The organism is Pseudomonas fluorescens (assembly GCF_000802965.1).
GTDB lineage: Bacteria > Pseudomonadota > Gammaproteobacteria > Pseudomonadales > Pseudomonadaceae > Aquipseudomonas > Aquipseudomonas fluorescens_A.
The window spans coordinates 200,963-252,050 of the sequence record NZ_JSAK01000027.1 but is presented as its reverse complement, the minus strand read 5'-3'; the positions used below and the strand labels follow the sequence as shown (position 1 = coordinate 252,050).

The window sequence follows — 51,088 nt, the reverse complement described above, 5'->3', positions numbered from 1 at the left end:
TAGAAGCGTCATGGTAGCCATGAGAGATCCTCCTTCGGTAAAGAGAGTGCCTCGGCAAGTTTAGACTCGCCGAGGTTCTCGCCGGGCTGACCATCTCATTAGGGGTAGGGGTCAGTTCAGGCAATCGGCGTGTTGGCGCAGGTTCTGCCGGGCGTAGTAGTTGAAAGCGGCGGCGTGGCGTTTGGGCCGGGCGATCCAGTCGTGGGCTTCACGACCCAGCTCCGGGATGATTGGCTTGATGGTCCCGGCACTCATCGCCAGCAACTGCAACCTGGCGGCGCGTTCGATCAATTGGGCGATCACACAGGCCTCCTCGATGGTGGTGCCGGTGGACAACTGGCCGTGGTGGGAAAGCAGGATCGCCCGTTTGTCGCCCAGCGCGCCGGCAATCAGATCGCCTTCTTCGTTACCCACCGGCACACCGGGCCAGCCTTCAAGAAACGCGCAGTCGTCGTAGAGCGGGCAGAGGTCCATGTGGGAAATCTGCAGCGGCACTTCCAACATCGACAACGCTGCGATATGTGTCGGGTGGGTGTGAATGATGCAGTTCACATCCGGCCGGGCGCGGTACACCCAACTGTGGAAACGGTTGGCCGGGTTGGGCATGCCGTGGCCTTCGAGCACTTCCAGGTCTTCGTTGACCAGCAGCAGGTTGCTCGCGGTGATTTCGTCGAAACCCAGGCCCAGTTGTTGAGTGTAGTAAGTGCCAGGCTGGGGACCGCGGGCGGTGATTTGCCCGGCCAGACCGGAGTCATGGCCATTCTCGAACAGAATGCGGCAAGTCAGGGCCAGCTTTTGCCGGTCGGTCCACGTATTATCGGCAAGGGTGTTTTGCATCTGGTTGAGCGCTTGCTTGACCAGTTGATCTTTGGGCAGTGCTAATGTCTTGGCCATATCGGTGTCCTCTTGGCTGAGTCATGCAAATGACACGAAAGATGCTATATGACACGTTGTGTCATGAGCAAGGACAATTCGTCACCTCCTTGATGGATTAATCGCTCCACATGTCTATCCGTTTGAAATTATTAAGAAAAAAACTTGGGGTAACCCTTGAGGCGCTGGCGGAAAAATCCGGCATGACCAAGAGTTACCTGTCGAAGGTCGAACGCGGGCTCAACACGCCATCGATTGCGGCTGCGCTGAAACTGGCCAAGGCGTTGAACGTGAAGGTCGAGGAATTGTTCTCGGAGGACAACGTCAGCGTCGACAGCTACAGCCTGGTGCGTAGCCACGAGCGGCAACCTTTGGGCGCCAGCGACGACAATCCGGGTTACGCCGTACTGGCTCATCAGGTCAGTGAGCGCAACCTGCTGCCGTTCATCATTTATCCGCCAAGCGAATTTGCTGACAAGACCTTCAAGGAACATTTGGGTGAAGAGTTTCTGTTCGTTCACGAAGGGCAGGTGGAAGTGGATTTCGTCAGCGAGCGAGTGCTGCTCAATAGGGGTGATGCACTGCACTTCAACTCTCAGAAACCGCACCGGATCCGCTCGGTGGGCGAGGTGCAGGCGCAGTTGTTGGTGGTGGTGCATAGCGCGGAAGAATGAGTTGCGTGGGCTTTTGTGGCGAGGGAGCTTGCTCCCGCTCGACTGCGCAGCAGTCGTAAAACCTGCCAACGGATTTCCCCTGAAAGAATGCAGGGGGCCGCTTCGCAGCCCAGCGGGAGCAAGCTCCCTCGCCACAGGTTAGCTGTTTGCCTCAGACCTCAACCGGCACGGTCAGCTTCGGGTTACCCAATCCATGAGTCTTGGAATCAAAAAAACGCAACTCCACACCCGTCCCCTCGAACACCTTCGCGTAATGCCGCTTCTGATGCTGGATGAACGCCTTGCTGCGCGGATAGATCGAAATCGCCACCACCTTCGGTTTCGCCTGACGCAACGCGTGCACGATGTGGCTGTCCTGTTCACCCAGCGCATGACCGAAGATGCACAAGCCGTCGCCATGGCCCAGTAACTGCTCGTAGCAAAACGACAGGTAATCCGAACTGCGGATGGTCTTGAGCTTGTCTTGCGACGGGCCTTCGTTGACGAACAGCGGTACGTCGTCGAGGGTCTTGATCGTGTTGTTGATGGCGAAGTTGCCCAGCAGCGTGCCCTCGGTCGCCATCAGTTTGCGCGCCGTGCCGTCCTGATTGCGCACCAGGTGCAGGCCGCCGTGCAGGTACAGCAAACGGGTCTTGTCAGTGGCGGTGGAACTCAGGTCGAAGCCGGGTTCGGTACCCTGGAACAAATCGCTGATGGTGTCCGGTTGGTGCTGGACCGCCCAGTAGCTAAGCAGGTCGTAATTGGTGGTGAACACCGTGCGGTAACTGCTCAGTTCCTGATTGATCGTCGCCAGGGTCGAGGCCTGGACCAGTCGCCACGGGATGTGCACCGCGTGCACGGTGTTGATCAGCGCTTCCTTGATCGCGTAGTAGCGATTGCGCGGCGCAGCAGAGCTGACGGCCAGGGCTTTGTTGACCCGGCTGGTGGTTTTCAGCGAGCTCAATACTTGTTCGAAGCTGCGGGTTTGCAGCGCCTCGAACACGCTCAGCTCCGACTGGCTCAGCGGTTTTTCTTCGACGGTGCGGGCGTTCTCGAACAGCGAGTCATAGCCGAAATCATCCCACACGGCGCGGCTGGCGCCGTTACCCACCAGCAGGCCGTTGAACGCCGCACTTGTGCGCACGGCGTTCCAGTCTTCAAGTAGGGCGTCGACATCCTGGAAATCGGTCATTGCGTTTGTCGTCTCGAAGCGAAAGGTTCTGATGGGCGGCGACTTTATCACGACCCAGTGCATAACCACGGCCCGAGCGAAGAACGCTATGCTGCGACTCCGCCCCAGCCGACATCGCCGAGTTCATTGATGCTGCAAAAAAGCCTGATCCGCCGCCTCGACCTGATCACCCTGCAACTGTTCGTGGCCGTGCATGAAGAGGGCACGCTGACCCGCGCCGCCGCGCGTGAGTCAATTGCGGTGTCGGCAGCGAGCAAGCGTTTGATGGAGTTGGAGGAGGCGCTGGGCATCAGCCTGTTCGTGCGTCAGGCTAAGGGCATGACGCTTACGCCAGCGGGTGAAACCCTGTTGCACCACGCCCGGCAGATGCTCTTCAACGTGGAGAAAATGGGCCTGGAACTGGGTGAGCACAGTCACGGTGTGCGGGGCTATGTGCGGATGCTGGCGAATCTGTCGGCGATCATCCAGTTTCTGCCCGAAGACCTGCGGGATTTTTCCGAACAACATCCACAGGTCAAGACCGACCTCGAAGAACGCCCCAGCGCCGGGGTGATTCAGGGCGTGCTGGATGGTGTCGCGGACCTCGGGATATGTTCCATCGACAGCGACATCAAAGGCCTGCACAGCGTGTTGTACCGTCAGGACAAACTGGTGGTGCTGATGCCGCCGCATCATCCGTTGGCCGACCGTTCGAACGTCGCTTTCGCCGATACGCTGGACAGCGATTACGTCGGTCTGCACGCCGCCAGTTCGATCAACATGCGCACCCACGCCGCCGCGCGCGAGGCAGGCAAGGTGCTGCGGGTGCGCATTCATGTGCCGGGGTTCGATGCGATGTGCCGCATGGTCCAGGCCAACATGGGAATTGGTGTCCTGCCGCAGCGGGCTTATGAATTGTTTGGTCGGGCGTTGGGACTGACGGCGGTGCCGCTGACTGACGACTGGTCGGATCGCGCCTTGATCGTGGTGGTGCGTGATGAGGCGTTGCTGTCGCCGGTGAGTCGGATGTTGTTTGAGCATTTGCGCGGGCAAGCCTGACGGTTTCTGCTGAATGGACCGGCCTCATCGCGGGCAAGCCACGCTCCCACAGTAGGCAATGTGGGACAGAAAACTACAGGAACACCAAAGATCCCTGTGGGAGCGGGCTTGCCCGCGATGACTGACCTAACGACGACGATAGTTTTCAGGGCGTTCGCGTTTCGCGAACGCTCGTTGCCAACTGAAGGTTGGATTCCAACGGCCACGCTCCTCTAGCCTTGGCAGCAATTCCAAGAACAACTAGAGGTACCCCGCGATGACTGCCCCCCTGAGTGCAATCAAAGTGATCGAGATCGGCACGCTGATCGCCGCGCCGTTCGCCGCGCGCATGCTCGCCGAGTTCGGCGCCGAAGTGATCAAGATCGAAGCCATGGGTCAGGGCGACCCGCTGCGCAAATGGCGCAAGCTGCACGAAGGCACTTCGCTGTGGTGGTACCTGCAATCGCGTAACAAGAAATCCCTCGCGCTGAACCTCAAATCCCCGGAAGGCATCGAACTGGTCAAGCAACTGGCGACCAGCGCCGACGTGCTGATCGAAAACCTGCGCCCCGGCGCGCTGGAAAAACTCGGCCTGGGCTGGGACGTACTGCACGCCCTCAACCCCAACCTTACCCTGGTGCGGATCTCCGGTTACGGCCAGACTGGCCCCTATCGCGATCGTCCGGGTTTCGGCGCCATTGGCGAGGCCATGGGCGGCATCCGCTACACCACCGGCACCCCCGGTTCACCGCCAGCGCGGGTCGGCGTCAGCCTCGGCGATTCCCTGGCGTCGCTGCACGCGGTGATCGGCGCGCTGATGTCGTTGCTACGGGTCAAGACCGGGCAGGGCGGTGGGCAAATCGTCGACGTATCGCTGGCCGAAAGCGTGTTCAACGTCATGGAAAGCCTGGTGCCCGAATACGACATGCTCGGCCATGTGCGCGAGCGCAGCGGCGGTGCCTTGCCGGGCATCGCGCCTTCCAACACTTACCTGACGGCCGATGGCGCTTACGTGGTGATTGCCGGCAACAGTGACCCGATCTACAAGCGTTTGATGGAAACCATCGGCCGCCGCGATCTGGCCGAAGCACCGGAATTCGCCCACAACGACGGGCGTGCAGCCAAGAGCAATCTGCTTGATGCGGCAATCACCCACTGGACCAGCAGCCTGCCCATCGATGATGTATTGGCCGCGCTGGAAGCCGCCGAAGTCCCGGCCGGGCGCATCTATTCGGTGGCCGACATCGTTGCCGATCCGCACTATCAAGCGCGGGACATGCTGCTCAACGCCGAGCTGCCGGGTGGCGCTACGGTGAAGATGCCGGGCATCGTGCCGAAACTCTCGGAAACCCCCGGAAGCGTGAACTGGTCCGGCCCCGGATTGGGTCAGCACACCGACGGTATCCTCGCGCAACTGGGCCTGACCGTGGCAGACATCGAACGGCTGAAAGTCGAAGGAGTGGTGCAATGATTTCTGATTATTCCGACAGCCTGATCGTTCAGGAAGTCTCCCCGCGCGACGGCTTGCAGATCGAGCCGACGTGGGTCGAAACCGTCGACAAGATTGCCCTGATCGATCAATTGTCCATGGCCGGATTCAGCCGTATTGAAGGGGGTTCGTTTGTCTCGCCGAAAGCCATTCCCGCATTGCGCGACGGTGAACTGGTGTTCAAGGGCATCACCCGTCAACCGGGGGTGATCTACGTCGCGTTGATCCCCAATCTGAAAGGCGCGCAGCGGGCTCTGGCGTGCAATGCCGATGAGCTGAACCTGGTGATGTCCGCCAGCCAGACTCACAATCTGGCGAACATGCGCATGCGCTGCGAAGATTCGTTAACAGCGTTTGGCGAGATCGTGCAGTTCGTCGGTGGTACTCAGGTGCGACTCAACGCCAGTATCGCGACAACCTTTGGTTGCCCGTTCGAAGGCAAGATCGATGAAGACCGAGTGATGCAGATCGTCGAGGCCTATCAGGAACTCGGCATCCAGGGCATCACCTTGGCGGACACCACTGGCATGGCCAATCCGCGTCAGGTGGATCGATTGGTGCGACGGGTCTTGCAGCGCGTATCGCCGGCAGACCTGACTCTGCACTTCCACAACACCCGTGGCCTCGGATTGTGCAATGTGCTGGCCGCGTTCGAGGCCGGTGCCCGGCGTTTCGACGCAGCACTCGGCGGCCTCGGCGGATGCCCGTTTGCACCGGGCGCCTCGGGCAACATCTGCACCGAAGACCTGGTGAACCTGTGCGATGAAGTCGGCATTCACACCGGCATCGATCTGCCGCTTTTACTGAAACTGTCTCGAGGTTTACCGGCGCTGCTCGGCCACGAAGTACCGGGCCAACTGGCCAAGGCCGGACGTAACTGCGACCTGCACCCCGTGCCGTTCTGAATACACCCGATCCACCTGTAGGAGCCGGCTTGCTGGCGATGCGGTGTGTCGGTCGATGTTGACTGGCACGCAGCATCGCCAGCAAGCCGGCTCCTACAGAAAAACGTCCCCCCTAACCAGACAACAAAAACAATCGGACACCCACGGGAAGTCCGCCTGGAGAACCGCAATGAGCCTGAATGTACTGGAGGCGGGCGCGAGCCCGGCCGTTAGCCTCGACGAAGAAAAAGCCCTGGTAAAAAAAGTCGCCTGGCGCCTGATGCCGTTGATCATGGTTTGCTACCTGTTCGCGTTTTTTGATCGCATCAACATCAGCTTCGCCAAATTCCAATTGCAGACCGACTTGAGCCTGAGCGACACCGCTTACGGCCTCGGCGCCGGGTTGTTCGTGGTCGGTTATGTGATTTTCGAAGTGCCGAGCAACATGATGCTGTACAAGGTCGGCGCCCGGCGCTGGATCGCCCGGATCATGATGTCCTGGGGCCTGGCGACTGCACTGATGGTGTTCGTCAACAGCGAATGGCAGTTCTATGTCCTGCGGTTTGTGATCGGTGCGATGGAGGCGGGTTTCGCGCCGGGCGTGTTGTATTACCTGACGCTGTGGTTTCCCCAGCACTATCGCGGGCGCATCACCTCGATGTTGTTCCTGGCGTCGGCGTTTGCCGGCCTGGTCGGCGCGCCGTTCTCCGGGCTGGTGCTGCAACATCTCGACGGCTTTCTGGAAATGCGTGGCTGGCACTGGCTGTTCCTGCTCGGCGGCGTGCCATGCATCGGCCTCGGCTTGCTGGTGTTGACCTTGCTCAAGGACCGCATCGAAGACGCCCATTGGTTGACGCCGTCAGAGAAGACGCTGCTGGCCAGCCGCATTGCACACCATGAACCGCACAAAAGTGGTGGTTCGTTACTGGCGGCATTGCGCATTCCGGGGTTCCTGACCCTCGGCCTGATCTACTTCCTGATTCAGGTAGCGTCTTATGGCTTGAATTTCTGGGCTCCGCAATTGATCCGCAGTGCCGGCACCGAGAGCCCGGTGATGATCGGTTTGCTGACCGCCATTCCGTACATCTGCGGCGCGATCAGCATGGTGGTGATCGGGCGCTTGTCCGACTCGACAGGCGAGCGACGCAAGTTTGTTGCCGGGCTGGTAGCTGTCGGCGCGATCGGTTTCTTCTGTGCCGGGATCTTCGCTAACCACACGACCTTCCTGATCGTCGCTTTGGGCTTGCTCGGCGCCGGGATCATCGCCTCGATCCCGAGCTTCTGGACCTTGCCACCGAAACTGCTGGCGGGTGCTGGGGCGGGTGCGGCGGGCGGGATCGCGGTGATCAATACGCTGGGTCAGTTCGGCGGCATCGTCAGCCCGGTCATGGTCGGACGCATCAAGGACCTGACCGGCAGCACCACACCGGCGCTGTATGTCATTGGTGTCTGCGCGCTGATTGCGGTGGCGCTGCTGATGTGGGGCCTGCCGCAGAAACTGCGCACGCTGGACAAGTTCTAAAAACAAGGTCTTAAAAGATCGCAGCCTGCGGCAGCTCCTACAGGGACCACGCATCCCTGTAGGAGCTGCCGGAGGCTGCGATCTTTTGATCTTTGCAGGCGACCTGATATCCAGATTCCTTCGACGATCTGTCAGTCAATGCTTCAGAAGCTGATATAGACTGGCGCCCATTCACGCAGTCGTTCAAAAAGGACTTCCAATGACCCCATCGCTACTCATGGCCGTTCTCGCCTCCGGTTTCATCTACGGCATCACCCCCGGGCCGGGCGTGCTGGCGGTATTCGGTATCGGTGCGGCCCACGGTCGGCGGGCAGGGGCAGGGTTTCTCTGCGGGCATTTATTGGGCGACGTGGTCTGGTGCAGCACCGCGCTGGTGGCGATTGTCGGCGCGCGGGAAATCGGCAGCACCGCGTTCGATGTACTGGGCGTGCTCAGCGGGCTCTATCTGTTCTGGCTCGGATGGCGCGCTGTGCGTGCTCGTCATAGCGGCACGCAAGCGCCACAAGGGCCGGCGCGGCAGCCGTTCTGGCATGGCATCCTGTTTGGCCTGACCAATCCAAAGGCTTATCCGGTGGCGGTGGCGACGTTTACCGCACTGCTGTCGAGCCGCGCAGAGTTGCTGACCTGGTCAATGTTGCCGTGGCTGATTTTCCTGAGTTTCGTCGGTGGCCTTGTCGCCTACGCTATTCTCATCGGCATCGTTGGGGCGCAGCGGGTGCGCACCTTGTATCAGCGTCATGAACTGGCGATTACTCGCTTGTGTGGCGTGATGTTTATCGGTTTTGCGATCAACGCCCTGGCGCATGCATTGCCGGGGCTGGTGACGAACAAGGCTTGAAGCTGATCGCAGGGATGCATCAGTAACAAACGGATAACCGGTCAGGGATGGTTTTTTATTGCGGCATTGTTCGGACGCGCGCTAGGCACCATGACCACCAGAAACCCCGCTCCGTTGGCGAGCTACATCGACCTGTTGCTGGACGCCGTCTGTGCAGTCGATAAACAAGGTCGCTTCGTTTTTGTCAGCGCGGCCTGCGAGCGCATTTTCGGTTACAGCCCCGAAGAGTTGATCGGTCAGCCAATGATCGAGCTGGTCCATCCGGCCGACCGTCAGCGCACCCTCGACGCCGCGCGGGAGATCATGGGTGGCGAGCCCAAGCTCAACTTCGAGAACCGTTACCTGCGCAAGGACGGCCGGGTAGTGCATATCCTCTGGTCGGCCCGTTGGTCGGAGGTCGATCAACTGCGTATCGCCGTGGCCCGCGACATCACCGAGCGCAAACAGGCCGAATCCCGGCAAGCGGCGCTGTATGCGATTTCCGAAGCGGCGCATGCCGCCGAAGACCTCTTGGCGCTGTTCAAACGCATCCATCTGATCATCGGTGAATGGCTGCCGGCGCTGAATTTTTCCGTCGCGCTGTACGACGAACACTGTGCCGAGCTGAAATTCCCTTATCACGTCGATGACCACGAGCCCGAGCCCGACTTGCCCGGAGCGATAACCGGGCGCCTGTGTGCCGAAGTCATTCGCACCGGCCTGCCGATCCTGTTGACCCCGGACCAGACCACACCGCAAGTGGGCTTCGAAGCATGGGTGACCGAACAGCATTCGCCCTGCTGGCTCGGCGTACCGTTGAACTCGCAAAACGGCACCCCCATCGGCGCACTGATCGTCAAAAGCGTTCCAGGCGGCGAACGCTACACCGAACAGGATAAAGAACTGCTGCAATACGTCTGCGCGCAGGTGGCGACCGCGATCGAGCGCAAGCAGCTGCACGCGCGCCTGCAGCGTATGGCCCAGTACGATCAATTGACGCAACTGCCTAACCGCGAATTGCTGCGTGACCGGCTCAAGACTGCACTCGACGCAGCGCGCGAGGGCCACGGACGAATGGCGCTGCTTTACGTCGACCTCGACCGTTTCAAGCAGGTCAACGACACCCACGGCCACGCGGTTGGCGACATGCTGCTGCAAACCGTCGCCAATCGGCTTAAGGGCTGTGTGCGTGAGTCCGACACGGTGGCGCGCATTGGTGGCGATGAGTTTGTGGTGTTGCTGCACAGCATCCACGCCTCGGGCGATGCCGATGGCGTGGCCGGGAAAATCCGACAGGTCCTGGCCCAGCCCCTGCGCCTGGACGGGCACAGCCTGCACATCCAGCCGAGCATCGGCGTCGCCCAGTACCCCGAACACGGCACGGAAGAAAAGCAGCTGTTCAGGCACGCCGATGATGCGATGTACAGCGCCAAGCGCGAGCATCACCTGCGCCTGGGGTGAATGCCGTTCGTCGTTCCATCGGCAGATTCTTTTAAACCTTTTGCATCGCACAAATTCAGAATCTATGCGGGCTATAGCTCGCCGCGATCAATACAAGAGGAAGAGAATCATGCCTAATTCAAGAAACTCGAACTCGGGAAACTTCGCCAACGATCGAACCAAGGCGTCTGAAGCCGGTCGCAAGGGTGGGAAAACCACCACCACGACTGTCGATAAAGAGCCTGCGAAACCCGACATGGGCCGCAAGCCCGCTCAGAAATCCAAGTAATGGATGAAGGTGGTTTTGATTGAGAAGCGGGGGCGAAAGCTCCCGTTTGAATTTAAAGAGGAGGGCGCGACCATGAACTGGATGGCCACCCGATTACGCAACGCCGCAATTGCCACGTTACTGGGCCTGTGCGCCAACAGTGCTTTCGCCCAGTCGCCCGCCGAATTCATCAACGATGCTTCAGCCAAAGGCATGGCCGACATCGAAGCCAGTCGCCTGGCGCACCAGAAGTCCGAATCCAAAGAGGTCAAGGACTACACTATCGTCGTAATCAACGACCGCACCACCGCCAACCAGCACTTGGCTAAAATCGCCAAGCAACTGGATTTGCCGGTGGCCCCGCGCGAAGAAGTGGTCGACAAGGCCAAAGCCCTGATGCCGGAAGTCATGGAAGGCGATAGCTTCGATGAAGCCTATGCGGCCAGCCAGGTCAAAACCACTCAGGAAGCTATCGATCAGCTGCAGCAAACGGCGCAAACCACCGATGTGCCGGAAATCAAAGCCTTTGCCGAAGAAACACTGCCTAAACTGCAAAATCACCTGCAAATGGCCAAGGCCCTGCAAGCCAGTCGCTAATCAATAGAATGAGCGGGTGACCTCGGGCCACCCGCGATTACCCGATCAGCATTGATTGAGGTTCGGCTTGCTGCCTTTCTCCTCGACAACGGTGCCGTCCAGGGAAATCGTCTGACCTTCGCCTAGTTTCCGGTACTCCTTTCTCAACGCTTCCAATTGTTTGAGGTCCAACGCCTCCAGGCCCAGCATCGCGTTCTGCGCTTCTTTGGTTACCCGCAACAACTCATCGACCTTCAAATGCAAAATGTCCGTGTCACGGTTTTGCGTGTTCTGGATCAGGAACACCATCAGAAACGTGATGATGGTGGTCGAGGTGTTGATGATCAGTTGCCACGTATCGTTGAAACCGAAGATCGGCCCACTCAACCCCCACAAGAAAATCAGAACGATTGCCCCGAGAAAGGTTGTTGGGCTGCCGGCCCACAGGGCAAGTTTTTGCGCGACTTTTGCGAATTTCATGGCCGTGTACCTCATGGGGAAGTGCGTGAATTTGTGACAGCGCCATGGCTATGAAAATTCGGCTTTTTTCAGAGCAAAAGATCGCAGCTCCCCCTGTAGGAGCTGCCGCAGGCTGCGATCTTTTGATCTTGCATAAAGGCACGCAAAGCAACGTCGGGGCTGTATCGTTACGACTGAAGTTTTCGCCCGCTCTGAAAAACGTACCGACAGGAGAACGCAATGAGTTGGTCCGCCAAGCAATACGTCGCTTTTGAAGATGAACGTACCCGTCCCGCCCGTGACCTGCTGGCGGCAATTCCCACCGGGAACGTGCGTTCGGCCGTGGACATCGGGTGCGGCCCCGGCAACTCCACCGAGTTGCTGGTGGAGCGCTTTGCCAACGCCACAGTGCGGGGGCTGGACAGTTCGACGGACATGGTCGAAGCCGCGCGCAAGCGCTTGCCGCAGGTGCGGTTCGATATCGCGGACATCGACACCTGGCAGGACAACGGCCCGTTCGACGTAATTTTTGCCAACGCGGTGTTGCAGTGGGTGCCGGATCACGCCACGTTGCTGCCTTCGCTGGTGAGCAAACTTTCTCCCGGTGGCAGCCTGGCGATCCAGATGCCGGACAATCTCAACGAACCTTCGCACCGCTTGATGCGTGAAATCGCCGCTGATGGACCATGGGTAGGCAAACTGGCGGGCGCCGCCGGCCAGCGAACTGACATGGAAAGTGCCAGCGGTTACTACTCGATACTGAAAGCCTGCTGCACCCGCGTCGATGTGTGGCGCACTACTTACCATCATCCGCTGGCGGGCGGTGCCTCGGGTGTGGTCGAGTGGTTCAAGGGCAGTGGTTTGCGGCCGTTTCTCGAATCGCTGGATGAGGCGGAACGGGCGCAGTATCTGAAGCAGTATCAGGCAGCTATAGAACAGGCTTATCCGGCGTTGAGTGATGGTTCGGTTTTGCTGCCATTCCCACGTTTGTTTTTGGTTGCGACGCGCTGATGCGAAAAAGGGGCAGGTGTCATCTGCCCCTTTTTTTCGCGCGTCTGGCGCTCAGGTATTCAAAAATGAATGAAGCAAAGCCGAACAACCCGATCATTGAAACGATCATGATTCCCAACTCTGAACTGTCCATGCCGATCTCGCTGTGAAGAGTGAGTCGGGAGAATAAGACATCCCCGGTCCGGCTCGACGCAGCGCTATTGCTTCTTTACGGGCGTGCGCGGATCTATACGCAAACGATACGGTCAGGCCCAACATCATCAGTCGCTCCCGTGCTTCGGACACTGAAAAACTTGTGGGAGCCAGCCTGCTGGCGATGACGGTCGCACATTCAACGACCAGGTTGCCTGATCGTCCGCTATCGCGAGCAGGCTCGCTCCTACAGGTCAGGTCAGGACGGTTCTGCGTCCATGCGACGTGCAATGACATCCAACACATCGCAACCATCGCGCAGTGGTATGCAGCACAACAATGCGAAGTCGCTGAGGATCACCGAGTCGGTGCTGATTTCACCTCGCATCGCGAGGTTTTCGAGGACCTGCGTCACAGCGCTGAGTCTGTAGTTGGCCGTGCTGAGCAGCGAGTGCAGGGGTTGGGTGGTGTTGACGTAGAGGGAGGGGAGGTCGTCGGCGTTGCTGGTTAAAGCCATAAATTCTTTCATGAGTGATTTCCGTGTGATTTTTGGATTAACCACTCCATCGTCGCCAAACAAAGGGTGACAGCTGTACGCGGGTTGGCGAACCGGGACACGGCAAAACCGGTAGATCCTGAGATCTCCCACGCACAGCTACCAAAAAACATGCAGCCAAGTGCGTTCCAAAGCGCACTGATAACTGCTCGGAAGCTTCTGCACCGTATCGTCAAGTCGCCAAACCCGACACGCCATTTGGGCGTACTCGGACTATAGGTCTCAAGACAAAGGCACAGCAATGCGCGAGTGTACGGACATTTCCCAGACTATTGTAGGACGCAGCTTTTTCTGAAAACGGCCTCGTTCGAGCGCTCGAAGGTCGGGATGGGAATCCAGCCTTTCACTAATCCCCGCCATAAAAAAACCGGCCACCAGGACCGGTTAATTTGTTACTGAAGTAAAACCTTCAGCCCTGCTGCAACACCTTGAGCGCTGCCGACGCCAGAAAACCTGAACGGCTTTTCTCTTCCGGGTGGTGCAGCACGTACTCATCGATTCGGTTGAGCAGATAGCCAGGCAGCGTGATGTTCAGTTTCTGCGCCTTGCCCAGGTATTTGGTCACGTCGATGTCCACCAGCGCCCATGCGCAACCCGCGTATTTTGGATCGGCCGCGTGCAGGGTCACTTTGTTGGCAGGCGGAATGGGCGAACCGTCTTCGGCCAATATCTCGAAATGACCTTCGATGGCCTCGCGGGCCATCGCCATCGCGTCGTCCAGATCTTCCCCAGCGGAAAAACAGCCCGGAATGTCGGGGACTTCAACGCCCCAGGCGTGCTCGTCGTCGCCCATTGAAATGGCAATTGGGTAAAGCATGTTCAGTGTCCTCCGAGGACTCAGCGCGTCAGGCTCGTTAGAGCAGCGCCTGTTGCAAAATACTGATGGCCGTTTTCTTGAGCAGATCTTTTTTCGGATGAGGGACCGTCACCAACCCCGGCTTGGTCGGGTGTTTGAAGTGATGATGGCTGCCTCTGATACGTACCAGATACCAACCGTCCGCAATGATTTGGCTTATCAAAAATCGGCTATTCACATCACCTCCCTGTGGTGTGCTTGTGGTTACTATACCTACTGATTTTATGTAATCAACACTATACCCACCAAATCTTCCTGGCTTGGTGAGACGGCGATACAAATCGAGTCTAGGAGGGCGCTGTGGGAATGGGTTTGTGCGAGGCTTGATTGAGGTGTTTTGTGTGTTTCGAGTTTTTTCCTCGATTATCCTCACCCGAAATCGGACATAAAAAAACCGGCCACTTGGACCGGTTTTTTAAGTCTCTACATCTCTTGTCAGGCGACACCTGCAAGCAAACTTTCATAAGGGATTCGCAACCCGTCGTGCAAGCGCTTGATCATCGACAGACTCAATTTACGCTTGCGATTCAGTACTTCGGACACGCGTCCGCTCGTACCGATGAAGGGTTCCAGGTCACGAGGCGTCAGGCCTTGTTGATCCATGCGAAATTTAATCGCCTCAATCGGATCGGAGGGCGGCATGGGGTAATGCTCGTCTTCATACTTTTCAATGAGCAGCGCAAGAATTTCCAGCTCGTCGCCTTCCGGAGAGCCGACTTCCGAGCCCCACAATTGCTCAACACGAGCAAATGCAGCGGTCAGGTCTTCTTGGCTGCGAATAGGTTTAATGTCCATCACACGGTCTCCGCGTTGATCTGATCGTACTGGGCGTGGGTGCCAACGAATCGTATGAAACCGAGTTGGCGCTGATAATCGATTGCCATGATCACCCGGTACTTGTTGCCACCGATGTTGAATACAACCCTGCCACCCTTGAGGATGCTGGCCGTTCTCAGCTCCGCCTTGACCTCTTGCGGCGTGCCATAAACGGCCTTTTCCATGTGTCGATACCATTCAACCAGTGGTGTTTCGGAGTCAGCAAAAGCCGGATTACTAACCCAGAACTCCCGCAATGTCCCTTTTGCAATCACACGCACTGCACTTCCTCCCGTTTTGGGAGATGGTAGTCGTCGCCTTAAAGAGATGCAATCTATGATTTCGTGAACGAATGGATCCGCTCACCAAACTCTGCCCACAAAAAAACCGGCCATCAAGGCCGGTTTTTTCTGTCTCTACATTCCCCCGTCAAAACCCTCTTAACGTGAGAACAAAATTTGATTGGAGCGGGTGAAGGGAATCGAACCCTCGTTATCAGCTTGGGAAGCTGGAGTAATGCCATTATACGACACCCGCTCAGAGCGGTGACTTTGTACCAGATGTGCGCTTGGAAATGAAGTTTTTCTTTACGTGGAGCGGGTTTAACGCGGACAGGGCGCATGGCTGTCTATCGCGGGCAAGCTTCGTTCCGGCAGGAATGCGATTAGCGCTGCGGGGCGAAGCTTGCTCGCGATGACTCTCTTTCAGATTGCCAATGCATGGTGGTCCTGGACGTAGTGGTAACGCGGTCGGCTTTCGTGCTGTGCCGGCTTCAGGAACCCAAGCAAGGCGTTGCGGCTGTCTCGGCAGGCGGCTTTGTGTTCCATGTCGAGAAAGTGGCCGGTGGCCTCAAGGGTGGTGAAGGTGGCGTGTTGCACGTGGTTGGCGAACAACCGGGCGCCATCGGCGGCGGTGTATTCGTCCCATTCGCCGTTCATGAACAGCACTGGCACGTTGATTTTCTCCGAGGCTTTCAAGAAGCATTGGCGGTCGCTGTGCAGCAGGTCGCTGATGTGGAAGTGCATCTGCCCGTATTCGTGATCGGCCAGGCTGCTGACGTGGCGATAGTTGAAGCGCTTGAACAGCGTCGGCAGGTGTTTGCCGATGGTGCTATTCACCAGGTTGCCGACGCGGTCGCCATCGCGGCTGCCGAGGTAATCCACACCGCGCTCGAGGTAGTCGAGCATGTGCGCGTTGATCTCCGGGGAGAACGAGCTGATCACGGCTCTTTCGATGCGCCGTGGCCGTTGGGCGAGGGCGACCAGGGTCGCGGCGCCACCCCAGGAAAACGACAGCACGTGTTCGGCGGCGAAGTGGTCGATCAGCTCCAGGAGGATCTGCCCTTCGACTTCCTTTGTCAGCAATTTCTCATGCAGGTTGTGGGCTTTTGACTTGCCCGCGTAGGGCTGGTCGTAGCAGACCACATTGAACTGCGGGTGGAGGTTTTTCACGGTTTGTGCAAACGACGCAGTCGTGGCCATCGAGCCGTTGACCAAGATAATGGTCTTCTCTGCGGCGTCTGCGCGATAGAACTCCGTGTAAACCCGATACTGACCCTGTATATCCAGCACAGCGATTTCTGGCCTCATGTCATAAGACTCCTGGCAAGCGGGTATGCGCGCAAATGAGATTGCACGAGCTTTGTGACAGGTAGGCATATGCCTGGAATTTTGAGAGGCCCATGTCGATCCATTGCAGTCCGGTCGACGGGTATTGTTATTGGCGGGCAGTTTGCCGGTGCAACGCGGAACCTCAAGGTTCTCTACCGACAAAAAGTTTCTTAGAAGTATGTTGTGACTCGTCGGTCACATTTCGGCCGACGTCCTGATTCAAGCAGGGGTCACATCATTGCGCAAGTGCCTTTGGTAAATTGTTCGACAACTTCTGCTGAGCGGTAGGCTGCTTAGATCGATTCGATCTCATCAGCGCTTAGCGCACGGTATTCGCCTGGTTTTAGCGAGTCATCGAGCACCAACGGGCCCATGCGTTCGCGGTGCAGGCGCATCACTTTGTTATCGAAGTGGCCGAACATGCGCTTCACCTGGTGATAACGGCCCTCGACGATGCTCAAGCGTGCCGATTTCGGTCCGAGCAGCTCTAGACCGGCGGGTTGCGTGGTGAGGTCTTCGAAGGCGAAGTACAGGCCTTCGCTGAACTTGATCGCGTATTCGGGGCCGATGTCCTGCTCGGTTTCGACGTAATAGACCTTCGGCAGTTTGGTCTGCGGTTGGGTCAGGCGTCGTGACCAGCTACCGTCGTTGGTGATCAGCATCAGGCCCGTGGTGTTGAAATCCAGGCGTCCGGCGATGTGCAGGTCGTCCTTGTCTGGCTCATAGATCAGGTCGAGGACGGTGGGATGCTGCGGGTCGCGAGTGGCGCTGACGCAGCCAGCAGGCTTGTGCAGCATGAAGTGACGCAGTGGTTTGCCGGTTTGCAGCAGTTCGTCGTCGACTTCGACGCGACTGAACTCCCGAACTTCGGCGTGTGGGTCGCTGACGATTTTTCCGTCAATCCTGATGCGCTTTTCCACCAGCAACAGGCGCACCTGCTTACGGTTGAAGCGGGGCAGGTTGCTGAGGAAGCGGTCGACGCGCATGACGAAGGATCAGTGAAAGAAACGGGCGCGCATCTTACTTGATCGGCCGGGCCGCTGCTTGCAGCTGCGCCTCGACTTCGGCGCAGCGCGGGCACAGGCAGGAGGCGTTGCGCAGTTCGGCCGGCAGCGCTTCGAGCACCGCCGGGTCGATGCTGACGCCGTAGCACCAGCACGCGCGGTCGGCCGTTCGAGGGTCGGCCAGGGTGCAGTCGTTAGGCGCACCGCAGGCGGGGCAGAGGTCAGGCTGGTTCATAACTGGAGTGAGGCATTTCCACGCAGGTTCGGTTGCGGCCCGATTGTTTGGCCCGATACATCGCATGATCGGCCCGCGACAGCAGGGTGTGCAAGGTGTCGTCGGCTTGCAGGGTGGTCAGGCCAATGCTGACGGTCAGTTGCAGGGTGCTGTTGTTGTAGGCGTAGCGCTGCTGTTCCACATGATGACGAATTTTCTCGGCGATTTTCAGACCGGTCTCACCGTCGGTGTCCTTGAGCAGCACGATGAATTCTTCACCGCCCCAACGGCAGACGATGTCGGAGTGACGAAGGCAGCTTTCCAGATTTCGGGCGAAGCCGATCAGCACCTGATCGCCGGCCAAGTGACCGTAGGTGTCGTTCAAGGCCTTGAAGTGGTCGAGGTCGAGCAGCAACGCGGTCAGTGGTTTCGGTTCCCGTTGGGCTTCGTGCATGGCCTGCGCGGCCAGCAGGTCGAAGCCGCGACGGTTGGGCAATTCCGTCAGGCTATCGAGCGTGGCCTGAGCCTGGATCTTGCCCTGAAAGCGTTTGATCACCTGGTTGAGCAGCACCAGCACCGTCAGGGTAACCACGAGGCAGATCAGCAGATTCAGGTACAGCGAGCGGCGGATATCGCTGAGATCGCCATCTTCACGTTTGTCGACGAACAAGTACCAGTTGAGTTCGGGGATGAACCGTACGTTAAGGAAATGTCCCTGGCCCTGGCCGGAATATTCGTAGCTGCCGCCGTGGGGTTTGGGCAACTGGCTGACCAGGTTTTCCATGCTGTCGAGTTCGCCCAGGGTCTGCCCGGCCCGTGCGCCTTGCGGGCCACCCTCGGCACCGGTCAGCACCAGTCGGCCGAACGTGTCGACGAAATACACGCTGCGCTGATAACGCTGCTGGTACTTGTCGATCAGTTTGATCACCGCATCTACCGTCAGGCCGACACCCGCGGCGCCGATGAAACGGTTGTTGTAGTCGTAGACCTTGTAGTTGATGAAGACCGTCAGGTTGTCCTTGTTGGCGAGGTCCGGATCGACGTTGATCTCGTACGGATCCTTCATGTCACGCACGCGAAAGTACCAGGCGTCACGGGGTTCGGTGGCCTTGACCTGCTTGAGCACGCCCTTGGCGTGGTAGTAAGTCAGGCTAGCGTCGGAGACGAAAAACGCGGTGTAGGCGCCGTAGTGAGTCATGACCTCGTTGAGGTAACGGGTCATCTGGTCGGCGTCGCGTTCGCCGTTGACTACCCAATCGCGCATGAAGGTGTCGCGGGACATCATCGAGGAAATCAGGATCGGTCTGACAAGGTCTTTCTGGATTTCCGAGTAGACCGTGTCCGATGTCAGCGGCAGTTCGGTTTTGACGATGTTGTCGCGGATCGACGCCCGAGAGGCGTAGTAACTGAGGAAGGAAGTGGCCAGGAAGCCTGCGCCCAGCAATGCGACCAGCGTGAGTACCAACGAACGTTGAGAATACAGCGGCGAGCGAAGCGGCATGGCAATTCCATTGGCAATAATCCGATGGCGAGCATTCTAGTGGCACCGCCGGGAAATAACTGCTCTATGTGCGCCGCGAATGGTCGTTCCTACGTGCAGGAACGACCAACTCTCAAATCCCCTTAGTTGAACTCATCGCCAACCGGATAGCGGCTGGCATTCAAACTCTCTTTGATCTTGCGCAAATGCGGCTGGAAATCCACGCCACGGCGCAGGGTCATGCCAGTGGCGAGCACGTCCAGCACGGTCAGCTGAATGATCCGCGAGGTCATCGGCATATAGATGTCGGTGTCTTCCGGCAGCGGAATGTTCAGGCTCAAGGTGCTGGCCTTGGCCAGCGGCGAGTTTTCGGCGGTCAAGCCCAGAACCGACGCGCCGTTTTCCCGGGCGATGCGCGCTACTTCCACCAGTTCGCGTGTGCGGCCGGTGTAGGAAATGATCACGAACAATTCGCCGGTGTGTGCCACCGAGGCGATCATGCGCTGCATCAGCACGTCGGCATGGGCGGTCACGGCCAGGTTGAAGCGGAAGAACTTGTGTTGCGCATCCAACGCCACTGGAGCCGAGGCGCCGAGGCCGAAGAAGTGGATCTGTCGGGCCTGGATCAGCAGGTCGACGGCGCGGCTGATCAGGTTCGGATCGAGGGCCTGGCAAGCGCTGTCGAGGGATGCGATGGCGCTGCCGAAGATCTTCTGGGTGTAGGCCTCGGGATTATCGTCGGCTTCTACCGCGCGGCTGACATACGCCGCGCCGCTGGCCAGGCTTTGCGCCAATTGCAGCTTGAGTTCGGGGTAGCCGCTGACGCCGAACGAACGGCAGAAACGGTTGACCGTCGGTTCGCTGACCGATGCGGCCTGGGCGAGGGCGGCGATACTGAACCGGGTGGCCTGCTGTGGGTTGAGCAGGATCACCTCGGCGACTTTGCGTTCGGCCTTGTTCAGCTCTTCAAGGCGATTCTGGATCTGTTCCAGTAAATTTCGCACGCGGTCCATATGAGTTTCCTTGATTCACCTGCGCCGATAAGCGCGCGGCTAATGCAAAAAGGGCCTTTGATGCGGCCCGTAACGGTGGCCTATCCTACTGATGGCTCCGACCGACCACCACTCGGAATCTGTATTTTGCGAAAATGTTGTGGTTATTACTACATTTTCCCTTGAGTGATGCCTTGAAAAAAGGTATTTGTAGCTTAACTTGATAAAAGAACAAACATCATGCCTTCGATTACGGTTGAACCGTGCACCTTCGCCTTGTTCGGCGCCCTTGGCGATCTGGCCTTGCGCAAGCTGTTTCCTGCCCTTTATCAACTCGATGGCGCAGACCTCTTGCACGAGGACACGCGGATCATCGCGCTGGCCCGTGAACCTGGCACTGAGCAGCAGCACCTGGCGTTCATCGCCGAAGAGCTGCGCCGTTACGTCGGTGCCAAAGAGCTGGACGAAGCCGTGGTCGAGCGTTTCCTGGCCCGCCTGAGCTATCTGCACGTCGATTTTCTCAACGGCGACGACTATGTGGCCCTGGCCGAAGCGGCCGGCAGCGCGCAACGGGTCATCGCTTATTTCGCCACGCCGGCAGCGGTCTATGGCGCGATCTGCGAGAACCTGGCGAAAGTCGGCCTGGCGGAAAACACCCGCGTGGTACTGGAAAAGCCGATCGGTTCCGATCTCGAATCCTCGCGCAAAGTGAATGACGCCGTGGCGCAGTTCTTCCCGGAGAACCGCACCTATCGCATCGACCATTATCTGGGCAAGGAAACCGTCCAGAACCTGATCGCCCTGCGTTTCGCCAACAGCTTGTTCGAAACCCAGTGGAACCAGAATTACATCTCCCACGTGGAAATCACCGTGGCCGAGAAGGTCGGGATCGAAGGCCGCTGGGGCTACTTCGACAAGGCCGGCCAACTGCGGGACATGATCCAGAATCACTTGCTGCAACTGCTCTGCCTGATCGCCATGGACCCACCGGCCGACTTGTCCGCCGACAGCATCCGCGACGAGAAAGTCAAAGTCCTCAAGGCACTGGCGCCAATCAGCCCGGAAGGCCTGACCACTCAGGTTGTACGCGGCCAATACATCGCCGGGCACAGCGAAGGCAAGGCAGTGCCGGGCTACCTGGAAGAACCGAACTCCAACACCCAGAGCGACACCGAAACCTTCGTCGCCCTGCGTGCCGACATCCGCAATTGGCGCTGGGCCGGCGTGCCGTTTTACTTGCGTACCGGCAAGCGCATGCCGCAGAAACTGTCGCAGATCGTCATCCACTTCAAGGAACCGTCGCACTACATCTTCGCTCCCGAGCAGCGCCTGCAAATCAGCAACAAGCTGATTATCCGCCTGCAACCGGACGAAGGCATTTCCTTGCGCGTGATGACCAAAGAACAAGGTCTGGATAAAGGCATGCAGCTGCGCAGCGGTCCATTGCAGCTGAATTTTTCCGACACCTGGCGCAGCGCACGGATTCCCGATGCCTACGAGCGGTTGTTGCTGGAAGTGATGCGCGGCAATCAGAACCTGTTTGTCCGTAAAGATGAAATCGAAGCCGCGTGGAAGTGGTGTGACCAGTTGATCGCCGGGTGGAAAAAATCCGGTGACTCGCCCAAGCCCTACGCGGCCGGGTCCTGGGGGCCGATGAGCTCCATTGCTCTGATCACGCGGGACGGGAGGTCGTGGTATGGCGATATCTGATTTGAAACTGCCGCAGGGCGTCAGCGCCCATGCGTTCAAGAGCCCGGTGCTGCTGGCTGAAAGCCTGGCACTCAACGTGGCCAAGCACCTGGGCGACGCCATTGACGCCCAGGGCACTGCGACGTTGGTGGTGTCCGGTGGTCGTAGCCCGGTGGCTTTTTTCCAGCACCTGGCCAAACAGCCGCTGGATTGGTCGAACGTGGTGGTCAGCCTGGCCGATGAGCGCTGGGTGCCGGTCGAGCACGCCGACAGCAATGCCGGCCTGCTGAAGAAATATCTGTTGCAAGGCCCGGCGGCCAAGGCTCAGTTCCTGAGCTTGTACAGCGCCACCGCCAACCTTGAACAAGCCGCCGAGCACGCCGACCGTTTGCTGTCCGAGTTGCCGGTGATCGACGTGCTGGTGCTGGGCATGGGGGACGACGGCCACACCGCGTCGCTGTTCCCCGGCAGCCCGAACCTGGCCGAAGCCTTGAAGGCTGACGGCAGCCGTCGCTGCTACCCGATGCTGGCGCCCACCGTGCCGCATCAGCGCCTGACCATGAGTCGTGCGCTGCTGGCTTCGGCCAAACATAAAGTTCTGTCGATTTCCGGTCAGTCCAAGCTGACCACCCTGGATACCGCACTGGCCGGTGACGACGTCGCCGCGCTACCGATTCGCGCGTTTTTGCAACCCACGTTAGAGATTTACTGGTGCCCATGAGCCAAGGAACAGCCGCTATGACAAACCCATCCCCGACCGTTTCCATGGCGGATAAAGTTGCCCTGATCGACAGCCTCTGCGCGAAAGCGCGGATCCTGCCGGTGATCACCATCGCCCGTGAGCAGGACGTTCTGCCGCTGGCCGATGCCCTCGCTGCCGGTGGCCTGACCGCCCTGGAAGTGACCCTGCGTTCGCAGTTCGGCCTCAAGGCCATCCAGATTCTGCGTGAGCAGCGTCCAGAACTGATGACCGGTGCCGGCACCGTGCTTGATCGCAACATGCTGGCCGCGGCCGAAGCGGCGGGCTCGCAATTCATCGTTACGCCAGGCATCACCCGTGATCTGCTGGAAGCCAGCGTCGCCAGCCCGATCCCGCTGTTGCCAGGCATCAGCAATGCTTCGGGCATCATGGAAGGCTATGGCCTGGGCTATCGCCGCTTCAAACTGTTCCCGGCTGAAGTCAGCGGCGGCGTTGCGGCCATCAAGGCCCTGGGTGGCCCGTTCGGCGAAGTGAAATTCTGCCCGACCGGCGGCGTTGGCCCGGCCAATATCAAGAGCTACATGGCGCTGAAAAACGTCATGTGCGTGGGCGGTAGCTGGATGCTTGATCCTGAGTGGATCAAGAACGGCGACTGGGCCCGCATTCAGGAATGCACCGCCGAGGCTTTGGCGCTGTTGGACTGATCTGCTTTACCTGACACTTCGTTGTGTGTTCTACGGCTTTACGGTGCGCTTGGTCGGTGCACCGTTTTTTTTTGGCCGCAAAAAAAACCTGTGGGAGCTGCCGCAGGCTGCGATCTTTTGATCTTGATCTTAAAAAACAAAGATCGCAGCCTTTGGCAGTTCCTACACAAAGACATCACGCGATACATAGTTACCGCATTCCGACATTCACCCAGTGCTAGCCTGCGTTCATCTTATGGAAGAGAGAACGTCATGGACGACTACACCTCAGCAGCACCCGTTTATCTGCTGTCACCCGAGCAAATCGCCGGCCCGTATTTTCGTAATCCGAAACTCATCAGAAGAAACATCAGCGAAGGTGTCGACGGCATGCCGTTGGTGCTGCGTCTGAAGATCGTCGATGCCATGACCGCGCAACCGGTCACCGATGCGCTGGTGGACATCTGGCACTGCAATGCACGCGGCGCGTACTCGGGCTGGAGCAAGATCAACCCGGACCTGGAAGTCGACACGGGAGACATCGGCGCTATCCCGCGTACCGATGACGACACCTACCTGCGCGGCGGGCAATTCACCGATAAACACGGCGTCGCCCGGTTTACCACGATCTGCCCAGGGTTTTATGCCGGGCGAGCCTTGCACATTCATGTCGCCGTTCGCATCACCAGTGGCAACAACTATCTGCAAGAGCGTCACGTGGCGTGGGTCGGTCAGTTGTACTTTCCCGAAGTGGCCGCGCGTTCAGTGCTTAATGCCCCGGAGTATTGCCGTCGGGCCATCGCGCCACTGAGTAACGATCAGGACTTTTTTTATCAAAACATGGGCGGCGAAGCGTCGACCCTGAACATCCATACCCTCGGCCGCGACTCTAATGAAGACGGCTTCTTCGGGCAAATCACGATCGGCATCGACACCTTTGCGGTGTCGACACAAATCAGGCCCGAGGACTTCGACAAGTACACCGTGTGACCTCAATTCAGTTCGGTCAGCGCCTTGGTCAACCGACTCATGTCAGCAGCAGTGGTGGTCAGCCCCGGCGTGATGCGGATGCACGGACCGGCGGCCGCGCCGCTGCGCACCACGGTGAACAGGTTGTAATCGTTGAGCAGCCGTTCGACCATCGGCTGTTGGTCGGCATGAGCGGTAAAGCGCATCGACGTGATGCCGCAATACAGCCGTGGGTCATCCGGCGTCATGACTTCGATACCCGGCAGCTCGCGTACCGGCCTAACCCACAGGTTGCGCAAGTAGTTGAGTCGCGCAGCCTTGGCGGCGGAACCGCCCATCGCGTGATGCTCCTCGATAACCAGCGGCAGGGTCATCAGCGCTGGAATGTTCGGTGTGCTGTAGGGCGTGCGGGCGCGGATGTCGGTGACCGGGAAATGCACTTCGCCCATGTCCGGGTCGATATCGTCCAGGCGTTCTGGGGCGATGTACATGAAGCCCAACGTCAGCGGCGCGCCGATCCACTTGTGCAGGTTGTAGGCAGCGAAGTCGATGCCCAGCTCTTTGAGATCGAATTCCAACTGACCCAGCGCATGGGCGCCGTCGAGGATGACGTCGATACCGTGTTCCCTGGCGGCGGCTGCAATCGCCTGGACTGGCATCACCAGGCCAGTGCGGTGGGTGACGTGGGTCAGGGCCATCAACTTGAGTCGCGGATAGCGCGTGAAGGCCTCACGGTAGGTGGCCAGCAAGCTGTCGAAACTGGCGGGGTGTTGATGCTCGATCTCGATCACTTCGACGCCGCGGTTGCGTCCGAGCCAACGCATCGCGCCCTTGACCGTGTCGTACTCCAGATCGCAGAACAACACCTGATCGCCGGGCTGCAAGCGGTTGTAATTGCGGATCAACGCTTGCAAACCGGCGGTTGCGTTGCCGGTAAGGGCGACGCTTTCTGCGGCTACGCCAATCAACCCCGCCACTTGTGCGCTGATCTTCTGGCCCTCGCCCTGTTCGAAACGCTGGCGTACATAGACCGAATTATTGCGGTTGATCAGCTCGATGTTGCGATGATATTCCTCGACCACCGTGCGCGACATGCGCCCGAAGTAGCCGTTCTCCAGGTTCACCGGGCCGGGCTCTACATCGTAGCGGTCGGCAAAGGTTTGCCAAAAATCTTCATCACGGGCGCGGCGGGTGTTATCGGGCATGAGGTACTCGATGAGTGGGCGATTTCAGTGACGGGGCGCAGGTTTGCCATGTTTGGCGCGCAAAGGTTCGAGCAATTCCGACAAGCCGTTATGATCGATTTCCTGCATCAGGGCCAGCAGTCCACCCAGTTCGCCATGGGGAAAGCCTTCACGGGCGAACCAGTTGAGGTAGGGGCCGGGCAGGTCGGCGATGATTCGCCCCTTGTACTTGCCAAAGGGCATCTGGCGGGTAATCAGCAGTTCGAGCTTTTCAGGGTTCATCAATCGGTCGTCTTGATTCAATCAATCTGGAAAATACAGGCATTCTGCATGCAGGCCAAATGACAGATCATGCAAATAAAACGGATACAGATTTTCATCTAAATACTAAGTTATTGAAAAATAACGAATTACTATTCAGTTCCAGGCTGGCATGACGAGTGCAATACCTATTGCATCTTTCATCAACCGCAAGGAATTGAAAAATGACCGACATGAATAAAGAAGCCATCTCTGTACTCAATGACCTGATTGAAACCAGTAAGGACGGTCAGGAAGGGTTCAAGACTTGCGCTGAAGACATCAAGCACCCTGAACTGAAAACCCTGTTCGTGCAACGCTCGGCGGATTGCGCAAGTGCTGCTGCCGAATTGCAGAGCGCCGTACGTTCGATGGGTGGCGATCCGGAAACTTCCACCAGTGTCAGCGGTGATTTGCACCGTCGCTGGGTCGACGTGAAGGCGATGTTTACCGGCAAAGACGAAGAGGCTGTGCTGAACGAAGCCGAGCGTGGTGAAGACCATGCGCTGAAGGCTTATCGGGAAGCCATGGAAAAAATCAACAAGCACAACCTGGTGGGCATTCGTGACATCGTTGAGCGTCAGTACCACGGCGTGCAACGCAATCACGATCAGGTGAAAGCCCTGCGTAACCAGGCTCGCGCACGCTCGTAAGCGTTCGTAAGCTGTCAAAAACGCCAGCCAGCCTGGCGTTTTTTTGTGCCTAGTGTTTATCGTTGCGAAACCCCTTGTAGGAGCTGCCGAAGGCTGCGATCTTTTGGCGGCTTTGAGTCCGCTGAAGAGCAAGATAAAAAGATCGCAGCCTTCGGCAGCTCCTACAGAATCCGCGTTTTTTGACGGTCCGGTGGAGAAGCCGTCTATCGTTAAACCATCCTTTCAAGAGTTCATTTCGTGCCTATCACCCTGCTGGCTTTGTTCGCGCCTGACCTCCGTGCCGTGCAATTCGCGATCAAGACCCTGATCGGCGGGGGCGTGGCGCTGTGGCTTGCGTTGCGCTGGGGCCTGGAGCAACCGGCCTGGGCGTTGATGACGGCCTTCATCGTTGCCCAGCCGTTGTCCGGGATGGTCCTGCAAAAGGGGCTGGCGCGGCTGTTGGGCACATTGGTCGGGACGATCATGTCGGTGGTGTTCATGGGCGTATTTGCCCAGACACCCTGGCTGTTCCTGTTGGCCCTGGCGCTATGGCTAGGGCTGTGCACGGCCAGTTCGACCCTGTTGCGCAGTGCCTGGTCCTATTCATTTGTGTTGGCCGGTTACACGGTGGCGATCATTGCCTTGCCGGCTATCAATCATCCGCTGACCGTGTTCGATCAGGCCGTGGCGCGTTGCACGGAAATCTCCCTGGGCATTATCTGCGCCACCGCCAGCAGTGCCTTGCTCTGGCCGCTGCGGGTCGAACGTCAATTGGCGGATCAGGCCAAGGCTGCCTGGCAAAGCGGGTTCAATGCTGCGCGGGCGACCCTGGCCGGCGATGGACAGGCACGTAAAGGTCTGTTGGAAATCCTCGGCAGAATCGTCGCGGTGGACGCCCAGCGTGAACACGCCTGGTTCGAAGGCGGCCGTGGCCGGCAACGGGCGCGGGCCATCAGTGGCTTGAGTCAAAAACTGTTAATGCTGCTGCGTATTGCCCGTTCGGTGCGTCGGCAGTGGAAGCAGTTGGAGCCGCAAGAATCTGCGCAATTGCTGCCATGGATGAACGAGGTTCAGGAGGCGTTGAACAGCGCAGATCCCGCGACCCTGCAAGCGTTGCGCCCGCGTTTGCTCAGTGCCTCCCATGACCCGAAAATCAGTTCCGCACAGAGTTATTGCCTGGTCCGCTTCACGTTGTTGATGGACACCGCCATGGCGGCGAACGCCGCGTTGAAAGCGGTGGAGGAGGGCCATGATGCAGTGGTCCCGCCGAGAACCCTGACACCGCACCGCGACCTGTCGTTGGCCCTGGTTTTCGGCGCCCGCAGCGCCCTGGCCTTTTTGGTGGTGTCGTGCTTTTGGCTGGCAACCGCCTGGCCCGCCGCCGCCGGTGCGCTGGTGTTGACCTGCGTGGTGTGCAGCCTGTTTGCCAGCCGTGAGAACGGCGCGCAGATCGGCATGAGTTTTATGCAGGGTATTTTTCTGGCCATTCCGGCGGCATTTATTGTCGGGCAGATTCTGCTGCCGCAATGGAGCAGTTTCGCGATGCTCTGTATGGGCATGGGCGTCCCGTTGTTTTTCGGCGCGCTGGGCATGGCCAAGCCGGAGATCGGCGCCACGGCCACTTCATTTTGTCTGCATTTCATTGTGTTGGTCGCGCCGTTGAACCAGATGCAGTTCGGTGTCGCGACGTTCTTCAACAGCGCGCAAGCCATGGTGGTCGGAGTCGGCGCGGCGGTGCTGGCGTTCCATTTGCTGATCCTGCGCAACCCGGCCTGGCAAGGCCGACGTTTGTTGGTGGCGACCCTTGATGATCTGGTGCGCCTGACCCGACGCAACCTCGCTGGCGCTGAAAGCTGGTTCGGCGGGCGCATGGCCGACCGTTTGCTGCAACTGGCGCGTCACTATCCGGAACTGCCGGAGCCGGCACGCAGTCGTTGGGACGACGGTTTGCTCGGCCTGGATATCGGCGACGAACTGCTGCACCTGCGCTTGAGTCTGGCGGTGGCGCAAGCACCGGTCTCGGCGCAGCAACAGCGTTATCTCGACGATCTGGAAAATGTCCTGCGCCAAGGCCCGGCCGGCAATCGTGCCGAGGCCTTGGCCGAGCCGAGCGAAGCGTTGCTGCAAACCTTGTACGCCTTGCCCCCCAGCGACGCGGTGAAGCTGGCTCAAGGTGCGGTGCTGCAATTGCAAAACAGTTGGCGTGCCTGGTGCCGCCAGCAGGAGGAAGTGCATGGGCTTGCGTGAATGGTCGGTGGGCGGCGTGCTGCTCAGCCCGTTCCTGATTTATGTAGTGCTGGCGCTGCTGGTGACCGGGGCCTTGCGCCTGTTGTTGCGACTGACACCGGTGAGCCGCTGGATCTGGCATGAAGCATTATTCGATTGCGCCTTGTACGTCTGTGTATTGACCGTGATCACCGTCGTCCTCGGACCTTTATAAAGGAGTTGAACATGCGTACCCCCGTACGTGTCGCGGTAACCCTGTGCCTGGTGGCGGTGGCGATTTTTGCTGGTTTCCATTTGTGGCAGTACTACATGCTGACCCCCTGGACCCGCGACGCGCGCATTCGCGCCGATGTGGTGGTGATTTCTCCGGATGTGTCGGGTTGGGTGCGTGAGCTCAAGGCTTACGACAACCAAGAGGTCAAGGCTGGCGATCTGCTGCTGAGCATCGACCGCGACCGTTTCGAAGCAGCGCTGGAAAAGGCCCAGGCGGTGGTGCAGACCCGTCAGCAGCAGCTCAATCTGCGCGAGCGCGAAGCCAGTCGTCGCGCCAGTCTCGGGCCGCAGGCGATCAGTGCCGAGTTGCGGGAAAACGCACAGATCAACGCCGGCATCGCCCGTGGCGAATTGCGCGAGGCCCAGGCCGAAGTGAAGGCCGCGGAGATCAACCTGGCCCGCAGTCAGGTCCACGCCCCGCGCAACGGGCACATCACCAACCTGCGCCTGGCTCAAGGCAATTACGTGAATGCCGGGCAATCGGTGATGGCCTTGATCGACGATTCGACCTTCTATGTGCAGGCGTACTTCGAAGAAACCAAACTGCCGCGGATTCGCGTCGGCGAACCGGTGAAAGTCTGGTTGATGAGCGCCGGCGAGGCGTTGCAAGGACACGTTGAAAGCATCAGCCGCGGGATTACCGACCGCAACACCACGCCGGATGGCCAGTTGTTGGCGGAAGTGGAGCCGACGTTCAACTGGGTGAGGCTGGCACAGCGGATTCCGGTGCGGATCAAACTCGACAAGGTGCCGCAAGGGTTGAACTTGAGTGCGGGGATGACGGCGAGCGTGCAGGTGCAGGAGGGTGAGCGTTAAGTTCGTTCAGCGCTGAAATCATTGTGGCGAGGGAGCTTGCTCCCGCCGGGGCGCGAAGCGGCCCCCAAAAGATGGGACTGCTGCGCAGTCCAGCGGGAGCAAGCTCCCTCGCCACAGGTGCGCGGTGAATCAGCCGATGCTGATCGGCGGCAACTCGGTCAAGGTCACGGTCTGCTGCTTGCGCGGCGCCAGAATTTCCGCTTCGCCATCCACCACCAGTTCATCACGCTGGTTGAACACGCGAGTGGCAATGCGCACACGGAATTTCGGCAGTTTTTCGAGGATTTCCAGACGCACCGTCAGCGTGTCGCCAATCTTCACCGGCTTCTGAAAGCTCATTTGCTGACCGATATAAATAGTGCCCGGCCCAGGCAGCTCACAGGCTACCGCGGCACTGATCAGCGCGCCGCTGAACATACCGTGGGCGATGCGTTCCTTGAACATGGTGCTGGCGGCGTAGTCAGCGTCCAGGTGCACCGGGTTGTGGTCGCCCGACATCGCGGCGAACAACTGGATGTCGCGCTCTTCGACCGTCTTGCTGAAGCTGGCGGTCTGGCCGATTTCGAGGGCTTCGTAAGGGGTGTTGGTAACCTGGGTCATCTGTCTCAATTCCTGTGACGAATAAAAAAATTCACAAAAAAACTATTCGGATCGGTGTGGCCGGCGATTGCTCAGGGCCTGGGCGATCCAGGCCAGCACGTCGGCGGTCACTTCATCGCGGTTGCTCTCGTTGAACAGTTCGTGCCGCGCCTGCGGGTAAATGGTCAGTTGCAAGGTCTGGCTGCCGGCCTCGCGCAAGGCGTCGGCCAGATCTTTCAGACGTTTGCCTTCGCTCACCGGATCACATTCACCACCCATCACCAGCAACGGCAGGCCCGGATCGATCTGGGCGAGATTGGACGCTTTGCTGATTTGCTGCAACCCGCCGAGCAAATCGACCCACAGTTGATTGGTGCAGCGAAAGCCGCAGAGCGGGTCGTTGGCGTACAAATCGACTTCCGTCGGATCGCGACTGAGCCAGTCGAAACGGGTACGCGCCGGTTTGAATTTCTTGTTGAACGAGCCGAAGGACAGCCATTCGATCAGAGCGCTGCGGCCCTTGGGGCCCTGGCGCAGGCGTTCGAGTCGGGCAATCTGCCGCGCCGCACGGTAAAGCGCGACGGGCTGGAAGTTTGAACCGCTGAGAATCGCGCCGTGCAGGCTGGCGCTGTGATGCAGCAAATAAGCCTGAGCAATGTAGCTGCCCATGCTGTGACCGAGCAGCACGATCGGTACACCCGGATGTTGCTGGCCAAGGTGCTGATTGAGGCACGCCAGGTCGCCGACCACTTTGGCCCAACCGTCGGTGTCGGCGAAATGTCCGAGTGTCCCGTTTTCGGCAGTTTTGCCATGTCCGCGCAAATCCGGTGCGTACACGCCATAGCCCTGATCGCAGAACTTTTCCGCCAGACGCGCATAGCGGCCGCTGTGTTCTGCCATGCCGTGCGCCAGCAGGATCACTGCCTTGGGCGGGTCAGCGGGCAGCCACTGGTTGACGAAGAGGTGGCTGCGATCACTGGTGGTCAGCCAGAACGTGTCGTGGATCATGGCGATTCCTTTCCATGCATGGAGCGCGAGGTGGTTGCATTGTATAGCGCATTGCGTCGTAGGCATCAGCCCACGGCACGGCAGGAAGATTCACACGGTCAATGACGGCTGTGCGCGTATTTGCCTGATTCGCCATAGCTGCTAGTGTCCGTGGAGCTCCGCTTTTTGCTTTCTGCGTTCAAGAAATGACAGAGACAGGAAAGCGGCCCCGGATAGGCTCAGGTAAAGAGGACAAGAACAATGCAACCTGATTTCTGGAATGACAAGCGCCCGGCCGGCGTGCCCCTGGACATTGATGCGGGCGCCTTCAAGTCGGTTATCGAGGTGTTCGAGCGTTCCTGCAAGAAGTTTGCTGATCGCCCGGCGTTCAGCAACATGGGCGTCACCCTGACCTACGCCGAACTGGAACGCTACAGCGCAGCGTTCGCCGGATACCTGCAAGCCCACACGGACCTGGTGCCCGGGGATCGCATCGCGGTGCAGATGCCCAACGTCCTGCATTACCCGATCGCGGTGTTCGGCGCCTTGCGCGCGGGGCTGATCGTGGTCAACACCAACCCGCTGTATACCGCGCGGGAGATGCGCCATCAATTCAAGGATTCCGGTGCCCGGGCGCTGGTGTACCTGAATATGTTCGGCTCCAAGGTCCAGGAAGTGCTCCCGGACACCGACATCCAGTACCTGATCGAAGCGAAGATGGGCGACCTGATGCCCAGCGCCAAGGGCTGGCTGGTCAATACCCTGGTGAGCAAGGTGAAGAAAATGGTCCCGGCCTATTCCTTGCCCCAGGCGATTCCCTTCAAGAACGCTTTGCGCATGGGCCGCGGGCTGGGCATCAAGCCGCTGAAAGTCGGCCTCGACGATATCGCCGTGCTGCAATACACCGGCGGCACCACCGGTCTGGCCAAGGGCGCCATGCTGACCCACGGCAACCTCGTGGCGAACATGCAGCAAGTGCGGGCCTGCCTGGAACAGCTCGGCCCTGACGGTCAGCCGCTGTTGCGCGAAGGGCAGGAAGTGATGATCGCGCCGCTGCCGCTGTACCACATCTATGCATTCACTGCGAATTGCATGTGCATGATGGTGTCCGGCAACCACAACGTTTTGATCACTAATCCACGGGACATCGGCGGCTTCATCAAGGAGCTGAAGAACTGGCGGTTTTCGGCGTTGCTGGGGCTCAACACGCTGTTTGTCGCGCTGATGGATCACCCGGATTTCAAGACCCTGGATTTCTCCAGCCTCAAGCTCACCAACTCCGGCGGCACTGCGCTGGTCAAGGCGACCGCCGAGCGCTGGGAGCAACTGACCGGTTGTCGCATCACCGAAGGTTACGGCCTGACCGAAACTTCGCCAGTGGCCTGCACCAATCCGTACGGCGACCAGTCGCGCCTCGGCACGGTTGGCCTGCCGGTGCCGGGCACTTCGCTGAAGGTCATTAACGATGAAGGCGTCGAGCAGCCGTTGGGGGAACGCGGCGAGCTGTGCATCAAAGGCCCGCAGATCATGAAGGGCTATTGGCAGAAACCCGAAGCGACTAATGAAGTGCTGGATGCCGAGGGCTGGTTCAAGTCCGGCGACATCGCGGTGATCGACCCGGACGGGTTTGTGCGCATTGTCGATCGCAAGAAGGACATGATCATCGTCTCGGGTTTCAACGTGTATCCCAACGAGATCGAAGACGTGGTGATGGCCCACCCGAAAGTCGCCAACTGCGCGGTTATCGGTGTGCCAGACGAGCGTTCCGGCGAGGCGGTGAAGTTGTTCGTGGTGGCGCGGGAGGCGGGCGTCAGCCTTGAAGAGCTCAAGGCCTACTGCAAGGAGAACTTCACGGCGTACAAGGTACCGAAGCACATCGTCTTGCGAGAGTCGTTGCCGATGACGCCGGTGGGCAAGATCTTGCGGCGGGAGTTGCGTGATATCGCTTGATCGATGAATGGCCGCGCTTCGCGCGGATCGCGGGCAAGCCACGCTTGTACACAGGTTCAGGGTTGTTCACATAACATGTGAGCGACACGGGATTTGTGGGAGCGGGCTTGCCCGCGATGCTTTTCAGTCTACGAAAGCCCCAATTTTCGGGGCTTTCAAGGGTGTATAGACTTTTTGCTCTAAAATGACTGGCTGCTATTCTTGAGTCACAAAAGTGACCGTAGAGGCCGCTTTTGGCTCTAGGCGACCCTTGGCAAAGCTGCTACTCTCGGCGCGTTTTGTGCTTCTCGGCCTGTATGAAAGCCCAGATTCACCAATAACCAAACACCAATAATAATCGCATCAAATGCGGTATTGAATTCGCGTTGCTGAGGAGTGGGCTTCCATGATCGAAGACTTTTGGAAGGATAAGTACCCAGCTGGAATTGCTGCCGACATCAATCCAGACGAGTACCCGAATATTCAGGCGGTGTTGAAGCAATCCTGCCAACGCTTCGCCAACAAACCGGCTTTCAGCAACCTGGGCAAGACAATCACCTACGGTGAACTGTACGAATTGTCCGGTGCCTTTGCCGCGTACCTGCAACAGCATACCGATTTGCAGCCGGGTGATCGAATCGCCGTGCAGCTGCCTAACGTGTTGCAGTACCCGGTTGCCGTCTTCGGGGCTATCCGTGCCGGGTTGATCGTGGTCAACACCAACCCGCTGTACACCGCGCGGGAAATGGAGCACCAGTTCAACGATTCCGGGGCCAAGGCCCTGGTTTGCCTGGCCAACATGGCGCATCTGGCCGAGACCGTCGTGCCGAAAACCGGCGTCAAGCACGTGATCGTCACCGAAGTGGCCGACCTGCTGCCACCGCTCAAGCGACTGCTGATCAACAGCGTCATCAAATACGTGAAGAAGATGGTGCCGGCGTATCACTTGCCGAAAGCCGTCAAGTTCAACGACGTGTTGAGCAAGGGCCATGGTCAACCAGTCACGGAAGCCAGCCCGGCCAGCGGCGATGTCGCGGTGCTGCAATACACCGGCGGCACCACGGGCGTAGCCAAGGGCGCGATGCTGACCCACCGCAACCTCGTCGCGAACATGTTGCAGTGCAAGGCGCTGATGGGCTCCAACCTCAATGAAGGTTGCGAGATCCTGATCACGCCGCTGCCGCTGTACCACATCTATGCCTTCACCTTTCATTGCATGGCGATGATGCTGATCGGCAACCACAACATCCTGATCAGCAACCCGCGCGACCTGCCGGCGATGGTCAAGGAACTGTCGAAGTGGAAGTTCAGCGGCTTCGTCGGTCTCAACACCCTGTTTGTGGCCCTGTGCAACAACGAAGGTTTCCGCAAGCTGGATTTCTCGGCGCTGAAAGTCACCCTGTCCGGTGGCATGGCGCTGCAGCTGGCGGCGGCAGAGCGCTGGGAAGCGGTCACCGGTTGCGCCATTTGCGAAGGCTACGGCATGACCGAAACCAGCCCGGTGGCCACGGTCAACCCGATCCAGAACATTCAGATCGGCACCATCGGTATTCCGGTTCCGTCGACCCTGTGCAAAATCGTCGACGATGCCGGCGTTGAACAGCCAATGGGCGAAATCGGCGAACTGTGCGTGAAAGGTCCGCAGGTGATGAAGGGCTACTGGCAGCGTCAGGAAGCCACCGATGAAATCCTCGACAGCGAAGGCTGGTTGAAGACCGGTGACATCGCGCTGATCCAGCCGGACGGCTACATGCGCATTGTCGATCGCAAGAAAGACATGATCCTGGTCTCCGGTTTCAACGTGTACCCGAACGAGCTGGAAGACGTATTGGCGACCCTGCCAGGCGTGCTGCAATGCGCGGCCATCGGCGTGCCGGACGAAAAGTCGGGCGAGGCGATCAAGATTTTCATCGTCGCCAAACCGGGCGTGACCCTGACCAAGGAGACGGTGATGGAGCACATGCGCGCCAACGTCACCGGCTACAAGGTTCCGCGCTCGGTGGAGTTCCGCGATGCACTGCCGACCACCAACGTCGGCAAGATCCTGCGTCGGGAATTGCGTGATGAAGAACTGAAGAAGATGAAGGCGAAGAACGCCGCATAAACAAAAAGCCCCGCAGATGCGGGGCTTTTTGTTGGTGCTCGACTTTGCTATGCGGCGCCCTTGTGGCGAGGGAGCTTGCTCCCGCTCGGTTGCGCAGCAGCCGTAAACCCGGCGAACGCAGTATTCCTGACGAAACAAGGCTGCAGGTTTTGGGGCCGCTTCGCAGCCCAGCGGGAGCAAGCTCCCTCGCCACAGGGGATCGGGTTTATTGGCGGAACGGCGCGAAATTGACGTTGGTGCCCGCCGGGCGCATGTCCTGCAGGTAGGAATCCTTGTCGGCGCTCAATTCCAGGCTCAAGGCAGCCTTGCGTTTACCTTGATTGCGCACCACCAGGCCTTCGAGCTTCTCGCGCAGGAACACCGTCGGCACTTTCAAGTGCAGCAGTTCGTCGGTATCCGGCGTGTGCATCAGCAAGTGAATCCACTCGTACTGACCAACGGCCAGGCGCGCGACCGGAATATCGAACCACCAGATGTTGCGGTTGCGGTTCAGTTCGGTGAAGTGGCAGTTATTGACGCCAAGCACAGCACCGCCGAGTTCCTGATTTCTGCGGGCAATGGCCTGCTTTTTATCGAGTTTCATAACATTCCTACGGGATTGGATCTTCAGCGCCAAAGCCTGAATACGTTGCGCATTCTCGGGGGTTGCCGTGCAAACATAAAGCCTAACCTGCCTGGATCGATGAAATGTCGCGGTAAAAATAAATGAAACTCCGCGCAAATGCCCTCGGTCAACCTTCTGTAACCACTTTATTCATCGACATGTTCACAGGAGAAACACCATGAGCAGCACAGGCGATAAAGTAAAAGGCTTGGCCAACGAAGCCGCTGGTAACGTCAAACAAGGCGTTGGCAAGGCCACCGGCAACGACAAAATGCGCGCCGAAGGCGTGGTGCAGGAAAAGAAAGGTGAAGCTCAGCAGGCAGTGGGCAAAGCCAAGGACGCAGTCAAAAAAGGCGTCGACAAGGCCTGATTCGGCCTTGGATCAGCGTAAGCGACGGCCATCCACGGATGGCCGTTTTTGTGTCAGCCTGAACTTGAGCTCGGAAATTGTTTCAAAGTCGCCAAGTAGACTACTTTGATGTAGAAAACAGCCCCTGAGTCGCCACGACTTCAACCCATTTTGATTGCGGCGAATGGAGACGCTAATGATTTTTCCGGACATGAAAGGTCTGCCCATCCACCGTGTGATGGTGCGCACGGTCACCGAGTTCGTTGACGACGAGATGTCGACCTATGCCTCGGCGCTGGCCTATCAAATGCTGTTTTCGCTGTTCCCCTTCATTCTGTTCCTGATCGCCTTGATCGGCTTCCTGCACCTGCCGGACTTCTTCTCTTGGCTGCGCCTGCAATCGGAACTGGTGCTGCCGCCCCAGGCGCTGGAACAGGTGAATCCGGTGATCGACCAGCTTCAGCAGTCCAAGGGTGGCCTGCTGTCGGTGGGTATCGTGATCGCCCTGTGGACCGCCTCTGCCGGTGTGCGACTGATGATGAGCGCGATGAACGCCGCCTACGATGTGGTCGAAGGCCGCCCGGCCTGGAAGCGTTTTCCGCTGTCGATCATCTACACCGTCGGTATCGCCGGCATGTTGTTGATCGCCGCCGCGCTGATGGTGCTCGGGCCACAAGTCATGAGTTGGATCGCTGCGCAGGTAGGCCTCGAATACTTCATCGTCACGCTCTGGACCATCGCGCGCTGGCCGGTGATCGTGATTCTGCTGATGATCGCCGTGGCGCTGATCTATTACGTCATGCCCGACGTCAAACAAGAGTTTCGCTTCATCACGCCCGGTTCAGTGCTGGCGGTAGTGGTATGGATCATCGCCTCGCTGGGCTTCGGTTTGTACGTCAAGGAGTTCGCCAACTACAACGCCATGTATGGCAGTATCGGCGCGATCATCGTGTTGTTGCTGTACTTCTATATTTCCGCCGCGGTGCTGTTGCTCGGCGCGGAAATGAATGCGGTGATCGAGCACATGTCCAGGGAAGGCAAGGACCCAGGCGAAAAAGTCCCCGGCGAGAACGGCCCGGTCGTTGAGCCAAAACAACACGTATCGGGCCTGGGCCGAGACCACTCGATCAAACCGACCACTGACGAAGTCATCAAATGATCCGTGAAATTCTCAAAATGGGTGATGAGCGCTTGCTGCGCATTGCCCCGCCCGTACCCGCCGAGATGTTCGACAGCCCCGAGTTGTGGCAACTGATCGACGACATGTTCCAGACCATGGAAAGCGTCGGTGGCGTCGGCCTGGCCGCGCCGCAGATCGGCGTTGATCTGCAACTGGTGATTTTTGGTTTCGAGCACAGCGAGCGTTATCCGGACGCGGAAGCGGTGCCGCAGACGATTTTGATCAATCCGCTGATCACGCCACTGAGCCCAACGCTGGAAGAGGGTTTCGAAGGTTGCCTGTCGGTGCCCGGTTTGCGCGGCGCGGTGGAGCGCTATCAGCACATCCGCTATGAGGGCTTCGATCCCAAGGGCGAACCGATCGTGCGCATCGCCTCGGGGTTCCATGCGCGGGTGGTGCAGCATGAATGCGATCACCTGATCGGGCGGCTATACCCGTCGCGCATCAGCGATTTCAGCAAGTTCGGCTTTACCGAAGTGATGTTTCCGGATCTCGATCCGAATGCGGATGATTGATTATAAAAACCTGTAGGAGCCGGCTTGCTGGCGATAGGGCCTGAGGCCTTGCGATGATCTCTCGGTCGCTATCGCCAGCAAGCCGGCTCCTACAGGTCGGTGTTACTTCGCGGGTTTAACAAACCGCAACGTCATCCGGTCTGACTCCCCGATCGCCACATATTTCGCCCGATCCTTATCCCCCAGCGTCAACGCCGGTGGCAGTGTCCACACGCCTTCCGGGTAGTCCTTGGTGTCCTTCGGATTGGCATTGATTTCGCTCTGTTCCTCTAGCTTGAACCCCGCATCGGTGGCCAGTTTGACCACGAACGCCGTGGTCAAATAACCGCTGTGCTTGATGTCTTCCAGGGACGCGCCGTCCTTGGCCCGGTGATCCACCACGCCGAGCACGCCGCCGGGTTTGAGCACCTTGAAAAACGCTTCGAACATCTGCGGCGCCGTGTCCGCCAGTACCCAGTTATGCACGTTGCGAAAGGTCAGCACCGTATCCGCCGAACCGGGTTGACCAAACGCTGGCGTCTTCGGATCGAACTCCAGCACCTGGGCCTTGGCGTATTGCGCAGGCGCGTCGGCGAATTTGTTCTTCAGCTTCTCTTCATTCTTGCGCGCATAGTCACTGACCGTCGGCGCCTGAACCGCCGCAATGTAATGCCCGTTATCCTTGAGCAGCGGCGCCAGCAACTCGCTGTACCAGCCATTGCCCGGGGTGATTTCAATCACGGTCTGATTCGGGCCCAAGCCAAAAAACTGCAAACTCTGTTGCGGATGACGGTAGCCATCGCGCGCGACGTTCTCCGGTGCGCGCCAATCGCCAGCGAGCACCTTGGCGTATTGTTCGGCGGACACCGTCGGCGTGGCGGCGTGGCTGAGGATCGGGGCGAGCAGGGCGGTCAGCGTCAAAGCCAGAAGAGCGGGTTTCATGAGGCGTCCTGAGCGGAGTCAAAGTTGACTGCGAGGCTAGCACGCGGCTTTCTTGGGTCGATCACACATTATCGACGGTGGACCTAACCAACGGTTCTAAGCCCATGGCGATCATCGGTTTGCTGCGCGCGTAACGGCTCAGTCGCTCAATCATGGCGTAGGGCATTTGCGGATCGAAGGTAAAACCGCGACGTTCATAAAAACCACGCAAATCGGGATGGCAGAACAGCCAGACCGGCAGTTCGAGGTCTTTCACTGCTTCGGCAATCAACGCGGCGGCCACCCCCTGTTCACGACAGGCCGGATCGACGAACAATCCCGTCAACCAATGCCCGCCGGCCACTGGCCGCAGACACAGCGCAGCGACGATTTCGTCACGCCTGGCCACCCACAATTGTGCTTCGCGAACCGCTTTCATCGACGATTGGTGGGCGCGATAAAACTTGTTCATCAACGGCCATAACGGCTCATCGAGCCGGGTGTATTGGGTGCTGGGCATGGGGCTGGACTGTCGGAGTGCAAGGCGGGCGATTATAAAAGAACGCGCGCTCAAGGATAGGTGTATACCTGATCTCACATCCCGTAAGTGTGGAGTACAGATCATGTCCAAAGGTATGGATTCAAAGAAAGCAGCGAAGAAAAAACCGGCGAAAACCGCCATTGAAAAACGCGCGGACAAGAAGGCCAAGAAGGTGGATGTGTTCGGTCATTGAACCTGCCGCGCGATGATTGAAAGTCGTTCCCACGCGAACGTGGGAACGGCTGCTCAGCCGAGGGTTTTCAGATAGGCGCGCCAGCCGCCAAGATGACTGATATTCACGGCCCCCTCCAGGCCATAAGCCTCACAGATAAAGCCGCTCTCCCAGCGACCATCCGCCAGTTGCACTTTGCCCAGCCCCAGCGGCGCCGGAATACCGGTCAGGAACGAACCCAGTTCGCTGCTCGGCAACTCCCATACTTCCACCGCAATCGCCACACCACCATCCTTGACCCGCACCATGCCCGGGCGGAACGGCGGGCCGCCAGCCAATGCATGCAGTTGATAGTCCGGCGAACTCTGGGTGGTTTCGATCAGCCGTGCACCGCGTCGCTTCAGTTGCCAGTTCAATGCCAGGCCATCCAGATGCGCACCGCACACCACCAGTCGCGCACGATCATTGCGTGCCACCGTCGTCGGTGCCGGGACGCTCGAACCATACTGGCGCTGCAAGCCGTCCGCCACGCTCAACAAATACTGATCGGTAAACGCCCGGCCAAACAGCGTCACGCCCCATGGCAGGCCATTGCCCATGAAGCCGCTGGGCACGGCGATGGCGGCGTAGTCGAGCAGGTTCATGAAGTTGGTGTAGTAACCCAGTTCCGAGTTGCGCAGCACCGGTTCGGCTTCAAGCTCCGCCAGGGTGACCGGGCGGCCGATGGTGGGCGTGACCACGCAATCAAGACCTTCCAGTGCCTTGTCGCACAGGGCTTTCAGCGCTTGCAGCCGATATTGCGCGCGGAAGGTTTGCACGCCATTGACGACCGGGGCTTTGGCCAGAACGGCACGGATCACTGGCAGCACGGCCTCGGGATTCTGTTCCATCAACTCACCGGCCACGCTGTAGCGCTCGGCGACCCACGGGCCTTCGTACAACAGACGCGCCGCTTCCAGGAACGGTGACAGATCCAGTTCCACCGCTTCGCCACCCAAGGCCTTGAGTTGGTCGATGGCATCAGTGAACAACAGTGGGCCTTCAGCGCAGCCGAAAAACTCCAGGTCTTGCGCACGGGGCACACCAAAACGGAACGGACGCGCCACGCCAAACGCCGAGCCGTCATTCCACATCGGGTTGCTGCGGCTGTACTCATCCCGTGGGTCGAGGTGCGCGGTGAGCGCCAGCAATTGACTGGCCTCGCGGGCAGTCGCGGTAAACGTGGTCACGCAGTCCAGCGTGCGACAGGCCGGCACCACGCCCGCCGTGGAGATCAACCCTTTTGTGGCTTTCATCCCCACCAGATTGTTCAGCGCCGCCGGCACACGGCCGGAGCCGGCGGTGTCGGTGCCTAGCGAAAAACTCGCCACGCCGAGCGCCACTGCCAGCGACGAGCCGGCGCTGGAACCGCCCGACGGATATTCCGGCAGTACGCTGTTCGGGCATGCGCCATAAGGCGAGCGACTGCCGTTGAGGCCAGTAGCGAATTGGTCGAGGTTGGTCTTGCCCAACGGAATTGCGCCGAGTGCCAGCAACTGCTCGACGATGGTCGCCGAACGCTCCGGCACGTAGGCAAACGCCGGACACGCCGCCGTGGTCGGTATGCCCGCCAGGTCGATGTTGTCCTTGATCGCGAACGGCACGCCGTACAGCGGCAGGCTGTCGAGGTCGCGACTGTCGAGGGCGGCGAGGTACGGTTCCAGTTCCTCGCCGCTGAGCAAATGGATGAACAGGTGATAGTCCGGGTTCAGCGCTGCGGCTTTATCGCGCAGGCTCAAAATCAGTTGCCGAGGCGTGAGGCTGCCGTCGCGGTAGGCGCTGCGCAGGGCGTCGAGTTGCAGATTGGTGTTCATGGTATTCGTCCTTTTGAAATGGGTTCAGTCGAGTTCCAGCACCACGACGCGCTGTCCGGCACGCACCGCCGAACCTGGCTGCACGCGGATCTCCCGGACCACGCCGGCCATCGGCGCGAGCAGCGGGATTTCCATCTTCATCGACTCCAGAATCACCAGCACATCACCGGCCTCGACCCGGCTTCCGGCTTCGACTTGAACCTGCCAGAGGTTGCCGGCGATGTGGCTGTCGACGCTCTGCTGACCGCTGGCCAACGGTGCGTCCTCGCTTGCTTGCGGCACCAGTTCTTCGCTGTCGAAATGCGCCTGGCCGCTGGCGATCCAGCGCTCGCGCTCGGCGTTGAACGCGCCTTGTTGCTGCTCGCGAAACGCGGCGATGGTTTCGGCTTCCTTGGCCAGAAACGCTTGGTAATCCGCCAGGTTCAACTGACTGTGTTCGATGTTCAGGTCGAAGCGCCCGAGGGGGAAATCCCGGCGTATGCGCAGCAGTTCATCGGCGCTGACCGGGTAGAAGCGGATCTGATCGAAGAAGCGCAACAGCCATGGCTTGCCATCGAACGCAGCGACTTCGCGGTAGCGGTTCCACATCTGCAAGGTGCGCCCCACGAACTGATAGCCGCCCGGGCCTTCCATGCCGTACACGCACATGTAGGCGCCACCGATGCCCACCGAGTTTTCCGCGGTCCAGGTGCGGGCCGGGTTGTATTTGGTGGTCACCAGGCGATGGCGCGGATCGAGCGGGGTGGCGACCGGCGCGCCGAGGTAAACGTCGCCCAGGCCCATCACCAGGTAGCTGGCGTCGAACACCGTACGCTGCACTTCGTCGAGATTCGGCAGGTCGTTGATGCGACGGATGAACTCCAGATTGCTCGGGCACCACGGCGCGTCCTTGCGCACGGTGGTCATGTATTTCTCGATGGCGAGCTGACAGGCCGGGTCGTCCCAGGACAGCGGCAAATGAACGATACGCGATGGGACTTGCAGGTCCTTGGCGGCGCACACGGCGTCCCATTCGCCAGCGACGATGCCGAGCAGATCGGCCAGCGGCAGTTGCTCGGGTTGGTAGTGCACTTGCAGTGAACGGATGCCCGGCGTCAGGTCGATCACGCCGTGCAGGGTTTTGCTTTCCAGCGCTTGCATCAGGGCGTGGGCGCGGAAGCGCAGGACGAGGTCGAGTTCCGGTGCGCCGATTTCCAGGAGCAAATTCGTATCGCCCGAAAGTCGTGCAACCAGCCGCGTATCCCCCTGGCCCAACTCCAAAACAACAGGCGACACAATCCCCTGTGGGAACACATCCCCTGTGGCGAGCGAGCTTGCTCGCGCTTGGTCGCGCAGCGGCCCCAATCCCAAGGATTCGGTTACTTCAGCCACACCATAGGTGCCTGATTGCGAGTGCTGCGCACTCGAGCGGGAGCAAGCTCCCTCGCCACGCAGGCTCTGTGTTGCCAGCTTACGAGCGGTCTTGATGTCGACAGGTGAGAACTGCACCTTGTCCCCAGCCTTCAACTGCCCCAACTGCCAAAGATCCGCCTCGATCACCGTCACCGGGCACACAAAACCACCCAGGCTTGGGCCGTCCGGGCCGAGGATCACCGGCATGTCACCGGTGAAATCCACTGCGCCAATCGCGTACGGATTGTCATGAATGTTCGACGGATGCAGCCCGGCCTCGCCCCCGTCGGCACGCACCCATTCCGGCTTCGGCCCGATCAGGCGCACGCCGGTGCGACTGGAGTTGAAATGCACTTCCCACTGCGTCGCGAAGAAGGTGCCGATGTAATTTTCGGTGAAGTATTCCGGTGCGCCGTGTGGGCCGTAAATCACCCGAATCTGCCGCACGGTTGGCAGCTCGCTGACCTGAGTTTCAGGCAATTGCGCACCGACGCTGCGGTCACTCAAGGCCGGCACATGCAGCACATCCCCGGCCCGCAAGGCACGACCACCATGCCCACCAAACTGGCCGAGGGTGAAGGTGCTTTTGCTGCCCAGATAATCCGGCACCTGCAGGCCACCGCGCAGGCACAGGTAGCTGCGAGCGCCGGCCCCGGCAATCGTGCCGAGGCTCAGTGTCGCGCCGGCCGGAACCAGCACAGCGCTGTTCATCGGCACGCTTTCGCCGTTCAGTGTCAGCGGAATTACCGCACCTGTGACCGCAACCACGGCGTCACAATTGAAACGCAGCAATGGCCCGCTCATGGTGATTTCCAGTGCGGCGGCGCCTTCCTCGTTACCCAGCAACAGGTTGCCCAAACGCAACGCGCGACTGTCCATCGGCCCCGACGGCGGCACGCCTACGGCCCAATAGCCGAGACGACCGGGATAGTCCTGAACGCTGGTCTGCGTGCCGGCGCTGAGCACTTCGAAGGTGTTGGCCTGATACACCAGACCTTCCAGGCAACGGGTCCACGGTTGGCCGCTGGCGAAAGGCGCATCGAGGAGAATCTGCCGCAGGTAATCGCGGTTGGTTTCTACTCCGTAGAGCTGGCTGTCGCCCAGTGCTTGATGCAGATCGGCAGCTGCTTGCTCGCGGGTCGATGCCCAACTGATGACCTTGGCGATCATCGGATCGAAGTAGGGCGGAATCTCGCAACCAGCCTCGACCCAGGTGTCGATGCGCAGTTGTTTGCCGTTGGCGGGTGGGAAATTCACCGCGGTCAACAACCCCGGACTTGGCTGGAAATCCCGACCCGGATCTTCCGCATACAACCGCGCCTGAATCGCGTGGCCCTCGGGTTTGAGACCTTGGCTCAATTCGCTCAGCGGCGGCAGATCACCGGCGGCCAATTGCACCATCCAGCGCACCAGATCGACGCCCCACACCTGTTCAGTGACGCCGTGCTCCACCTGCAAACGCGTGTTCACTTCGAGGAAATAGAAGCGCTGGGCGTCGCTGTCGAAGACGAATTCGACGGTGCCGGCGCTGCGGTAATTCACGGCTTTGGCCAGTTTGATCGCCGCCGCGCACAGCTCATCGGCCATGCCTTCGGGCAGGTTCGGCGCTGGGGTTTCTTCGAGGACTTTCTGGTTGCGCCGCTGTACCGAACAATCACGGACGCCGAGGGCAATCACTTCGCCACGGCCGTCGCCAAACACCTGCACTTCCAGATGCCGGGCGCGCTGGATGTACTTCTCGATAAACACGCCGGCATCGCTGAAGTTGTTCTGGCCGAGGCGCTTCACCGCCTCGAAGGACTCGCTCAGTTCGGCAGCGCTGCGACACACGCGCATGCCGATGCCGCCACCGCCAGCGGTGCTCTTGAGCATCACCGGGTAGCCGACTTGCTCGCCGGCAATCAGCGCAGCGTCGAGGCTGTCGAGCAACTCGGTGCCCTCGAGCATCGGCACGCCGTGTTGCTTGGCCAGCGCGCGGGCGGTGTGCTTGAGGCCGAACACCCGCAGTTGTCCTGGGGTTGGGCCGATGAAAGCGATGTCGGCGGCTTCGCAGGCTTCAGCGAACGCGGCGTTTTCCGACAGGAAACCGTAGCCGGGATGGATCGCCGTGGCGCCTGTGGCTTTGGCGACAGCGAGGATTTTTTCCACCGCCAGATAAGTTCCGGCCGCCGCGCCTTCGCCGAGGCTGTGGGCTTCATCGGCCTGCAAGATGTGCAGGCTGGCGGCATCGGCTTCGGAGTAAACCGCGACACCGGCGACGTGCAGTTCACGCAAGGTGCGCAGGATGCGGCAGGCAATCGCGCCACGGTTGGCAATCAGGACTTTTTCGAACATGGCATAACCCCTGAAGGGGATGCGGGCCGTCCCGCAGTTTTTCTTGATGCATCCGGGCCGTCCCGGATGAAAAAATTCACATCAACTGTGGGAGCTGGCTTGCCAGCGATAGGGGGGTGTCAGTCGACATCATTGTTGAATGCACTGGCCCAATCGCTGGCAAGCCAGCTCCTACAGGGTTAATGGTGTTCTGGAGATTTGAGGCACTGGCCTGAGCGGGCCTGGCACAGGGCGAACAACCATTTCCGTAAACGGCTGAGTTTCAGTTCCATACCAGCAGCTCCGCAGGTGTCGGGTTGTAGGCGTTGCACGGGTTGTTCAGTTGCGGGCAGTTGGAGATCAGCACGATCACGTCCATTTCGGCGCGCAGGTCGACGTATTTGCCCGGTGCGGAAATCCCGTCTTCGAACGTCAGGCCGCCGTCAGCGGTGACCGGTACGTTCATGAAGAAATTGATGTTCGGCCCGATGTCGCCCTTGCCCAGGCGCCCGTCGTGGACGCAGGCGCGCAGGTAGTTGTCGCGGCAACTGTGCATGTAGCGTTTTTCCAGGGCGTAGCGCACGGTGTTGCTCTCCTGCGCGCAGGCGCCGCCGAGGGTGTCGTGGCGGCCGCAGGTGTCGGCGACGATGGTCAGCATCGGTTTGCCGAGGTTGGAGTAGAGCACGCTGCCGGTGCTCAGGTAGACGCTGTTCTGCCGACGCAAAGTGCGTTGCACGTCGTAGCGTTCCTTGGGATTGGCCACGCTGTAAAACAGCGTGTCGACGGCTTGATTGCCTTCCAGATCGAGAATGCGCAAGGTCTGGCCGGCCTTGACCTCCATCAGCCAGGGTTCGCCGGCGGGGATGGTGGCGCGGTAGATCGCGGTTTCTGGCTGCTTCTCAGCAGTGACGATAGCGAGTGACATGGCAGCGATCCTCAAGCGAACAGACGGTCGGTGTTGATGAAGCCGCGCTCGTTTTCCGGGCGCGAGGTGCGGCAGTGTTCGGCGACGCTGGCGTCGGCGTTCATCCAGCTCAACTTCAATGGTTTCGGTGCGTATTGCGGCGACGGGTCCATCGGGTGTTGCAGGGCGGTGAGCACCACCAGGGTGTCCATTGGTGCGTACAACTCGATGTAATCACCGGCCTTGGAGTTGCCCTCGACAAAGTGGAAGCGCCCGGCGTCATCGACGTTGACGCGGCTGAACAGGTTGAGGGTCATCAGCAGATCCGACAGGCCCAGCCCCCACTTGCCCAGTTCCACCAACAGGTTGTCGGTGCCGTTGCGGAAGAAGCCGTTGCGCAGTTCCTGGTAGCGCCCGGCGCCGTATTTTTCGGCGACTTCTTCAGCGCAAAGCACGCCGCCGAGGCTGTCGCTCCAGCCGCAGGTGTCCGCGGTGATCGCGGCCAAAACGCGACCCATGTCCGAGTACAGGCAATGGCCGGTGGTGAGCTTGGCCGTGTGTTGGCATTTGAGGCTGTCAGGCAGGTTCAGGCGTTCGGTTTTTTCGTTGGCGTTGAGCAGCGTCAGGCTGACGTTGGCGCCGCCACGGATATCCGTCAGGCGCAGCAATTGGCCGCGTTTCAGCACGAAGGAACGATGGCCACCGCCGGGAAGCATTTCTTCGGCGAAGGGCGGGAACAGTTGAGTCGAATCAGTCATTTTCAAAATTCCTCTAAGCGATACGAAGCGTGCCCGCCAGTGGCACCGGCAAGGCGTCGACGGGGGCACGGGTGGCGCGGCGGTCGCTGTTCAAAGGGATGTCGTAAGTGATGCGGGCGCCATAGGCACCCGGGGCATGCGGGTCGACGCGGACCTTGTCGAACACCAGCAAACGGGTGCCGAGGCTGAAACCTTCGGACAGGTCATGGGTGACCATGAACACCGTCAGTTGCGTCTCGCGCCACAGTTCCAGCAACAAGGCGTGCATGTCTTTGCGGATGCCCGGATCGAGGGCGCCGAACGGTTCGTCGAGCAACAACACCCGCGGCTTCATGATCAGCGCCTGGGCGATGGCCAGCCGTTGCTGCATGCCGCCGGAGAGCTGCGCCGGGTACTTGTCCAGCGAGTGCCCGAGGCCGACTTTGTGCAGCAGCACCGACGCCTGCTCGCGTGCCTCGCGTTTGGCGCTGCCGAACAACCGACCCAGCAGCGGCGAGCGTGGCAATTCAAGGCCCAGGGCAACGTTGTCCAGCACGCTCAGGTGCGGGAACACCGAGTAGCGCTGGAACACCACGCCACGACTGGAATCCGGCTCCCCGGCCAAGGGTTGGCCGTCGAGCAGGATCTCGCCGCGACTGGCGCGTTCCTGACCCAGCAGCAAACGCAGGAAGGTCGATTTGCCGCAACCGGAAGCGCCGACCAGGGTGCAGAACTCACCTTCGTTGATGTTCAGGTTCAGCCCTTCGAGCACCACCTGATCGGCGTATTGCTGCCAGACGTTTTTCACCGTGATAAAGCTCATGCCCGCGCTCCTTCGTACCAAGGGAACGCACGTTGGGTCAGGCGCTTGAGGCCCCAATCCATCAGCCAGGCGAGCAGGGTGATCCACACCACGTACGGCAGAATTACATCCATCGCCAGGTAGCGACGCACGAGGAAGATCCGGTAACCGAGCCCGTCGGTGGAGGCAATGGCTTCGGCGGCAATCAGGAACAGCCACGCCGAACCGAGCATCAGTCGCAGTGAGATCAACAATCGTGGCAGTAATTGCGGCAGCACCACGCGCAGCATCAGGGTCCAAGTCGAAGCACCGAGGGTTTGGGCCTTGATCAGCAATTCCACGGGGATTTCCCGGGCGCGCTGTTCCAGATCACGGGCCAGCGCCGGGGTGATGCCGATGACGATCAGCATCACTTTCGACAACTCGCCCAACCCGAAAACGATGAACAGGATCGGCAGGATCGCCAGCGGCGGCACCATCGACAGCACCGTCAGCAACGGCGACAACGGCGCGCCGAACAGCGGCAGGGTGCCTGCAGCCATGCCCAGGCACAGTCCGGCCAGGGCGCTGATGCCAAGGCCGATGGCCAGGCGCCGCAGGCTCGATGCGGTGTCTTGCCAGAGCAGATATTCACCGGTGCGACTGTCGGCGACGAAAGCCAGGCGCTTCACGGCGTCGGTCATTTGCACGGCGCTCGGCAGCAGCTTGTCGTTGGGGTTGTCCGTCAGCCGTTCGGCCGAGCCCATGAAATAGGCGAACAGCACCAGGGCGAACGGCAGGATCACCAACAACAGGCGACTTGGGCGATCCGGGTGGCGATTGATCAGGCGCATGGCCAGGTCCTCTTCTTACAGCTTGGCGTCAGCGGCCATCTGCACGTAACTCGGATCGAAGCGCAGCTTGAGGTTGCCCTTGTCGCCGCTGGTCACGCCGTTGGCGAAGGCCATGCCGACCGCGCTGGTGTCCTTGGCGCCTTCACCCAGCAAGCCGTGCTGGAAGGAGAACTCGGCGACCTTGCGCATGGTTTCCGGCAGTTGCTTGCTGGTGCTGAAGGCCAGGGCTTCTTGAGGGGTGGCGAACAACTTGGTGGTGTCCAGCTGCGCCTGGAATCCGGCGAGGTCGGTACCGGAGGCTTTGGCCATGTGTTCCAGTGCGGCCTTGCTCGCGGCGTTTTTCGCGTTCATCAACTCGACCACTTCAAACCAGGCGCCGGTCAGCGCTTTGCCGAGGGCCGGGTTGTCTTTAAGGGTGGCGCTGTTGACCACCATCATGTCCATGATTTCGCCGGGGATCTGGCTGGAGTTGAACACTTCGGTCACCGCAGGCTTGGCCTTGATGTCCGAGAGCATCGGGTTCCAGGTGGTGACGGCGTTGACCTGATCGGTATTGAAAGCCGCCGAGATATCGGCGTCGGAGGTGTTGACCACTTTCAGGTCTTTCTCGGTGAGGTCCACCGAATCCAGGGCCCGGGCCAGCAAGTAGTGGGAAACTGATAGCTCCACCAGGTTGACGTCCATGCCCTTGAGGTCGGTGACTTTCTTGCCTTCGCCCTTGAGGACGATGCCGTCATTGCCGTTGGAGAAGTCGCTGACGATCAGCGCGGTGCTGTCGACGCCACCGGCGGCCGGAATGGTCAGCGCATCCATGTTGGTCATGGTGCAGCCGTCGAACTGGCCGGCGGTGTATTGGTTGATCGATTCCACGTAGTCGTTGAGCTGCACCACATCAATCTTGATGCCGTACTTCTTCGCCCATTTGTCGACGATGCCTTGGCTGCCGGCGTATTCCCAGGGCATCCAGCCGGCATAGATCGTCCAGCAGACGCTGAAGTGGTCTTTTTGCGCGGCTTGGGATGAGAAGCTCACGAGGGCTGCGAACGCAGCGGCGAGCAGGGCGGATAAACGAATCTGGGACATGGTGGTTCTCCAGTTGATCGAGGGCGGGCAGAAGGCAACGCGGCACCGCGAACGGTGGCTTGTCTCCCGGGCTTTTGTCCCGCCGTGTAACCTCAACTGGAGGTCGCCAACTCTCGGACCAGTCACTCGCGAAGCGAGCCGGAACCCTAGTCAGCCATTGCAAATTGTGGTGCCGCGAACCTGGTGATGACTCCTGCACACATTTGGTAAAGCGAGAGCCGTGCCAAGTCGGCTCAGACGCTCTGGCACGGGCGTCGGGCGATTGGTTGGTGGCAGGGGAGGGTTTGGGCTGCCTTTTGATGGTGCGTCGGCGCACCGCAATGGATCGTTGCTGCGACTGGGAAGATGAAAAACCTTTCATCGGCGAGATGTTTCAACTTGTTGCGGTAGCGCACCAGAAATTGAAATTGATGTCTGATCTATCGACAGTCACCGAATAATTGACTGTCGCCTGCCAGCGTCGCTGGTATGGCTCACTCGCGGTCCAGGAGGCCGCCATGCTCGACCAAAAAACGCTGCGCCGAATTCTACTGATTGCTGTATTGGGATTGTCCCTGGGTGGGTGCGTACCGTATTCCGATGGAGGAGCCAGTTACTACAGTTCAGAGGTTTACACCTCGCCAGCGCCTTATTACGCGGGCGGCAACTCTTACTATTCCAACGGCGGCGGTTACTACACGCCACCGCGCCGGTATTACGCGCCGCCAGCGCGCTATTACCAGCCAACCCCGCGCTATTACCACCAGCCGCGGGTCTATCAACCGGCACCGCGCTATTACCAACCGGCACCTCGTTATCATCAGGCCCGACCCGATTACCGGGCACATCAAAATCAAGGTTGGGACGGCCGTAACCGTGGCGGCTGGAACAATGATTACCGTGGCGGACGCAACAACAATCACAGCGGACGCGGTGACAACAACAACCGAAGTAACCACGACGGACGTGGCGATCACAACGGCCGGGGCAACTACCGTTAATCACGCAAACAAAAAAAGCGGCGCATCAAGCGCCGCTTTTTTGTGCCCGGATTTCAGTAATCCGAAAGATCCGCCAGAGGATGGCGACCTTCCCAAGCCTTGTGGAAATGCGCCTCCACCACGGCATCCGGCACATTATTAATGTCCGGCCAGTGCCAGCGGGGTTTCTGGTCCTTATCGATCAACCGTGCGCGCACCCCTTCGCTGAACTCCGGATGACGACAGCAGTTGAGGCTCAGGGTGTATTCCATCAAAAAGACCTGGGCCAGCGACATATGCCGGGCGCGGACGATCTGTTCCCACACCAGATGAGCGGTCAGCGGCGAGCCTTCGCTCATGGTCTTCGCCGCGCGGCTGAGCAGCATGTCGGTGTTGTCACGTAATTGGCTGATGGCCTTCCATGCGCAGCGCACATCACTGACATCCAGCAATTCGTCGATCTGCTGGCGCCGAGGCAGCCATTGGGCTGGCGGCATCTGCGCGACCGCTTCCTGCTGCAAGGCCTTGAGCAGACTGTTGAGCTGCATCGGCGTCTGTTCCTGCCAGTTCAATTGCAGCAGGCCTTCAATCAGATCTTCCTGCTGTTCATCGAGCAGGAAACGGTCAGCCAGGTCCAGATCAATCGCGTCGCGACCGTTCATGTGGGCGCCGGTCAAGCCGAGAAACAATCCGAGCTTGCCCGGCAGCCGCGACAGAAACCAACTGGCGCCGACGTCCGGATACAGCCCAATGCTGATTTCCGGCATCGCCAGTCGACTGCTCGGCGTGACAATCCGGATACTCGCTCCCTGCAGCAGGCCCATGCCGCCGCCGAGCACATACCCATGGCCCCAGCAGATCAGCGGTTTGGGGTAGGTGTGCAGGCTGAAGTCCAGGCGATATTCCGCAGCGAAGAAGTGCGCGGCCAACGGCGGCACTTCGCCGGGATGCTCTCGGCAGGCCTCCACCAGGCGGCGTACTTCACCGCCGGCGCAGAAAGCCTTGGCGCCATTGCCACG

The 51,088-nt window shown here is 59.5% G+C and carries 52 protein-coding genes, 1 tRNA gene and 1 riboswitch (1 of these 54 only partly in view); of the genes, 24 read left to right on the top strand and 29 right to left on the bottom strand.

What is annotated here, in order from left to right:
* Positions 1-111: 111 nt before the first annotated feature.
* Positions 112-894 (bottom strand): aldolase, encoded by a 783-nt coding sequence (locus NL64_RS21820; protein ID WP_034150122.1) that lies wholly within the window; start codon positions 892-894, stop codon positions 112-114.
* A gap of 110 nt (positions 895-1,004) precedes the next feature.
* On the opposite strand from NL64_RS21820, the gene NL64_RS21815 reads away from it, so the two are divergent.
* Positions 1,005-1,547: a helix-turn-helix domain-containing protein gene (locus NL64_RS21815; protein ID WP_034150121.1), complete on the top strand. Its 543-nt coding sequence runs from the start codon at positions 1,005-1,007 to the stop codon at positions 1,545-1,547.
* A 151-nt stretch (positions 1,548-1,698) separates the two neighbouring features.
* On the opposite strand, the gene NL64_RS21810 is transcribed toward NL64_RS21815, so the two are convergent.
* On the bottom strand, positions 1,699-2,718 hold the full coding sequence (locus NL64_RS21810) for a DUF4917 family protein (protein WP_034150120.1): 1,020 nt from the start codon (positions 2,716-2,718) through the stop codon (positions 1,699-1,701).
* A gap of 129 nt (positions 2,719-2,847) precedes the next feature.
* Here NL64_RS21810 and NL64_RS21805 point away from each other — a divergent pair, with 129 nt between their 5' ends.
* The 8 genes from NL64_RS21805 (at position 2,848) to NL64_RS21770 (ending at position 10,752) form a co-directional block, all read left to right on the top strand.
* Positions 2,848-3,756 (top strand): LysR family transcriptional regulator, encoded by a 909-nt coding sequence (locus NL64_RS21805; protein WP_034150119.1) that lies wholly within the window; start codon positions 2,848-2,850, stop codon positions 3,754-3,756.
* 256 nt (positions 3,757-4,012) lie between these two features.
* Complete coding sequence (locus NL64_RS21800) at positions 4,013-5,206, top strand: CaiB/BaiF CoA transferase family protein (protein WP_034150118.1); 1,194 nt, start codon at positions 4,013-4,015, stop codon at positions 5,204-5,206.
* A complete protein-coding gene (locus tag NL64_RS21795) occupies positions 5,203-6,129 on the top strand; it encodes a hydroxymethylglutaryl-CoA lyase (protein WP_034150117.1) in 927 nt (308 codons plus the stop codon). The genes NL64_RS21800 and NL64_RS21795 overlap by 4 nt, the downstream gene beginning before the upstream one ends.
* A 169-nt stretch (positions 6,130-6,298) precedes the next feature.
* Positions 6,299-7,630, top strand: coding sequence for an MFS transporter (locus tag NL64_RS21790; RefSeq protein ID WP_034150116.1), 1,332 nt, complete (start codon positions 6,299-6,301; stop codon positions 7,628-7,630).
* A gap of 199 nt (positions 7,631-7,829) precedes the next feature.
* A complete protein-coding gene (locus NL64_RS21785) occupies positions 7,830-8,468 on the top strand; it encodes a LysE family translocator (RefSeq protein ID WP_034150115.1) in 639 nt (212 codons plus the stop codon).
* Positions 8,469-8,558: 90 nt separating this feature from the next.
* Positions 8,559-9,908, top strand: a complete 1,350-nt coding sequence (locus tag NL64_RS21780; RefSeq protein ID WP_034150114.1) for a sensor domain-containing protein — start codon at positions 8,559-8,561, stop codon at positions 9,906-9,908.
* A 109-nt stretch (positions 9,909-10,017) separates the two neighbouring features.
* Positions 10,018-10,176 (top strand): KGG domain-containing protein, encoded by a 159-nt coding sequence (locus NL64_RS21775; RefSeq protein WP_034150113.1) that lies wholly within the window; start codon positions 10,018-10,020, stop codon positions 10,174-10,176.
* A gap of 72 nt (positions 10,177-10,248) precedes the next feature.
* Positions 10,249-10,752: a DUF4142 domain-containing protein gene (locus tag NL64_RS21770; protein ID WP_034150112.1), complete on the top strand. Its 504-nt coding sequence runs from the start codon at positions 10,249-10,251 to the stop codon at positions 10,750-10,752.
* Between the two features lie 45 nt (positions 10,753-10,797).
* Here the strand turns inward: NL64_RS21770 and NL64_RS21765 are convergent, their stop codons facing one another.
* Entirely contained in the window at positions 10,798-11,211 is a 414-nt protein-coding gene (locus NL64_RS21765; RefSeq protein WP_034150111.1) for a low affinity iron permease family protein, read from the bottom strand.
* A gap of 219 nt (positions 11,212-11,430) precedes the next feature.
* Here NL64_RS21765 and tam point away from each other — a divergent pair, with 219 nt between their 5' ends.
* The gene (gene tam, locus NL64_RS21760) at positions 11,431-12,201 is read left to right on the top strand and encodes a trans-aconitate 2-methyltransferase (protein WP_034150110.1); all 771 of its coding nucleotides are present in this window, start codon (positions 11,431-11,433) and stop codon (positions 12,199-12,201) included.
* A gap of 391 nt (positions 12,202-12,592) precedes the next feature.
* Here the strand turns inward: tam and NL64_RS21755 are convergent, their stop codons facing one another.
* From NL64_RS21755 to NL64_RS21705, 11 genes are all read right to left on the bottom strand, one after another.
* The gene (locus tag NL64_RS21755; RefSeq protein ID WP_034150109.1) at positions 12,593-12,862 is read right to left on the bottom strand and encodes a hypothetical protein; all 270 of its coding nucleotides are present in this window, start codon (positions 12,860-12,862) and stop codon (positions 12,593-12,595) included.
* A 436-nt stretch (positions 12,863-13,298) separates the two neighbouring features.
* Positions 13,299-13,706: a type II toxin-antitoxin system HicB family antitoxin gene (locus tag NL64_RS21750; protein WP_034150108.1), complete on the bottom strand. Its 408-nt coding sequence runs from the start codon at positions 13,704-13,706 to the stop codon at positions 13,299-13,301.
* A 37-nt stretch (positions 13,707-13,743) separates the two neighbouring features.
* On the bottom strand, positions 13,744-13,923 hold the full coding sequence (locus NL64_RS21745) for a type II toxin-antitoxin system HicA family toxin (RefSeq protein ID WP_034150107.1): 180 nt from the start codon (positions 13,921-13,923) through the stop codon (positions 13,744-13,746).
* A 257-nt stretch (positions 13,924-14,180) separates the two neighbouring features.
* Complete coding sequence (locus NL64_RS21740) at positions 14,181-14,540, bottom strand: helix-turn-helix domain-containing protein (protein ID WP_034150106.1); 360 nt, start codon at positions 14,538-14,540, stop codon at positions 14,181-14,183.
* Positions 14,540-14,842, bottom strand: coding sequence for a type II toxin-antitoxin system HigB family toxin (locus NL64_RS21735; RefSeq protein WP_034150105.1), 303 nt, complete (start codon positions 14,840-14,842; stop codon positions 14,540-14,542). The genes NL64_RS21740 and NL64_RS21735 overlap by 1 nt, the downstream gene beginning before the upstream one ends.
* Positions 14,843-15,024: 182 nt before the next feature.
* Positions 15,025-15,098 (bottom strand) — tRNA-Gly (locus tag NL64_RS21730).
* 167 nt (positions 15,099-15,265) lie between these two features.
* A complete protein-coding gene (locus tag NL64_RS21725; RefSeq protein WP_034150104.1) occupies positions 15,266-16,150 on the bottom strand; it encodes an alpha/beta fold hydrolase in 885 nt (294 codons plus the stop codon).
* A gap of 314 nt (positions 16,151-16,464) precedes the next feature.
* Positions 16,465-17,157: a pseudouridine synthase gene (locus tag NL64_RS21720; protein ID WP_034150103.1), complete on the bottom strand. Its 693-nt coding sequence runs from the start codon at positions 17,155-17,157 to the stop codon at positions 16,465-16,467.
* A gap of 34 nt (positions 17,158-17,191) precedes the next feature.
* Positions 17,192-17,410, bottom strand: coding sequence for a cysteine-rich CWC family protein (locus NL64_RS21715; protein WP_034150102.1), 219 nt, complete (start codon positions 17,408-17,410; stop codon positions 17,192-17,194).
* Entirely contained in the window at positions 17,397-18,890 is a 1,494-nt protein-coding gene (locus tag NL64_RS21710) for a sensor domain-containing diguanylate cyclase (protein ID WP_034150101.1), read from the bottom strand. Before NL64_RS21710 ends, NL64_RS21715 begins: the two co-directional genes overlap by 14 nt.
* 122 nt (positions 18,891-19,012) lie before the next feature.
* Positions 19,013-19,873 carry a MurR/RpiR family transcriptional regulator gene (locus NL64_RS21705; protein WP_170948639.1) on the bottom strand — a complete coding sequence of 287 codons (861 nt, stop codon included), beginning with the start codon at positions 19,871-19,873 and terminating at the stop codon, positions 19,013-19,015.
* Positions 19,874-20,101: 228 nt separating this feature from the next.
* Here NL64_RS21705 and zwf point away from each other — a divergent pair, with 228 nt between their 5' ends.
* The 4 genes from zwf to NL64_RS21685 all read left to right on the top strand — a co-directional run bounded on the left by zwf (position 20,102) and on the right by NL64_RS21685 (position 23,923).
* Positions 20,102-21,571 (top strand): glucose-6-phosphate dehydrogenase, encoded by a 1,470-nt coding sequence (gene zwf / locus NL64_RS21700; protein ID WP_034150100.1) that lies wholly within the window; start codon positions 20,102-20,104, stop codon positions 21,569-21,571.
* A complete protein-coding gene (gene pgl / locus NL64_RS21695) occupies positions 21,558-22,271 on the top strand; it encodes a 6-phosphogluconolactonase (protein ID WP_034150099.1) in 714 nt (237 codons plus the stop codon). Before zwf ends, pgl begins: the two co-directional genes overlap by 14 nt.
* 17 nt (positions 22,272-22,288) lie before the next feature.
* Positions 22,289-22,954 (top strand): bifunctional 4-hydroxy-2-oxoglutarate aldolase/2-dehydro-3-deoxy-phosphogluconate aldolase, encoded by a 666-nt coding sequence (locus tag NL64_RS21690; RefSeq protein ID WP_034150098.1) that lies wholly within the window; start codon positions 22,289-22,291, stop codon positions 22,952-22,954.
* 252 nt (positions 22,955-23,206) lie between these two features.
* Positions 23,207-23,923, top strand: a complete 717-nt coding sequence (locus NL64_RS21685; RefSeq protein ID WP_034150097.1) for an intradiol ring-cleavage dioxygenase — start codon at positions 23,207-23,209, stop codon at positions 23,921-23,923.
* Positions 23,924-23,925: 2 nt separating this feature from the next.
* Here NL64_RS21685 and NL64_RS21680 read toward each other — a convergent pair whose 3' ends face one another.
* A complete protein-coding gene (locus tag NL64_RS21680) occupies positions 23,926-25,107 on the bottom strand; it encodes an aminotransferase class V-fold PLP-dependent enzyme (protein WP_034150096.1) in 1,182 nt (393 codons plus the stop codon).
* 24 nt (positions 25,108-25,131) lie between these two features.
* Positions 25,132-25,368 (bottom strand): DUF3820 family protein, encoded by a 237-nt coding sequence (locus tag NL64_RS21675; RefSeq protein WP_008056784.1) that lies wholly within the window; start codon positions 25,366-25,368, stop codon positions 25,132-25,134.
* Positions 25,369-25,571: 203 nt separating this feature from the next.
* On the opposite strand from NL64_RS21675, the gene NL64_RS21670 reads away from it, so the two are divergent.
* The 4 genes from NL64_RS21670 (at position 25,572) to NL64_RS21655 (ending at position 29,333) form a co-directional block, all read left to right on the top strand.
* Positions 25,572-26,039 (top strand): ferritin-like domain-containing protein, encoded by a 468-nt coding sequence (locus NL64_RS21670; protein ID WP_034150095.1) that lies wholly within the window; start codon positions 25,572-25,574, stop codon positions 26,037-26,039.
* Positions 26,040-26,276: 237 nt separating this feature from the next.
* The gene (locus NL64_RS21665) at positions 26,277-28,265 is read left to right on the top strand and encodes an FUSC family protein (protein WP_034150094.1); all 1,989 of its coding nucleotides are present in this window, start codon (positions 26,277-26,279) and stop codon (positions 28,263-28,265) included.
* Complete coding sequence (locus NL64_RS21660; RefSeq protein ID WP_020797026.1) at positions 28,252-28,458, top strand: DUF1656 domain-containing protein; 207 nt, start codon at positions 28,252-28,254, stop codon at positions 28,456-28,458. The genes NL64_RS21665 and NL64_RS21660 overlap by 14 nt, the downstream gene beginning before the upstream one ends.
* A gap of 11 nt (positions 28,459-28,469) precedes the next feature.
* Entirely contained in the window at positions 28,470-29,333 is an 864-nt protein-coding gene (locus NL64_RS21655) for an efflux RND transporter periplasmic adaptor subunit (RefSeq protein WP_034150093.1), read from the top strand.
* 129 nt (positions 29,334-29,462) lie between these two features.
* On the opposite strand, the gene NL64_RS21650 is transcribed toward NL64_RS21655, so the two are convergent.
* Both NL64_RS21650 and NL64_RS21645 read right to left on the bottom strand, forming a co-directional pair.
* On the bottom strand, positions 29,463-29,933 hold the full coding sequence (locus tag NL64_RS21650) for a MaoC family dehydratase (protein ID WP_034150092.1): 471 nt from the start codon (positions 29,931-29,933) through the stop codon (positions 29,463-29,465).
* Between the two features lie 42 nt (positions 29,934-29,975).
* Positions 29,976-30,920: an alpha/beta hydrolase gene (locus tag NL64_RS21645; protein WP_034150091.1), complete on the bottom strand. Its 945-nt coding sequence runs from the start codon at positions 30,918-30,920 to the stop codon at positions 29,976-29,978.
* A 240-nt stretch (positions 30,921-31,160) separates the two neighbouring features.
* Between NL64_RS21645 and fadD2 the strand changes: the two genes are divergently transcribed.
* Together fadD2 and fadD1 are read left to right on the top strand one after the other, a co-directional pair.
* Positions 31,161-32,849 (top strand): long-chain-fatty-acid--CoA ligase FadD2, encoded by a 1,689-nt coding sequence (gene fadD2, locus NL64_RS21640; protein ID WP_034150090.1) that lies wholly within the window; start codon positions 31,161-31,163, stop codon positions 32,847-32,849.
* A 385-nt stretch (positions 32,850-33,234) separates the two neighbouring features.
* On the top strand, positions 33,235-34,932 hold the full coding sequence (gene fadD1, locus NL64_RS21635; protein ID WP_034150089.1) for a long-chain-fatty-acid--CoA ligase FadD1: 1,698 nt from the start codon (positions 33,235-33,237) through the stop codon (positions 34,930-34,932).
* A gap of 205 nt (positions 34,933-35,137) precedes the next feature.
* On the opposite strand, the gene NL64_RS21630 is transcribed toward fadD1, so the two are convergent.
* A complete protein-coding gene (locus NL64_RS21630; RefSeq protein ID WP_007990351.1) occupies positions 35,138-35,515 on the bottom strand; it encodes a hypothetical protein in 378 nt (125 codons plus the stop codon).
* Between the two features lie 199 nt (positions 35,516-35,714).
* On the opposite strand from NL64_RS21630, the gene NL64_RS21625 reads away from it, so the two are divergent.
* The 3 genes from NL64_RS21625 (at position 35,715) to def (ending at position 37,580) form a co-directional block, all read left to right on the top strand.
* A complete protein-coding gene (locus tag NL64_RS21625; RefSeq protein WP_034150088.1) occupies positions 35,715-35,906 on the top strand; it encodes a CsbD family protein in 192 nt (63 codons plus the stop codon).
* Positions 35,907-36,081: 175 nt separating this feature from the next.
* The gene (locus NL64_RS21620; protein ID WP_034150087.1) at positions 36,082-37,044 is read left to right on the top strand and encodes a YihY/virulence factor BrkB family protein; all 963 of its coding nucleotides are present in this window, start codon (positions 36,082-36,084) and stop codon (positions 37,042-37,044) included.
* Complete coding sequence (def, locus tag NL64_RS21615) at positions 37,041-37,580, top strand: peptide deformylase (protein ID WP_034150086.1); 540 nt, start codon at positions 37,041-37,043, stop codon at positions 37,578-37,580. Before NL64_RS21620 ends, def begins: the two co-directional genes overlap by 4 nt.
* Positions 37,581-37,682: 102 nt before the next feature.
* Here def and NL64_RS21610 read toward each other — a convergent pair whose 3' ends face one another.
* From NL64_RS21610 to NL64_RS21570, 9 genes are all read right to left on the bottom strand, one after another.
* Positions 37,683-38,501 (bottom strand): class I SAM-dependent methyltransferase, encoded by an 819-nt coding sequence (locus tag NL64_RS21610; RefSeq protein ID WP_034150085.1) that lies wholly within the window; start codon positions 38,499-38,501, stop codon positions 37,683-37,685.
* Between the two features lie 61 nt (positions 38,502-38,562).
* The gene (locus tag NL64_RS21605) at positions 38,563-39,000 is read right to left on the bottom strand and encodes a GNAT family N-acetyltransferase (RefSeq protein ID WP_034150084.1); all 438 of its coding nucleotides are present in this window, start codon (positions 38,998-39,000) and stop codon (positions 38,563-38,565) included.
* 267 nt (positions 39,001-39,267) lie between these two features.
* Positions 39,268-41,046: an allophanate hydrolase gene (gene atzF / locus NL64_RS21600; RefSeq protein ID WP_034150083.1), complete on the bottom strand. Its 1,779-nt coding sequence runs from the start codon at positions 41,044-41,046 to the stop codon at positions 39,268-39,270.
* A 24-nt stretch (positions 41,047-41,070) separates the two neighbouring features.
* Positions 41,071-44,772: an urea carboxylase gene (gene uca, locus NL64_RS21595; RefSeq protein WP_034150082.1), complete on the bottom strand. Its 3,702-nt coding sequence runs from the start codon at positions 44,770-44,772 to the stop codon at positions 41,071-41,073.
* Between the two features lie 262 nt (positions 44,773-45,034).
* Positions 45,035-45,676, bottom strand: a complete 642-nt coding sequence (locus NL64_RS21590; RefSeq protein ID WP_034150081.1) for an urea amidolyase associated protein UAAP2 — start codon at positions 45,674-45,676, stop codon at positions 45,035-45,037.
* 11 nt (positions 45,677-45,687) lie between these two features.
* The gene (locus NL64_RS21585; protein WP_034150080.1) at positions 45,688-46,413 is read right to left on the bottom strand and encodes an urea amidolyase associated protein UAAP1; all 726 of its coding nucleotides are present in this window, start codon (positions 46,411-46,413) and stop codon (positions 45,688-45,690) included.
* A gap of 13 nt (positions 46,414-46,426) precedes the next feature.
* Positions 46,427-47,215: an ABC transporter ATP-binding protein gene (locus NL64_RS21580; RefSeq protein WP_034150079.1), complete on the bottom strand. Its 789-nt coding sequence runs from the start codon at positions 47,213-47,215 to the stop codon at positions 46,427-46,429.
* Entirely contained in the window at positions 47,212-48,027 is an 816-nt protein-coding gene (locus NL64_RS21575; protein ID WP_034150078.1) for an ABC transporter permease, read from the bottom strand. The genes NL64_RS21580 and NL64_RS21575 overlap by 4 nt, the downstream gene beginning before the upstream one ends.
* 15 nt (positions 48,028-48,042) lie before the next feature.
* Positions 48,043-49,110: a putative urea ABC transporter substrate-binding protein gene (locus NL64_RS21570; protein ID WP_034150077.1), complete on the bottom strand. Its 1,068-nt coding sequence runs from the start codon at positions 49,108-49,110 to the stop codon at positions 48,043-48,045.
* Between the two features lie 61 nt (positions 49,111-49,171).
* A riboswitch (guanidine-I (ykkC/yxkD leader) is annotated at positions 49,172-49,271 on the bottom strand.
* Positions 49,272-49,607: 336 nt separating this feature from the next.
* On the opposite strand from NL64_RS21570, the gene NL64_RS21565 reads away from it, so the two are divergent.
* Positions 49,608-50,090 carry a hypothetical protein gene (locus NL64_RS21565; RefSeq protein ID WP_034150076.1) on the top strand — a complete coding sequence of 161 codons (483 nt, stop codon included), beginning with the start codon at positions 49,608-49,610 and terminating at the stop codon, positions 50,088-50,090.
* Positions 50,091-50,143: 53 nt separating this feature from the next.
* On the opposite strand, the gene NL64_RS21560 is transcribed toward NL64_RS21565, so the two are convergent.
* On the bottom strand, positions 50,144-51,088 hold the 3' portion of the coding sequence (locus NL64_RS21560) for an enoyl-CoA hydratase/isomerase family protein (RefSeq protein ID WP_034150075.1). 168 nt of this gene lie beyond the right edge of the window; the window shows 945 of its 1,113 coding nt (coding positions 169-1,113); the start codon falls outside the window, past its right edge; the stop codon is at positions 50,144-50,146.

Excerpts from the sequence above, each read along its gene's own strand:
- NL64_RS21820 (WP_034150122.1), bottom strand. The coding sequence starts at position 894 with ATGGCCAAGACATTAGCACTGCCCAAAGATCAACTGGTCAAGCAAGCG.
- NL64_RS21815 (WP_034150121.1), top strand. The coding sequence starts at position 1,005 with ATGTCTATCCGTTTGAAATTATTAAGAAAAAAACTTGGGGTAACCCTT.
- NL64_RS21810 (WP_034150120.1), bottom strand. The coding sequence starts at position 2,718 with ATGACCGATTTCCAGGATGTCGACGCCCTACTTGAAGACTGGAACGCC.
- NL64_RS21805 (WP_034150119.1), top strand. The coding sequence starts at position 2,848 with ATGCTGCAAAAAAGCCTGATCCGCCGCCTCGACCTGATCACCCTGCAA.
- NL64_RS21800 (WP_034150118.1), top strand. The coding sequence starts at position 4,013 with ATGACTGCCCCCCTGAGTGCAATCAAAGTGATCGAGATCGGCACGCTG.
- NL64_RS21795 (WP_034150117.1), top strand. The coding sequence starts at position 5,203 with ATGATTTCTGATTATTCCGACAGCCTGATCGTTCAGGAAGTCTCCCCG.
- NL64_RS21790 (WP_034150116.1), top strand. The coding sequence starts at position 6,299 with ATGAGCCTGAATGTACTGGAGGCGGGCGCGAGCCCGGCCGTTAGCCTC.
- NL64_RS21785 (WP_034150115.1), top strand. The coding sequence starts at position 7,830 with ATGACCCCATCGCTACTCATGGCCGTTCTCGCCTCCGGTTTCATCTAC.
- NL64_RS21780 (WP_034150114.1), top strand. The coding sequence starts at position 8,559 with ATGACCACCAGAAACCCCGCTCCGTTGGCGAGCTACATCGACCTGTTG.
- NL64_RS21775 (WP_034150113.1), top strand. The coding sequence starts at position 10,018 with ATGCCTAATTCAAGAAACTCGAACTCGGGAAACTTCGCCAACGATCGA.
- NL64_RS21770 (WP_034150112.1), top strand. The coding sequence starts at position 10,249 with ATGAACTGGATGGCCACCCGATTACGCAACGCCGCAATTGCCACGTTA.
- NL64_RS21765 (WP_034150111.1), bottom strand. The coding sequence starts at position 11,211 with ATGAAATTCGCAAAAGTCGCGCAAAAACTTGCCCTGTGGGCCGGCAGC.
- tam (WP_034150110.1), top strand. The coding sequence starts at position 11,431 with ATGAGTTGGTCCGCCAAGCAATACGTCGCTTTTGAAGATGAACGTACC.
- NL64_RS21755 (WP_034150109.1), bottom strand. The coding sequence starts at position 12,862 with ATGAAAGAATTTATGGCTTTAACCAGCAACGCCGACGACCTCCCCTCC.
- NL64_RS21750 (WP_034150108.1), bottom strand. The coding sequence starts at position 13,706 with ATGCTTTACCCAATTGCCATTTCAATGGGCGACGACGAGCACGCCTGG.
- NL64_RS21740 (WP_034150106.1), bottom strand. The coding sequence starts at position 14,540 with ATGGACATTAAACCTATTCGCAGCCAAGAAGACCTGACCGCTGCATTT.
- NL64_RS21725 (WP_034150104.1), bottom strand. The coding sequence starts at position 16,150 with ATGAGGCCAGAAATCGCTGTGCTGGATATACAGGGTCAGTATCGGGTT.
- NL64_RS21720 (WP_034150103.1), bottom strand. The coding sequence starts at position 17,157 with ATGCGCGTCGACCGCTTCCTCAGCAACCTGCCCCGCTTCAACCGTAAG.
- NL64_RS21715 (WP_034150102.1), bottom strand. The coding sequence starts at position 17,410 with ATGAACCAGCCTGACCTCTGCCCCGCCTGCGGTGCGCCTAACGACTGC.
- NL64_RS21710 (WP_034150101.1), bottom strand. The coding sequence starts at position 18,890 with ATGCCGCTTCGCTCGCCGCTGTATTCTCAACGTTCGTTGGTACTCACG.
- zwf (WP_034150100.1), top strand. The coding sequence starts at position 20,102 with ATGCCTTCGATTACGGTTGAACCGTGCACCTTCGCCTTGTTCGGCGCC.
- pgl (WP_034150099.1), top strand. The coding sequence starts at position 21,558 with ATGGCGATATCTGATTTGAAACTGCCGCAGGGCGTCAGCGCCCATGCG.
- NL64_RS21690 (WP_034150098.1), top strand. The coding sequence starts at position 22,289 with ATGACAAACCCATCCCCGACCGTTTCCATGGCGGATAAAGTTGCCCTG.
- NL64_RS21685 (WP_034150097.1), top strand. The coding sequence starts at position 23,207 with ATGGACGACTACACCTCAGCAGCACCCGTTTATCTGCTGTCACCCGAG.
- NL64_RS21680 (WP_034150096.1), bottom strand. The coding sequence starts at position 25,107 with ATGCCCGATAACACCCGCCGCGCCCGTGATGAAGATTTTTGGCAAACC.
- NL64_RS21675 (WP_008056784.1), bottom strand. The coding sequence starts at position 25,368 with ATGAACCCTGAAAAGCTCGAACTGCTGATTACCCGCCAGATGCCCTTT.
- NL64_RS21670 (WP_034150095.1), top strand. The coding sequence starts at position 25,572 with ATGACCGACATGAATAAAGAAGCCATCTCTGTACTCAATGACCTGATT.
- NL64_RS21660 (WP_020797026.1), top strand. The coding sequence starts at position 28,252 with ATGGGCTTGCGTGAATGGTCGGTGGGCGGCGTGCTGCTCAGCCCGTTC.
- NL64_RS21655 (WP_034150093.1), top strand. The coding sequence starts at position 28,470 with ATGCGTACCCCCGTACGTGTCGCGGTAACCCTGTGCCTGGTGGCGGTG.
- NL64_RS21650 (WP_034150092.1), bottom strand. The coding sequence starts at position 29,933 with ATGACCCAGGTTACCAACACCCCTTACGAAGCCCTCGAAATCGGCCAG.
- NL64_RS21645 (WP_034150091.1), bottom strand. The coding sequence starts at position 30,920 with ATGATCCACGACACGTTCTGGCTGACCACCAGTGATCGCAGCCACCTC.
- fadD2 (WP_034150090.1), top strand. The coding sequence starts at position 31,161 with ATGCAACCTGATTTCTGGAATGACAAGCGCCCGGCCGGCGTGCCCCTG.
- fadD1 (WP_034150089.1), top strand. The coding sequence starts at position 33,235 with ATGATCGAAGACTTTTGGAAGGATAAGTACCCAGCTGGAATTGCTGCC.
- NL64_RS21630 (WP_007990351.1), bottom strand. The coding sequence starts at position 35,515 with ATGAAACTCGATAAAAAGCAGGCCATTGCCCGCAGAAATCAGGAACTC.
- NL64_RS21625 (WP_034150088.1), top strand. The coding sequence starts at position 35,715 with ATGAGCAGCACAGGCGATAAAGTAAAAGGCTTGGCCAACGAAGCCGCT.
- NL64_RS21620 (WP_034150087.1), top strand. The coding sequence starts at position 36,082 with ATGATTTTTCCGGACATGAAAGGTCTGCCCATCCACCGTGTGATGGTG.
- def (WP_034150086.1), top strand. The coding sequence starts at position 37,041 with ATGATCCGTGAAATTCTCAAAATGGGTGATGAGCGCTTGCTGCGCATT.
- NL64_RS21610 (WP_034150085.1), bottom strand. The coding sequence starts at position 38,501 with ATGAAACCCGCTCTTCTGGCTTTGACGCTGACCGCCCTGCTCGCCCCG.
- NL64_RS21605 (WP_034150084.1), bottom strand. The coding sequence starts at position 39,000 with ATGCCCAGCACCCAATACACCCGGCTCGATGAGCCGTTATGGCCGTTG.
- atzF (WP_034150083.1), bottom strand. The coding sequence starts at position 41,046 with ATGAACACCAATCTGCAACTCGACGCCCTGCGCAGCGCCTACCGCGAC.
- uca (WP_034150082.1), bottom strand. The coding sequence starts at position 44,772 with ATGTTCGAAAAAGTCCTGATTGCCAACCGTGGCGCGATTGCCTGCCGC.
- NL64_RS21590 (WP_034150081.1), bottom strand. The coding sequence starts at position 45,676 with ATGTCACTCGCTATCGTCACTGCTGAGAAGCAGCCAGAAACCGCGATC.
- NL64_RS21585 (WP_034150080.1), bottom strand. The coding sequence starts at position 46,413 with ATGACTGATTCGACTCAACTGTTCCCGCCCTTCGCCGAAGAAATGCTT.
- NL64_RS21580 (WP_034150079.1), bottom strand. The coding sequence starts at position 47,215 with ATGAGCTTTATCACGGTGAAAAACGTCTGGCAGCAATACGCCGATCAG.
- NL64_RS21575 (WP_034150078.1), bottom strand. The coding sequence starts at position 48,027 with ATGCGCCTGATCAATCGCCACCCGGATCGCCCAAGTCGCCTGTTGTTG.
- NL64_RS21570 (WP_034150077.1), bottom strand. The coding sequence starts at position 49,110 with ATGTCCCAGATTCGTTTATCCGCCCTGCTCGCCGCTGCGTTCGCAGCC.
- NL64_RS21565 (WP_034150076.1), top strand. The coding sequence starts at position 49,608 with ATGCTCGACCAAAAAACGCTGCGCCGAATTCTACTGATTGCTGTATTG.